The organism is Bradyrhizobium macuxiense, assembly GCF_007993935.1.
Lineage (GTDB): Bacteria > Pseudomonadota > Alphaproteobacteria > Rhizobiales > Xanthobacteraceae > Bradyrhizobium > Bradyrhizobium macuxiense_A.
Map to the genome: position 1 here is coordinate 56,620 of NZ_VITY01000014.1, position 57,671 is coordinate 114,290.

The window sequence follows — 57,671 nt, forward strand, 5'->3', positions numbered from 1 at the left end:
GGTCAGCGTGAACGACAAGCCCGCAGCCAACACCGTGGTTGCGGCCGCAGCGCCCGCCAAATCCGCCGATCCGATTCCGCTGCCGCGCGCCAAGCCGCAATTCGCCGCCGCCATCCAGCTCGCCGCCGCCGACGCGCAGCTGGTTCCGACGCCGAAGGCCAGGCCGGCGATGCAGGTGGTGCAGACCGCCGAGAATACCGAGCCGCAATCGCCCGCCGACATCATCAATGCCCGCGGTTTCTGGGGCGACGATTCGGCGGCGCCGAAGCAAGCATCGGCCGCGCAGATCGCCGCGCTGAAGGCGCGTGAGGCGGTTGGCGGCGCCGATCCGCAAACCACCGATCCGCAGACCACGGCCAGCGCGACCGAAAACTTCAACAAGGCGCTCGCCTATGCGCCCGCCGCATCGTCACCGGTCGATCGCTCCAACATCGTCGCGGCGACCGCGCCGATCCCGCGCAATGTGCGCCCGACGCGCAATGCGGCGGCGCCGGCTACCGAAATCAATACCGTCGTCGCAAAGGGCGCGCCCAGCCAGGGCGTGATCACCACGTCGGCGCGGATCTCGGCCGCCAAGGGCAACGATGTCTGGATGCGCGTGGTGATGCTGGCGCCGAGCGCGAGCAATGCCATGCTGACCACGGTGCTGGGCGACACCGACATGAGCCTGATGCGGGCTCATTTCGTGAAGCCGCAGGCCGCCGTCGCCATGACCTTCTCGGAAGATCCGATGATGGGCATGACCTGCGACCACTTCTCGGGCTCGGCGACCACTCCCCTGACCACCCAGTCCTTCGTGCTGCGCACCGCTGCGCTGCGCTGATTCATCCCGAAAGCCGTTTGATCAAGCCGGCAGCCCTGCCTTGAGCAGCCCAGCCTCATAGCGCGCCCGGTCGGGCTCGCGCTTGTAGTGTTGGGTTGCCAGATGGGCTGACACCGAGAAGGCCGGCTCGCGCTTCATCACCTCGGCCGCATGGGCCGTGGCCGCCACCGCGTTGCCCATCTGCGCCAGCGTCGCGGCGAGGAAGGCATGATGGGTGTGGTCGGGCCGCGTGATGCGCGAGAACGCCTCGGCGGCGTCGGCGTATTTCTCGGCGCAATAGCAGGCGCGGCCGAGATGACTCCAGAAGCGCTCCGGATGGAACGGATTGAGGCGCATCGCCCGCTTGATCCAGTCGATGCCTTCCTCCGGCCGTCCGAGCCAGGTCAGGAGTTCGCCCTGCTGCACGACGACGAGGTCGTAGTTCGGATTGAGCGCGAGCGCGCGCTCCTGGTGGAAGGCTGCCTTGTCGTGATCGTCGCGGTTGAGGTTCAGCGCGGCGAGGATCCGGTGCACGTCGCTGTCATTGTCGTCGAGCTTGAGCGCAATCTCGAGCTCGGCTGCCACCTGCGCAAAAGTCGCGTCGCGGTCGTCGCACCAGTTGTAGACCCAGGTCTGGCCGAGCACGCAGGCGCGCCAGGCGTGCGCATGGGCGTAGTTGGGATCGAGCACGATGGCCCGCTCGAGCAGGCGCTGCGCTTCCGCATTGTCGTCCCGCGCCGAGCGATGATGCAGCACCTTGGCGGCCAGCACGCACTCATAGGCGGCCATGTTGTCGGTCGGCTTGCGCTTGACGCGGTCGTGAGCTGCGGCCTCGACGCGTCCCGGCAGGGTCGATACGATCGCGCGCGTCATCTCGTCCTGGATGGCGAAGATGTCGGCGAGCTCGCGGTCGTAGCGTTCGGCCCAGACGTGGCGGTCGGCCTCGGCGTCGATCAGCTGCACCGTGACGCGGATCCGCCCGCCGGCCTTCCGCACGCTGCCCTCCAGCACATAGTCGACCGCGAACTCCTTCGCGACGTCCTGCACCTTCACGGCCTTGCCCTTGTACACGAAGGTCGAGTTGCGCGAGATCACCAGCAAATCGTGGAAGCGCGACAGCTCGGTAATGATGTCCTCGGTGAGCCCGTCGGCGAAGAATTCCTGCTCGGGATCGCCGCTCATGTTGACCAGCGGCAGCACGGCGATGGAGGGTTTCTTGGCGACGACAGGACGGGCCACAGCACTGGGCTGCTCGGCCGCGGATTTCGCGCCCGCTTCGAAATGGACGCGGAAAACCCGGATCGGACGCGCGATGTTCTTGACGGTCTGGTCGCCGAGATCCTCGAAGCTGAGATCTTCCAGGCGATCGCCGACCTGGTCGCGGACCGCGCCGGAAATGCAGATGCCGCCAGGCTCGGCCAGCGTCTCCAGGCGGGACGCGACATTGACGCCGTCGCCGAAGATGTCGGCGCCGTCGACGATCACATCGCCGAGATTGATGCCGATGCGAAACTGCATCCACCGCGCCGGCGCGACGTCGGTGTTGCGCTTGGCCATCCGGCTCTGGACCTCGGCCGCGCACAGCACGGCATCGACGACGCTGTGGAATTCGACCAGCATGCCGTCGCCGGTGGTCTTGATGATGCGGCCGCGATTCTTGGCGATGGCCGGATCGATCAGCTCGATTCGATGGGTCTTGAGGCGCGCAAGGGTGCCCGTCTCGTCAGCCTCCATCAGGCGGCTAAAGCCGACCATGTCGGCGGCGAGGACCGCTGCGAGCCTGCGCTCTGGTCCTGGCACGTCCATCTGAACGATCTGCCCGGTTACCTCACCGCCAAGTCTAGCAAATCCCGGGATGTCACCCAAGCCTCGACCGAGGCGCGGCAGGAGCCATCGGGAGTACCCTCGGCGGACGGCCTGACGGCGTCAGGCCAGCCCGCCGGCCGCCTCACAGCATGCCGAGCGCCTGCATATAGGTCTCCAGGATGGTCTCCTGCTCCTGGCGCTCATTGGCATCCTGCTTGCGCAGACGCACGATGGTGCGCAGCGCCTTGACGTCGAAGCCGTTGCCCTTCGCCTCGGCATAGACGTCGCGGATATCGTCCGAGATCGTCTTCTTCTCTTCTTCCAGCCGCTCGATACGCTCGATGATCGACCTGAGCTGGTCCTTGGCAAATCGCGTTGCGGGCTCGTCCTGAACGGCGGCAGACGTGGTGGCCATCGCGTACTCCTGAAATGGCAATGAAATGTCGCGCGAATACGCGCCACGCGCACCGCTTGTTGCGGGCGACCCTCGATTTTGGAGCTCGTTCCGTCAAGGAAACATCGCGCTCATCCACAGCGCGCCCACAGGAGATGCTGGTGTTCCACGCATAAACGTCATTCCGGGGCGATGCGGCAGCACCAGACCCGGAATCTCGAGATTCCGGGTCTGGTGCTAGCGCACCATCCCGGAATGACACCATCGGCTTAATGCCCGCTTTGGGCCTTCTTCATCGCCGCGAGCTGCTCCGGCGTCGCGCTGCCCTGGTGCTTCGCCTTCCACTCCTCATAGGGCATGCCGTAGACCGCCTCACGGCTCTCGTCCTTGCTCACCGCTAGGCCCTTGGCGTCGGCCTCTTCCTTCATCCAGTTGGACAGGCAGTTGCGGCAGAAGCCGGCAAGGTTCATCAGGTCGATGTTCTGCACATCGGTCCGGTTGCGGAGATGGCTGACGAGGCGCCGAAACACCGCAGCCTCAAGTTCCGTTCTGGTTTTGTCGTCAATGCTCATGATCGTGATCCCGGTGTGAGGCGCTCACCATATTGATATCAGGTGGGAATTGTCACAGATTTTGCCATATCGACGCGCAATACGGACCTGTCCGGCCAACACTTGCCACGGTCCCACAGCGCGGGGGACGGGCGCCCGCCCGTTGACAGTGCCTGCCGGGCACGCGAAATCGTCAATGGTTTGATATAGCTTCGCCGCATGAGCCCAACAGATTCTCTCGCCTCAGCTCCTCCCCGCACCATCCGCCTGATCGTGGCCGGCCTCCTGCCGGTGCTGGCGGTTGTCGCGGCCTGCCTGTGGACGAGCCCGGCGGCCGCCGATTTCAGGCTCTGCAACAACACCTCGAGCCGCGTCGGCATCGCGCTCGGCTACAAGGACGCCGAAGGCTGGACCACCGAAGGCTGGTGGAATGTGTCGTCGCGCACCTGCGAGACCTTGCTCCGCGGCAATCTTGTGGCGCGCTACTACTACATCTACGCTCTCGACTACGATCGCGGCGGCGAATGGTCCGGCCAGGCCTTCATGTGCTCGCGCGACAAGGAATTCACCATCAAGGGCACCGAGAATTGTCTGGCGCGCGGCTTTGACCGCACCGGCTTCTTCGAGGTCGACACCGGCGAGCAGCGTGCATGGACCGTCCAGCTGACCGAAGCCAACGAACAACAGCCGCAGAAAGTACCGGGAATGCCGGGCGGCGTAGCCCCAGGAAGCCCCGGGGCGATGCCGGGCCTGCCAAATCCGCCGCCGGGCGCAACGCCGCCGGGCGCGCCGGGTCTGCCGCCAGCCGCAACGCCGCCCGGAAACAAACAATGAGACGACTGCGTCGAATCAAGATCCTCGCAACGCTCGGCCCGGCCTCCTCAGACAGCGCGATGATCCGCAAGCTGTTCGAAGCTGGCGCCGACGTCTTCCGCATCAACATGAGCCATACCCCGCATGACAAGATGCGGGAGCTGGTCAAGACCATCCGCAATGTCGAATCGAGCTACGGCCGGCCGATCGGCATCCTGGTCGACCTGCAAGGGCCGAAGCTGCGGCTCGGCTCGTTCGCCGAAGGATCGACCCAGCTCAAGAACGGCCAGAGCTTCATCCTGGATTCCGACAAGACCCCCGGCGACAACAGCCGCGTCCAGCTTCCGCATCCGGAAATCCTCGCCGCGCTCCGGCCCGGCCACGCGCTGCTGCTCGACGACGGCAAGGTGCGGCTGATCGCCGAGGAAACCTCGTCCGAACGCGCGGTCACGCGTGTCGTGATCGGCGGCAAGATGTCGGATCGCAAGGGCGTCAGCCTGCCCGACACCGATCTGCCGGTGTCTGCGATGACGCCGAAGGATCGCGCCGACCTGGAAGCCGCGCTGCCGGAAGGCATCGACTGGGTTGCGCTGTCGTTCGTGCAGCGGGCCGAGGACGTGATCGAGGCCAAGAAAATGATCCGCGGCCGCGCCGCCGTGATGGCCAAGATCGAGAAGCCGCAGGCGATCGACCGCCTCGCCGACATCATCGATGCGGCGGACGCGCTGATGGTGGCGCGCGGCGATCTCGGCGTCGAGCTGCCGCTGGAGCGGGTACCGAGCCTGCAGAAGCAGATGATCCGGATGGCGCGGCGCGCCGGCAGGCCGGTGGTGGTCGCGACCCAGATGCTGGAGTCGATGATCCAGGCGCCGGTGCCGACCCGCGCCGAAGTCTCCGACGTCGCCACCGCGGTCTACGAAGGCGCCGACGCCATCATGCTGTCGGCGGAATCCGCCGCCGGCAAATTCCCGGTCGAGGCGGTCTCGACCATGAATCGCATCGGCGAGGAGGTGGAGCGCGATCCGACCTATCGCAACGTGATCAATGCGCAGCGCGTCGATCCCGAGGCGACGGTGGGCGACGCCATTGCCGACGCCGCGCGGCAGATCGCCGAGACGCTCGATCTGTCGGCGATCATCTGCTGGACGTCATCGGGCTCGACCGGCATCCGCGTGGCGCGCGAGCGGCCCAAGGTGCCGGTGGTCGCGATCACGCCGAATCTCGCCACAGGCCGCAAGCTGTCGGTGGTGTGGGGCGTGCATTGCGTGGTCGCCGAGGATGCGCACGATCTCGACGACATGGTCGACCGCGCCGGCTCGATTGCATTCCGCGACGGTTTTGCCAAGGCCGGCCAGCGCGTCATCATCGTCGCCGGCGTGCCGCTGCGCGCGCCCGGCACCACCAACATGCTGCGCATCGCCTCGGTCGGACCGAAGGGCGACGCGCAGCTCTAACCGGGCCGGGCCGCGCCGGGCCACTCATCAGCGTGGCCCGATACTGCACTCCAGACCGTCAGCCCTGCAGCGACGCGTCCAGCGTGATCTTGGTGTTCAGCAGCTTCGAGATCGGACATCCGGCCTTGGCCTTGCCCGCCAATTCCTGGAACACCGCGTTATCGGCACCCGGGATCTTCGCCGACAGCGTCAGGTGCACGGCGGTGATGGCGAAACCGTCAGCGACCTTCTCCAACGTCACGTCGGCCTTGGTCTCCATGTGCTCGGCGCTGAGCTTGGCTTCGCCGAGGATCAGCGACAGCGCCATCGTGAAGCAGGCGGCATGCGCCGCGCCGATCAGCTCTTCGGGGTTCGAACCGGGCTTGCCCTCGAAGCGGCTGGCGAAGCCATAGGGGTAATCGGCGAGCGCGCCGCTCTTGGTCGAGATCGCGCCCTTGCCGTCCTTGATGCCGCCCTGCCATTTGGCCGAACCGTGGGTCGTCGTCATGCGTTGCTCCCTGAGGTTGGTTGAACCCAGCCACAAGCCTACAACGCCAATGCGACGGAAGTGTTCGACGCGCGACCTCAGAGCGTTTTCGAGCGAAGTGGACGCCGGTTCGCGTGAAGAAAACGCGCCAAAATAGAAGTTGAGAGCTTCGGTTCGATCAGACCCGAAGCTCTAGGCGCCGACCAGCGCCTTCGCCGGGGTCGTCGCCTGCACCACAAGACCGCGGGCGCGCGCATCCATCACGCCGACCGCGCGCAGCGCGAGCAGCGTCACGGTCTGCACCGCATCGCGCAGCTTGATCGGATCGTCGAGATTGCTCGGTGCCAGCGGGCCGACCAGCGCCTCGTGCAAGGCGCCGAGCAAGGCGGTGGCGGCGAGCGCCGTATCCTGCGCCGGCAGATGGCCGGCGCGCACGGCCGCATCGATGCGCATGGCGAGCTCGCCGGAAATATCGCGGCGGCTGGCGAGGCGCGAGGCGGTGACGTCGACATCGACCGGCTCGGCCAGGATGCCCCAGGCCAGCTTGCGCTGCGACAGCACGTGGACCGCGATCGTGGTCACCGCGGCGGCCAGCGCCGATGACGGCCCTGGCGCTGCATCGGCGGCGCGCCGGATCGCGGACAGCTCGTCGCGCGAGACTTCCGTGATCAATTCCGAGATCAGCTCGGCCTTGGACGGGAAGTAGCGGTAGACGGTGCCGGCTGCGACATTGGCCCGCACCGCGACCGGCGCGATCTGGACCGCCGCCATGCCGCCCGCAGCCGCCGCATCCCGCGCAGCCGACAGGATGGCGCTGCGCCGGGCAGCGAGCCGTTTCACGACCTGATGTGTTCGCCGGTAGACCATGGCGTTCCGTCCCCCCACCGCATGCCCAGGCCGGCGCCCACCGGCAGAACACACGCGTCTTCAATGTTTTGAACGATTGATCCCGCAATCGCCTGAAGAAGTGAACAACTATTCAGAGGGGATGACAAGCTGGAATTGTAAAGATCTTGCGACGGCTGCACGCCACCTCGGATTGAGCCGGCGGCCGCTCCGGCCTTCGGGTGCCCCGGGCCGCCCCGATTCAGCGACAGATCGGCAGTCGCCAACGGCACTCAGGCTCGGATCAGGCCTTCGGTGGTAAATCGCGAGCTAAGATCATCGCTCAAAATCGAGGCATCTGGTCTCGCGCAGACCCACGCGCGCGCGTCCGCATTTACCCGAATTTATCTGAGACCGTGGTCGAGTGCGCCGAACGTCACGTGTGGCGTTGTCTCGATGTCCCCGGCCGAACCAAGAAAGCGCATGTCACTCTCCATCACCAGCAGCGTGAGCAGTCGTAGCTCTTTGCGAGGACTGGTGCCCGTGTGCGCGGCCGTGGGCGCCTATCTGTTCTATCTCTCCGCCGGTGAAATCCTGCTGCGCGATTCCGACACGGAATGGCAGATCAAGGTCGGACAGTGGATCCTCGAACACGGCGCGATGCCGACATCCGACGTGTTCTCCTTCACCCGTTTCGGCGAGCCATGGATTTCGAGCTCGTGGCTGTCGCAAGTGGCGTACGCCCTCGTCTATGGCGGCGATTGGGCCGGGCCGGTGATCCTGACGTCGATCGCGATCGGCGCGACGGTCGGGATCTTCCTGCATCTCTTGAACCCGTATTTCGATCCGGCGCGGGCGATCCTGATCGCCGCGCTGGCGCTGCTGTTGTCGACCATCCACTTCTTCGCGCGGCCGCATGTGCTGGCGCTGCCGGTGTTGCTGGCGTTCATCGGCGGCCTGATGGCGGCTGCGGATCGCCGCACTTATCCATCATGGTGGCTGCTGCCGCTGATGGCGCTATGGGCCAATCTGCATGGCGGCTTCGTGCTCGGCCTCGCGCTGATCGGGCCGATCGGACTGGAGGCGGTGTGGAGCGCAGAGCCCAGCCGCCGCCGCGAGCTCATCGTGCGATGGGGACTGTTCGGCATCGCGGCGCTGGCCGCAAGCTGCGTGACGCCCTACGGCTGGAACAGCCTGCTCGGCGCGACCAAGATCCTCAGCCTCGGCAAGTTGCTGACGCTGATCGGCGAGTGGATGCCGGCGGATTTCAGCAAGCCCAGCTTCTTCGAAGCCACGCTGCTCGGCCTGATCGGCATCATCTGCTATCGCGGGCTGACGCTGTCGGTGCCGCGGATCCTGCTGCTGCTCGGGCTGGTGTGGATGGCGTTGAGCCATATCCGCAACATCGAGGTGTTCGCGTTCATCGCGCCGCTGGTGCTCGCCAAGCCGATATCAGAACAATGGGGGATGACGGCCGTTACCGCCGCCCGCTTCGAGGACCGCCGCTCGCTCCCCGTCGTTACGATCCTGGCTACGATCGCGATGGTGATCGGGGCGTGGGTGACGACGACGATGTTCGTCGCCCAGCACCCGTTCAAATTCCTGCCGGTGTTCTGGCCCGCTGCCGCGGTCGACGTCCTCCAGCAGCACAAGGCGCAGCGCGTGTTCAATACCGCGCCGTTCGGCGGCTATCTGGTGAGCCGCGACATCAAGGTGTTCATCGACGGCCGCGCCGAGCTGTATGGCGAGCAATTCGTGCTCGACTATTACGCCGCGCTCGATGCCCGCGATGCCGGCCAGCTGCTCGACCTGCTCGACAAATACCGCATCGACGCCACGCTGCTGAGTTCGGACTCTCCGGCCGGAAACGCGCTGGACCACCTCAAGGGCTGGAAGCGGCTCTACAAGGACGATATCGCCGTCATCCATGTGCGGTCGGACGAGGCGAGGGTCGACGCGATGCCGGCAGCCGCGAGCTCGAACTAGCCTCAACTGCACTGCCATCACCGTCATCCTGAGATGCGAGCCTTGCCGCGCACTTGCGCCGCTGGGCGAGCCTCGAAGGATGAATCGGCCACCAGCCGGGCCGTCGATCCTTCGAGACGCGCTGCGCGCTCCTCAGGATGACGGATTCATAGCGGCGATTGATCTCAGCTCAATTCCCCGCCTGCAACTCGCCGAAGCAATCCTAAATCTTGCCGTTGAAGCGCATCAGCTGCGCCAAGCGCGCCGAACGCCTTGCGCATCGGCCTCCCCTCCCCTTTTTCCGCCGCGCTATCGGTCGGCGCGGCCGTGCCGTCTTGCGGCTTGGCGCGAGGAGGCCACTGCGCCCCAACGGAGGCCAAGCCCATTCGCCTCGCAATCTCAGCGCTTGCCGCGCTCTTTGACCGGGATCACGAATTTCAGCCCCGACCATGTCGCATCGACCGCGCAGACCTTGACGTCGACGAGGCCGGCCGCGAGCCCGGCCTCGCGCACGGCCCTGTCGTCGAGATCGGTCGCGACGCCCGACCTCCTCTTCGGCCACGACACCCAGATCATGCCGTCAGGCGCGATCACCTCCCGGTAGCGACGCAGCTTGGCCGAGAGGCCCTTGGCCTCGGCGGCGAACAGATGCACGGCATCGAGTGGTGCCCGCGCGGTCTTCGCGATCCGCACTCCGGCAGGCAGTTCGCCGACGATGTCGCTGTACGGGACGGACAATCCGTCGACAAAAATACAAAAGCCCGGCTTGAGGCCGAGCTTTTGCACAATCGGTTTGCCGGAGGTGCCGGCCATGGCGGTCGAGGCTTACGCCTGCGGCTGCGGCTCCAGGCCGGTGTCCGGATCGGGACGCGGGCGCGGCTTGCCGGCCGGCGGCACGGCGGAGGCGCGCGGCGTCGACGGCTCCAGCACCGACTCGCGGTTGGGCTTCTTGCCCTTCAAGAGGTCGGTGATCTCGTCGCCGGTCAGCGTCTCGAACTCGAGCAGGCCCTTGGCGAGCGTTTCGAGATCGTCGTGCTTCTCGGTCAGGATGCGGGTCGCTTCCTTGTAGCCTTCCTCGACCAGACGCTTGATCTCGGAGTCGATCTTCTGGACCGTGGCCTCGGACGCGTTCTGCGTGCGCGAGACCGACATGCCGAGGAACACCTCGTCCTGGTTCTCGCCATAGGAGACGGTGCCGAGCTCTTCCGAGAGGCCCCAGCGCGTCACCATCATGCGGGCCAGGCGGGTCGCCTGCTCGATGTCGGAGGCGGCACCCGAGGTCACCTTCTCGCGGCCGAAGATCAGCTCTTCCGCGACGCGGCCACCCATCATGATGGCGAGGCGCGAGGTCATCTGCTCCAGCGACATCGACAGCTTGTCGCGCTCCGGCAGCTGCATCACCATGCCGAGCGCACGGCCGCGCGGAATGATGGTCGCCTTGTGGATCGGATCGGTCGCGACGACGTTGAGGCCGACGATGGCGTGACCGCCCTCGTGATAAGCCGTCAGCAACTTCTCTTCCTCGGTCATGACGAGCGACTTGCGCTCGGCGCCCATCATCACCTTGTCCTTGGCCTCTTCGAACTCGGCCTGCGTCACCATCCGCTTGTTGCGGCGGGCGGCGGTCAGCGCAGCCTCGTTGACGAGGTTCATCAGGTCGGCGCCGGAGAAGCCCGGGGTGCCGCGCGCGATGGTCTTGAGGTTGATATCCGGCGCCAGCGGCACCTTGCGGACGTGAACCTTGAGGATCTGCTCGCGGCCGACGACGTCCGGATTGGGCACCACGACCTGACGGTCGAAGCGGCCCGGACGCAGCAGCGCGGGATCGAGCACGTCGGGACGGTTGGTCGCCGCGATCAGGATCACGCCTTCATTGGCCTCGAAGCCGTCCATCTCGACCAGCAACTGGTTCAGCGTCTGCTCGCGCTCGTCATTGCCGCCGCCGAGGCCGGCACCGCGATGACGGCCGACCGCGTCGATTTCGTCGATGAAGATGATGCAAGGCGCGTTCTTCTTGGCCTGCTCGAACATGTCGCGGACACGGCTCGCGCCGACGCCGACGAACATTTCGACGAAGTCAGAACCGGAGATGGTGAAGAACGGCACGTTGGCTTCGCCGGCGACCGCGCGCGCGATCAGCGTCTTGCCGGTGCCGGGAGGGCCGACCAGCAGCACGCCGCGCGGAATCCGTCCGCCGAGCCGCTGGAATTTGCCGGGGTCGCGCAGGAATTCGACGATCTCCTGCAGATCCTGCTTGGCCTCGTCGACACCCGCGACGTCCTCGAAGGTGACCCGGCCATGCGCCTCGGTCAGCATCTTGGCGCGCGACTTGCCGAAGCCCATCGCCTTGCCGGCGCCGCCCTGCATCTGCCGCGACAGGAAGATCCAGACGCCGATCAGCGCGATGAACGGCAACCAGGAGACGAGCAGCGAGACGAACCACGGCACGTTGTCGCCGGGCGCCTTCGCGGTGATCTGCACCTTGGCGTCATAGAGCCGCTTCACGAGCGTCGGATCGCTCGGCGCGTAGGTCTGGAAGCTGGTGCCGTTGTTGAAGGTGCCGTGAATCTCGGGCCCCTGAATCACGACATCGCGGACATGGCCCTGATCGACTTCAGTGAGAAGCTGCGAGAACGAGATGTCCGAGGACGACGAGCGCTGGCCGGGATTCTGGAAAAGCGTGAACAACGCCAGCAGCAGCAGGACAATGATGACCCAGAGGGCGAAATTCCGCAGATTGGCGTTCATGGTCTTCCTTCGGTGGTCGCGCGGATCGCGGCCTCTCTCTATCCTTGGGCAGGCTCTGTGGGAATCCCCAGGGAATCCATCCCGTCGATGCCCTACAATCTAGGTGCCGCTGGGGTCGATGCCAAGGGAACCACGCACGACTATTTACCGCATCCTAGCGCGATTCCCGGTCAAAAAATGACGCAGAATCCGGTGTTTTTCCGGGGTGGTTAAGCCACCTTGCCGGATTATGACAGCGATTGAAACAATCGAACCCGGCCTAGCCGGAACGTGCCCGGCGAGGCGGGGCCGGGCTGATCCTGATGCGGCCGGAGGCGACGCTGATCACCGCTCCGGCAAGCGTCTGTTTCAGCTTCGATTCGCGTTGTCCGATGGCCCCATCCAGCGCCTGATCGACCGCGGCGAGCAGGGTTTCGACCTTGCCGAGTTCGGCCGGCCCCTCATGTCCGGTGCGGTCGATGGCGCGCTTGAGCAGGCGGAGACGGATCTCGTCCGGCATCACCGCGAACAGCGCAGCGTCGAAGCCTGCGCCGAGGTTATCCTCGCTTTTCAACGCAAGATAGCGCTCGGCGCCATCGACCAGCAGCTCCAGCGCGGCATTGGCCCGCGCGATCCGCGCGGCAAGCCGCGCCAGGTTCCGCGCGTCGCCGCCCTCCTCGGCCAATAGCGGCATTAGTGCGCGCAGCCGAGGTCGCGTGAAGGACAGGTCGCGATTGGTCGGATCGTCGGCAAAGCCGATGCGCGCCTTCTGCAGCGTTGCGATCAGCTGCGCCTTGGAGATATCGAGCAGCGGCCGCGTCAGCAGAACGCCGTCGCGCTCGGTCTCGCGCGCCATCGCCGAGAGGCCCGCGACGCCGCTGCCGCGCAGCATCCGCATCAGCAGCGTCTCGGCCTGGTCGTCACGCGTGTGCGCGGTCAGGATATGCGTGGCGCCGTGCTTGCGCGCGGCTTGTGTGAGCAGACGATAGCGCGCCTCGCGCGCGGCGGCCGGCACGCCGGTCCTGGGCTTGGATCCGTTCCAGCGCAAGGTGTGATGTGGCAGGTCGAGGCTTCGCGCCAGCCGCTTCACATCGCGCGCCTCGCGAGCCGCCTCACGACGCAGACCGTGATCGACGGTGACCGCCACCAGCCGCGGCCCTTGCGCGAGCGCGCGGCGCCAGCGCGCGGCCAGCCACATCAGCGCGACTGAATCCGGACCACCGGACACCGCAAGCACGATCGCCGGCGCGCGCGCCAAGCCTGCGAACAGGCGCTTGGCGTCCCTTGCCGGGATGGCGGATTGGTCGTCGGGCATCGCAGAACCAGCAGGTCGTGGAAAGGCCGGAAGCGGCCTCCCCTTGCCGGTTTAGCACTTCACGCGCTTCTGCTCGCGGTCAACCGCAGCTTTGACCCCGCCGGATGCGCGCGGGTACTTCCGCGTGATCTCGCCGAACGCGGCGCAGGCGGCTTCCTTTTCCTTCAACGCCGCCAGCGACTGGCCGAGCCGCAGCAGCGCGTCGGGCGCCTTCGCTGATTTGTCGAACTTGGTGGTCACGCCGAGGAAGGTTTCCGCGGCGTCGCGATATTGCTGGCGCTGGAAATAGCTTTCGCCGAGCCAGTATTGCGAATCCGCCACCAAGGGATCGGTTGGATACTTGGTCGCGAAGTTCTTCATCGTCTCTTCGGCGAGTGCATAGTCCTTGCGCTGCATGTAGCCGATGCCGAGGTCGAACTCGTCCTTCGACGTGGCCGACGGCGGCAATGTGGTCAGGGCCGCGCCCGCGCCGGGGGCACCGCGCTGCGGGCTGGTATTGCCGAGATTGAGCGGCTCGCCCGCCCCGCGGCCGCCGGGTGCGCCGACCGCCGCCTCGTTCTGCATCGGCATCTGGCCGCCGCCGAGCGCGCGCGGAGCGCCGGGGGCATTCGGGTTCTGGGTCGGATCGAAGGCATCGCCGCGGCCGCGGCGGCCGGGGGCTGCCGCAGCTGCCGGCTCCTGCACGATCGGCGCGGGCGTTGCGATCTGCTGCTGGTCATAGCCGCCCTGCGGCTGTCGGCCGTATCCTTGCTGTGGCTGGCCGTATCCCTGCTGCGGCTGGGCGTAGCCCGGCTGGGCTTGCGGGTAAGCCTGCGGCTGCTGCGCCGGAGGCACCGCCGCGACATTGGGCTGGCCGGCGGGAGCCTGTCCAGGAGCGCCGGGCGGCTGACCGCCAAGCTGGCGCAGCCGCTCTTCGAGCTGACGGTTGCGGTACTGCAGTTCCTCGTTCTGACCGGTCAGCTGCCGCAGCTGGTTTTCAAGCCGCTCGATCCGCATCTCGGCATCGGAATCGTCGGACTGGGCAAACACTGGTGCGGAAACGGCGAATAGCGCCGCGATCGCCGCGGCGGAGGAAAGAAAATGAAGCCTGGATGACATTTTGCCCTGACGACGAGATCGACGTGAAAAGCGAGCGACATTGAGGGACGGAGTACGCCGGAATTGTGACTGGCACTTCAAATCCGGGACAACGCCGCGGATACCGGTTTAGTACGGGCGCTGGAACAAGCAAGCGGCCAATTGCGCGCAGCTTCGTTCATCTTGATGAAAGCGGCCCAGGCCCCGTGCGGCCAAAACAAAACCGGCGCCCGAAGGCGCCGGCTTGGAAACGTATTCGGGATCGCGTCAGGAGCTGGCGTTCAGCACGGTGACGGCGCGACGGTTCTGCGACCAGCAGGAGATGTCGTTACAGACCGCGACCGGGCGCTCCTTGCCGTAGGAGATGGTGCGCATACGGCTCGGATCGATGCCGCGCGAGGCAAGGTAGGCGCGAACCGACTGGGCGCGGCGGGCACCGAGCGCGATGTTGTATTCGCGCGTGCCGCGCTCGTCCGCATGACCTTCGATGGTGAAGGAATAGCGGTTGTAGGTCTGCAGCCACTGCGCCTGCTTGTCGAGGGTCGCAGTCGCCTGTGGGCTGAGATCGGTCTGATCGCTTTCAAAGAACACGCGGTCGCCGACATTGACCACGAAGTCCTGCTGGCTACCCGGGGTCGCGGCGCCCCCAATCGCGCCATTGGCGTCCAACGGGTTCTTGTTGGCGCAGGCGCCCATCGACAGCGCCACCGCCAGAACCGCAACCAGCTTCATACCCTGGAGATATTTCATTCCCGGAGCCTCCACGCTCACGCTCTTCGTACTACCCAATCGGTCTACAGGGCGATGGTTAAGCGAACGTTCCGTCAACCTTGACGAGACCTTGCTGGACCCCATCAAATGCCAGGCAATGCCGGAAAGCGCCCCCGATGGTTAATGGGTGGCAAATGTGGCGCGACGGTGAAGGGAAGGCAAGGTTCGCTGGAACCGAATCGCTCGACGGCAATTTTGGCACCGTCCGTGGCCAGCCGACGACAGAAAGTTGCAGATTTGGAACGGCGGCAGCGACGGAACGACAGCCGGGCAGTCCGCGCTCAGGAATGCGGCACGATCGAAGGGCGCTCGAATCGCTCGATCGTCGGCTGCTGGGGCACATGGTGCTCGCGCTCGAACAGCATGCGGCGCTCGAACGCCGACGAACGCATCATCGGGTAGCGTGAGAACACCTTGTCCCGCATGGTGGGGAAATCCGCCGCCATCAGCCCGACCGGCTTCAGCAGGCCCGGGAACAGGCGCGGCTCGGCAATGGTCTCGTGGAAGAAGACGCGGCGGTAGAATGCCTGGTGCTCCGGACGAACGATGGCCAGCCCCAGATCGGCGCTGAAATATTCGCAGGCCATATAGGCGAGACGAACGGTGACATAGGGCAGCTCAGGCGCGCGCCGGGCCCGATCGGGATCCGCAACGAACCGCGCGGGATCGATGATGACTTGGCGGCGATCGAGCCTCGGATGCAGGATTTCGCCGAACGCCTCCGCAGAGCACGACTCGCGCCACTCGTTCGTCAGGACGCTGATGCGAACCGAGCTGCTGAGCTGGCCGTCGAGATAAACGCCGAAGGTCCAGGAGTTCTCCAGATCATCGTATTGATCCGTGACCCGCTGCTCCGCGGATTCCTTCACCGCACCTTCGCGCAGATAGGCGCGATAACGCAGATTGTAGATCTCTTCTTTTTCGGCGGGCGTTTGGGCGAGGCGGTAGTCAACCTGGTCGAGCAACTCCGGGCCCCGCGAAAAAGCGCGGGGCGCAACGACGGGGGACCTCATGAACTACTCCGGACTTTCACGACAACTTTTGCGAGCTGCCTGAAACCTTAACAGCTTCTTAATTTTCGTCAAAGCAATCGAGGCAATACAGTTAACCTCTGACCGTAAGGGCGCACTTCAGGTCGTGCACATGACGGCCGTCACAACTATCGATTGAAGGTATTCGGCGGGCTCACGCGATCGAGCGCGAGGGAACCACGTGCAGCTGCTCGTCGGGCCGGCGGCCATGCGAGGCATTCAGCAGCTGGCGGATGCGGACGGCGGGAACCGGCCGGCTGAACAGATATCCCTGTGCTTCGGTCACCGCGCCATCGGCGCTGATCAGTTCGAGCTGCTCATTGGTCTCGATGCCCTCGACCACGACCGACATGCCGAGGTCCGCGGACAGCCGCGCCACGCCGCGCAGCAAGGTCAGCGGCCGATCGCTGTCGATGCCTTCGAGGAAGGAGCGGTCGATCTTGACCTTCTGCAGCGGGAAATTGTGCAAATAGCTGAGCGACGAGTAGCCGGTGCCGAAATCATCCAGCGAGATCCGCACGCCGAGTGAACGCAATTGCGACAGCACGTCGTGGGTCAGCTCGGTGTTGTGCAACAGCGAGGATTCGGTGATCTCGATCTCGAGCCGGTGCGCCGGCAGGCCGGAGACCTCCAGCGCGTAGCGGACCTCGCTCAGCACGTCGCGCTGATGGAACTGCTGCGGCGAGAAATTGACCGCGACGCTGACCGCCTCGGGCCACTTCATGCATTCCATGCAGGCCTTGCGCAGGATCCAGCGGCCGAGATCGACGATCAGGCCCATGTCCTCGGCGACCGGAATGATATCGACCGGCGAGACCGTGCCGCGCGCCGGATGGTTCCAGCGCAACAGCGCCTCGCAGGTCGAAACCTTGCCGGACTTCAGGTTGATCAGCGGCTGGTAGAACAGCTCGAATTCCTCGTTGGCGAGGGCCTTGCGCAGATCCAGCTCGAGGATGCGGCGGGCCTCGACGGTTTGGGCCATCTCATCGCGGAAGAAGCAGAAGGTGCCGCGGCCGTCGGCCTTGGCGCGGTACAGCGCCATGTCGGCGTTCTTCAGCAGCGTGTCGGCGCCGACACCGGGCGCGGTCATCGCGATGCCGACGCTGGCGCCGATCTCGACCAGATGGTTGTCGATCTTGTAGCGCTCGCTGAGGCGGTCGACGATGCGCCGCGCCAGCGCGGCGGCGTCCTCATGCGAGTGGATGTTCTGCTGGAACACGACGAACTCGTCGCCGCCGAACCGCGCCACGAAATCCTCCGGACGCAGCATCTCGCGCAGCCGCTCGGCGACCGCGCAAAGCAGCTGGTCGCCGCAGGGATGGCCGAGCGTATCGTTGACCTGCTTGAACTGGTCGAGATCGACGAACAACAATGCGGAACGGTGATCGCCGTGCTGCATGGCGAGCAGCCGGCCGATCTCGTCGCGGAAATTGACGCGGTTGGGCAGCGCGGTCAGCTCGTCGTAGCGCGCGAGGTGGCTGATCCTCGCCTCGGCGTCCTTGCGCTCGGTGATGTCCTCGACCAGCACAACCGTGCCGCCGCCCGCCATCGGCTGGAACGTCCAGTCGAGCGAACGGTTCTTCGCCGGATCGGGGTCACTGGTGACCATGTCGCCGCGCTGCGAGCTCTCGATCTCGAAGAGGATCTGTTGCGCGGCCGCGGCCGAGATCGCGCCGGACAGGACGCAGGCATTGCAGATATCCGCCGCGCTGGCGCCGCGCTGCACGAAATCGTCGGACAGCTGCATCATCTCGATGAAGCGGTGGTTCATCACCGCGAGGCGCCCGTCGGCGCGGAACATGCACAGGCCGTGCGGCATGTTGTTGAGCGCGGTATCGAACTGATGCGCCAGCGCCGCCTCGCGGAAGCTCGCGGTCAGCGCCTTGACGAAGATCGCATGCAGGCTGAGGTTGATGCCCTTGAGGCCGAGGAAGAACAGCACCAGCAGGGTCGCAAGACCGACATAGTAGAAGTCGCCATGCAGCGCCAAGGCGAGCGACATCGGGCCGCAGGCGACCAGCACATGGAGCTGAAGCAGCCGCGGCCGACCGTAATTGCGGGCCGCACCGCCCGCGGTATAGCCGACCGTCACTGCGACGCAGAGCATGTGGGCGATCGCATCATTGCTGCCGAGGATTGTGACGAAGCACCAGGCGCCCAGCACCATGGCGTAGACGATCGCACCGATCGAGTAGCGCGGCGCCCAGACCTTGGCTTCCTCATAGGTCAGGCCGCCACCCTGCCCCTCGTCGTATTTGCGCATCCAGACCGCGCGCGCGGTTCCGATGGCGACGATCAGGAAGGCGAACGGCCACAGCAGCACATTGCCGGTCTTGAGCGCGGTCATCACCGCGGCGGAGGCGGTGGCGACGCTGCCGAGGAACATTGCCCAGAAATTCTGGCGCATCGAATCCACGAGTGCAGCGTAGAGCACTGGCTCCAGCTCGTCCTGGCTGCCTCGTCGTTTCTGATCCACCAACTGCATCTGCAGACGTACGCGTCCTTTTCCGGCAGCGTAGTTCTAGCGACCGCAGGTGAAGTCTTTCTGAGCGAACATCGTTAGCGAGTCCTTGCCACGGACCGACGACGGCTGGAATTCACCATCAAATTCAGTACGCTAGGTGAGAAGCGCCGACCCGCTCCGAGGATTCCCCGGAGCTGGTTTGCACGCGCTCACGACAACAGCGGCGACCAGGCGGGATCGGAGGCAAATCCGGGGGTCGGGACCCGCAGCTCGTTGCGCCCGGAAACGTCGATGGTAAACAGCGACGGTCCGCTGTTGCCGCCGGGATCGCGGAAGAACATCACGACGCGCCCGTTCGGCGCAAAGGTCGGACCTTCATTGTGGAAGCCCGAGGTCAGGATGCGCTCGCCGGAGCCGTCCGGCTTCATGATGCCGATCGCGAACTGCCCGCCGCCCTGCTTGGTAAACGCGATGTAGTCGCCGCGCGGCGACCACACCGGCGTCGAATAGGTGCCGTCGCCGAACGAGATGCGCTGCGCGGCGCCGCCGGTTGCCGGCATCACATAGATCTGCGGCTTGCCGCCGCGGTCGGACTCGAAGCAGAGCCGCGTGCCGTCGGGCGCATAGGATGGCGAGGTGTCGATCGCCGGCGTGTCGGTCAGCCGCGTCATCGACTTCGAGCGCAGATCCATCACGAACAGGTTGGAGTTGCCACCCTGCTGCAGGCTCATGATGACGCGCTGGCCGTCGGGCGAGAAGCGCGGCGAGAACGACATGCCGGGGAAGTTGCCGACGATCTCGCGCTGACCGGTCTCGATGTTGAGCAGATAGACGCGCGGATCGCCCTGCCCGAATTCCATGTAGGTGATTTCCTGGGTCGACGGCGAGAAGCGCGGCGTCAGCACGAGATCCGAGCCACGGGTCAGATAGCGCACATTGGCGCCGTCCTGGTCCATCAGCGCGAGCCGCTTGACGCGGCGATCCGCCGAGCCGCTCTCGTCGACGAACACGACGCGGGTATCGAAATAGCCCTTCTCGCCGGTCATGCGTTCGTAGATCTGGTCGGAGATGATGTGCGCGATGCGCCGCCAGTATTCGGCCGAGGTGTCGTAGGACTGGCCGGCGAGCTGTTGGCCGGTGCCGACGTCCCAGAGCCGGAATTCCGCTTTCACGCGGCCGTTGCCTTGGCGGGTCATGCGCCCGACCACCAGCGCCTGCGCCTTGATGCTCGCCCAGTTATTCAGATTCGGCGGCGCGTCGATGTTGACCTGCTTCTCGAGGAAGGCCGCCTGATCGATCGGCGCGAACAGGCCGCTGCGCTTCAAATTGTTGGTGATGACCTGCGCAACACCGACACCGACTTCGGTGTCGCCGGGCGTTCCGGCCGAAAAATTCGGGATCGCGATCGGCACCGGCGCGAACTCTCCGCCCGGGACGGGAATCTGCTTGCGTCCGCCTTCCTGCCCGAAGGCTTGACGGATTGGCGCCGCCGCAAGCGCAGAGAACGCAGCCATGCCGGAAATCATCTGTCGTCGGTCGAGGCGAAACATCATTGCACGCAAATCATTGTTGTCGGTCATGGTCGGTAGACTTTGTCTTCTATAGGTCAAGCGTCGCCGCTGATCCTACGTATTATTCTCTTTGAACACCGGTGCGAATGCCTTCCATTCTTCAAACCAACCCGCCGGCAGGTTGTAGGGCTGGCATGCGATAATGGCGCGCAAGGCGCTCTCCTGATAGACGCGCATGTAAGGCGTGCTCGGCGAGCCCTCCGCGACCGGCATGCGCGCGAGCGTGCCGTCGCGCTTCAGATCGACATCGATCACCACCTGGGTCCGCTGCTCCTCGATGCTGCCGTAGGGCTTGTTCTTCCAGCAGCGTTCGACCTGCTGCCGGAACATCGCGCCCCAGGTCGCGGAGTTGTCGGCGGCCTTGCCCTTCGCGGTGCCGAGCGCCGCGTTGGCATTGAGCGCATCGCCGGTCGCCGCGGCGCGCGTCGGGTCGCGCTTGTCGAGCAGTGCTGCGATCTTGCTCTGGTCGAACACGCGATCCTTCGGCTTCTGCTCCGGCGGCGGCTTGGCGGCCTGTGCGACAGGCTTCGGCGGCGGCTTCTTCTCTTCCTTCTTGATCGCTTCCGCGATCGGGTCGGGCTTCTCCGGATCGGGCTTCTTCTCGACCGGCTTCGGCTCTTCCTTCGGCTTGTTCTCGACCTTCTTCGGCGGATCCGGCTTCTTGTCCTCCGGCTTCTCCACCTTCGGTGTCGGCTGCGGCGCGGTTTCGGTCACGACCGGCGGCTTCTTTTCCTCGACCTTGCCAACCATGTCGTCGACCGGCTTGGCCTCGGCGACCTTGTCGACCAGCGGCTTGGGATTTTCCTTCTTGCCGTCCTTCTGGCCCGACATCACGTGCGAAAGCTGGTCGGAGGAGATCACGTCGACGGCAACTGATTCCTCTTCGGGCATGACATACGCCCGGGTCGAAAACGACACGAGGCCCCACCCGATCACGAGGACGTGCAGGACAATCGATGCCGCCAGAGTCTTGTCGACCTTGACCTTCAAATCAGGCTTCCCCGTGCCTTGGCATGGTGGTTATCCGCCTTCCGGGATGATGACGATATTCGCCTTGAATCCCGCGGCCCGGACTTCCCCGAGCAATTTCATCATATCCGTGTAACAGACGTCCTTGTCGCCACGCAGATAGACCACTTTTTCGGCTTCCGACCGGGCGTCTCCGATCGCCTTGATCTTGGCCGGAAAATCGGCGGCCGTGATCGGCGCGTCGCCCAGATAGAGCTCGACATTCGAATTGCACCCGCCGCCGGTGCGCTTGACCGACAGCGTCAGCGGCGGCTGGTTCGACGAGATCGACTTGCCGCCGCTCGCGACCGGCAGGTCGATGTCGATGTTCGACGTCATCAGCGGCGCCGCCACCATGAAAATGATTAAGAGCACCAGCATCACGTCGACCATCGGCGTGACGTTGATCTCGGCCATCACCGGCTTGCGTCCGCGGCGGCGCCTGCCGCCACCGCCGGACCCTGCCATGCTCATCGCCATGATCGTGCGCTCACAACAGTGACCATCATCAGTCTCAGCCCCGCTCGTCGATCTGACGCGACAGGATGGCGGAGAACTCGTCGGCGAAACCCTCCAGGCGCGCGGCCTGCCGGTTCACCTCCGAGGTGAACTTATTGTAGAAAATAGTCGCCGGAATTGCGGCAATCAGGCCGATTGCGGTCGCAAACAGCGCTTCCGCGATACCGGGCGCCACCACCGCCAAAGAGGTGTTTTTCGAGGCCGCGATCGACTGGAAGCTCGACATGATGCCCCAGACGGTGCCGAACAGGCCGACAAACGGGCCGGCCGAGCCCACGGTGGCGAGCACCAGGAGGCGCCGTTCGAGCCGCTCCACCTCCCGGGCGATCGAGACGTTCATGACCTTTTCGATCCGGGCCTGTAGCCCGGCAAACGACCGCGACTGGCTCTCGAAGGAGCGCTTCCACTCCCGCATTGCGGCCACGAAACAGGCCGCCATCGACTGGGTCGGCTTGGCCGAGAGCGCCCGGTAGAGTTCCTCGATCGACTGGCCGGACCAGAACGCCTGCTCGAACTTGTCCATTGCTCGCTTGGTGCGGGCGTAGAGCAGGATCTTGTCGATTGCGATCGCCCAGACCCACACCGAGCAGGACAGAAGTCCCAGCATCACGCATTTGACGACCCAATGAGCCTGCCAAAACAATGCGATCAGCGATACATCGCTCGATGCCAGTGGCAGAGTCGACTGAGCCACATCGGCGGGATTCATCGGCAATATCCTCTCAACGCAAGTGTCCCAATTCGGCGGGCCGCCAATCGGCACCCCTTCCACGGCCGCACGCCCGGCGCGGCAAAACTGCGCGAGAGCCTCTTACATCTGTCGCATGGGGGGCCCGTCCAAAGCCGGGCCCTGCTTCCCCTGCCAAGATGTCAAAACGAGGGCTTTTCACGCGGCATTCCGACCCTAACCAAACGCTAATCATGGTTAAGGCGAGGTTACCAAAGGGAAATTTGGAGGCGGAAATGCCGCCGGCAGAGGCTGTTGGCGGGTTCCCGCGATGAACGGATATGCGGCCGCACGCGTGCGAGGGAACCACCGGCGTTAGGGCTCCCTCCCCCCTTGCGGGGGAGGGTTGGGGAGAGGGGCGCCGCACGCTGTGCGCTCTCCGCATTCGTCACGACGACAAGCGATGCACTTATCGACTGTCTCGTCCGGGGCCACCCCTCTCCCCACCCTCTCCCGCAAGGGGAGAGGGAGCCTGAAAGCGTGCTCACCTTACGTAATGCGGCGTACGCCCTGTCGCACGTGTCTGCGAGCCCTGGAATGACGAACGGAGAGCGATCGCCTCGCTAATGTCCGCTCACGTCAGATGCCGCACGATCGCGAGCCCGGCGAACAGGCCTGCGATCGAGAGCAGCACCGAGCCCGCGACATACAGCGCCGCAAGCCCGAGTTCGCCGCGCTCATAGAGCAGCGCGGCGTCGAGCGAGAACGCGGAGAAGGTGGTGTAGCCGCCGAGGATGCCGGTCATCAGGAACAGCCGCCAGGGCTGCGAGGCCTCGCCCTTGAAGGCGAGATAGCCGGCGATCAGGCCCATCACGGTCGAGCCCGTGATGTTGATGATGAAAGTGCCGTAAGGAAATGCGGTGCCGATGCAGCGCGCGCAGGTGACGTTGATCAGGTGGCGCAGCATTGCGCCAAGACCGCCGCCGAAGAACACCAGAAGATAGCTTGCCGCGTTACCCACCAATGCCCCCGCTGGTGTGTGAAGAAGCTTGAGCAGCCTTGCTCAAAACTCACCCTCCCCTGGAGGGGGAGGGTCGGTTCGCATGAAGCGAAGCGGAATGCGAAACGGGGTGGGGTGATCTCTCGGCACGAACAGTATCGCGCGCGGATAGACCGTCACCCCACCCCGCCGCTCATTTCATTCGCGTCGACCCTCCCCCTCCAGGGGAGGGTGAAGGGCCGTTCGTGAAAATGCGATCAGAACGCTTAGCCGGCCTTGCCGAACAGCTCGTCGACATAATCCCAATTGACGAGATTCTCGACGAACGCCTTCAGATAGTCCGGACGGCGGTTGCGGTAGTCGATGTAGTAGGAGTGCTCCCAGACGTCGACGCCGAGGATCGGCACCGCGCCGTGGACCAGCGGGTTCTCACCGTTCGGGGTCTTCGCGACCTCGAGCTTGCCGCCCTTGACCTGCAGCCAGGCCCAACCGGAGCCGAACTGGCCGGCGCCGGCGGCGGCGAAGTCGGTCTTGAACTTCTCGAAGCCACCGAGGTCTTCGTTGATCTTCTTCTCGAGCCGGCCGGGCAGCTTGCTGCCGCCGCCATTCGGCTTCATCCACTTCCAGAAGTGGATGTGGTTGTAGTGCTGACCGGCATTGTTGAAGACGGCCGCGTTCTTGCCGAACGAACCCTTCACGATCTCCTCGAGGGACTTGCCTTCGAATTCGGTCCCCTTGATCGCGTTGTTGCCGTTGGTGACGTAGGCCTGGTGATGCTTGTCGTGGTGAAACTCCAGCGTTTCCTTGGACATATAGGGCGCAAGGGCGTCGTGGGCGTAGGGCAGATCGGGTAGCGTGAAGGTCATGGGGTAATGTCCAACAGAGGGTGGGAGACTACACTTAACGGGTCCCCCTTATAGAAGGTTCCACGGCGGAGAAACACCGCATTTTCTGATCGGCTATGACAGATCGGCACAGCCGAAAACCAAGACCAAAGCCAAGACCAAGGACCCAGACGATGAGCATCGAAATCGACATTCTCAACGGAGATGCGTCATGGCAGCGCGCCGAGCCGCTGCTTCGCGCGGTCTGGAGCCCTCAAGTCATGCAGAACAAGAGCTGGGCCGATATCAAATGGGCTCACGCGGATTTGCGCGTGCTGCTCGACGCGCCCGACGACGGCGGGCTGGCCTGCCATGTCGGTATCTATTTCCGGACAATCGCCTGGAATGGTCACAAGGTGCATGTCGGCGGCATCGGCGGGGTCTCGACCCGCGAGGACTGCCGGGGGCGCGGCTACGCGTCACTCGCGCTCGACGCCGCCGTGCACACCATTCGTGCCAACGATGCGGTGAAATTTGCAATCTTATTCTGCGAGCCGCACAATTTCGCGTTCTACCAGGCGCGCGGCTGGCATCCCTTCGACGGCGAAGTTACTTGCGAACAGCCCGCGGGGACGATCCGCTTCGAGGCGATGGCGCCATTCGTCAACGACATCGTGCGCGCGCCGCGCCAGGGCAAGATCGACCTATGCGGCCTGCCGTGGTGACCCCTGCGCAGGCGCGGGTGGCGAGGACCAGCCCAAACTCGTAACATGTTGATCATCATTTATTGAACGAGCCTGGTCCACTGGCGTCGAATTGCAGTGCGCCCCTCTCCCGCTTGCGAAGTGAGCCGCGACGCATGACCATTGAAGCCTCGATCGACGACGTCAGCCCCGCTACGGCCGCGCCTGCGGTGCCGGTCGATCATTTTCTGACCGCACCGATCCTGCCGACGCTGCTGAAGCTCGCGGTCCCCAACACCATCGCGATGTTCGGCTCGACGCTGGTCGCGGTTGCCGAGACCTCCTATATCGGCCGGCTCGGCACCGAGCCGCTGGCAGGCATCGCACTGGTGTTTCCGTTCGCGATGCTGAACCAGATGATGTCGGCGGGCGCGATGGGCGGCGGCGTCTCCTCGGCGATCAGCCGCGCGCTCGGCGCCGGCGATCGCGACCGCGCCGCCGACCTGGCTCTGCATGCTGCGATCATCGGAGTCGGCCTCGGCCTGTTCTTCACCGTGATGATGCTGGGCTTCGGCCGCAATTTCTATGCGCTGCTCGGCGGCCACGGCGGCGTGCTCGAGCAGTCCCTGCATTACTCGCAGGTGCTGTTCTCCGGCGCGATCTCGATCTGGCTGGTCAACACGCTCGCGTCCGTCGTGCGCGGCACCGGCGACATGCGGATTCCCTCGATGACGCTGATCACGGTTTCGATGATCCAGATCGCGGTCGGCGGCGTGCTTGGGCTCGGGCTGTTCGGCGTGCCAAGCCTCGGCATGCGCGGCGTCGCCGCGGGCCAGCTCACGGCCTTCACGTGTGGTGCGATCTTCCTCGCTTGGTATCTCGCCTCCGGCCGCAGCCGGCTGAAGCTCGACTTTGCCGCATTCAGATTCCAGCGCGCGATGTTTCTCGACATCCTCATGGTCGGCGCGATCTCCTGCCTGTCGCCGCTGCAGAGCGTGCTGACGATCCTGATCTTCACCAAGATCCTGGCGGGCTTCGGCACCGAGACGCTGGCCGGATACGGCATGGGCTCACGGCTGGAATTCCTGCTGATCCCGATCGCCTTCGCGGTCGGTGTCGCCTCGGTGCCGATGGTCGGCATGGCGATCGGCGCGGGACTGGTGACGCGGGCCCGCAAAGTTGCGTGGACCGCCGGCACGGTCGCGGGCCTTGTCGTCGGACTGGTCGGACTTGTGGTCGCAGTCGAGCCGACGCTGTGGATCGCATTGTTCACCGGCGATCCCGGTGTAACGGCCGCGGCTTCGTCCTATTTCGCACTGGCCGGCCCGGGATTCGGCTTCTTCGGCGTCGGCGTATGCCTGTATTTCTCCTCGCAAGGCGCGGCCAAGGTCGGCGGACCGGTGCTGGCCGGCACCATCCGCCTGCTGCTGGTCGGCATCGGCGGCTGGTGGCTTGCTACCGCGAGCGCGCCGGCATGGACGCTGTTTGCGCTGGTCGGAGCGGCGATGGTGGCATTCGGCCTCGCCACCGTCATATCGATTCGGCTGACCCGCTGGGGATAGCATCGCCTTGCCTGAGCATGGCGACCCCGGAAATAATCTACAGAATTTTTTGGATCATCCGCGCCTGATCGCGCGAATATGACATTGCAGAAATCTTTCGACTTGTTATGCAGGCCGACCTTTTGGGGAACTGCCATGGCCTGCAAACTCGGATTCGTGATCGCAATCATCGCGACGGCGTTCGCCGCGCCTGCAGCGCATGCGCAGGGTGCGCCTGAGCCTTTCGGCGTCTGGCAGACCCAGGCGGGCGATGCCCGCGTCAAGATCAGCAAATGCGGCGGCGGCATCTGCGGCGTGGTGGTGAGCCTGCGCGACCCGATCGATCCGATGACCGGCAAGCCGCAGGTCGACAACAAGAATCCCAATCCGTCGCTGGCCAACCGGCCGATCATCGGGTTGCCGCTGTTCTCCGCCATGCAGCCGGTCGCCGCGGGCAAATGGTCGGGCCAGATCTACAATGCCGACGATGGCGGCACCTATGCGAGCAGCGTCTCGGTCACCGGCGAGAGCATGCTGCGCGTCGAAGGCTGCGTCGGCGCGCTGTGCGGCGGCGAGACCTGGACGCGGGTGGGACGGTAGGTAGCTGGAAAGGCTGCGCTCCCTCCTCGCGCTCGGGGTGAGCGGCTCTCACCGCGAGAATGGCGGACATCAAGTCCGCAGAGACTCCCCCTCACCCGGAACGCATCTTGCGATGCGTTCCGACCTCTCCCCGCAAGCGGGGCGAGGTGAAGAGCAGCGCTACGCCGCGCGCGCCTTCAGCACGGTGGCGGCGGAGGCGTAACCGCCGCGGGCGCCGTCGATGAAGTGAACGTGGTCGGCGCGCATCACCGACGGCGTGAAGCAGGTCATCATCGCGGCATCCTGTTCATACAGGCCATAGCGCACGATGCCCTGCGCGGCCGCGGCAACGAGGCGCTGCTCGAGCTCGGCGGCGAGCTCCGGCGTGCAGTCCAGGATCATGCGCAGGCCGTCGTCGAATTTGCGGAAGTCGGAGTTCTCGACCACCTGCTGCAGATAGAGCTTCGGCGCGAACTTGCCGACCTTGAGGCCGAGGCGAAACACGACAAAGGCCCAGAGCGCAAAACCGAGCACCGCGGCGCGCCGCATCGCGAGCGGCCCGCCGAACCGCTTGGCACGCGCTTCGTATTCGATGCCCTGCGGCGGAAAGCGCAGCGGCGGGCCGCCCGGCGGCACCGGCCGTCCGGCATCGGGACTTTTCTCGACGCGCACGACGATGTCCTCGATCACCTTGCGGAAGGAAGCCGGATCGGCGCCCCTTGCCGGCAACACCAGCACCGAGAGGATGACGCCACGCGCGGATGGCATCACCTCGAAACGGCAGGACAGGCCGGACAGATCGGGCTGCGTGCCCGACGGCGCCGGATCGACCGCGAATTCGCCGCGCTTCATCGCGGCGTCGGCATAGGCAAGACCGCCGCCCGTGAACATCGCGTAGGAGAGATTGGCCGACGGCCCGAAACGCGCGACGCGGACATCGGCGCCCGCGGCGCGGATCGCCGATACCGGCATCAGCGCCACCCGCAGCACCAGATCGAGATCGTCGCGCACCCAGCGCGCGGTCGCAGCCAGCGCCTCGCGCGCTCGCTCGAGATCGGCGGGCGCGACCGCGAAGCTCGCGCCGTCGCCGCCGAACACGAAGGGGAATTCTCGGCCATCGAGCGCATTGGTGACCGAGGCGACCACCGCGGCGCCGGCCATGTTGACTGCCTTGTAGCGCTGCGCCGCGATCGCCTTGGTCGATTCGACGATGTCGGCGACGCCGACCGTCCAGTCATCGGGCAGCGGCGCATACAGCGCCGGATCCATCAGGCGCGCGAAGCCGCGAAACACCGGAATGCCGCCGTAGAAGATCTCGCTGCCGCCAGCCATCGCAACGCCGTGTTGTTTCCTTGCCTATGACCAAACTCTCTAGCAGATACGGTGAGGATTGGGACGGGGTTTCCCCCTCGGAGCCTGAACCTTCCGTCACCCTGAGGAGCGCGCCTTGGCGCGCGTCTCGAAGGGTCGACGGCCCGACTGGCACCACGGACGGATCGTGCCTTCTAAAGACATTCGGGGCCGATTCATCCTTCGAGGCTCGCTTCGCTCGCACCTCAGGATGACGGGGATAAAGCGCGTGTCTCTATCAACTCACGCCGCCTCGCCCGCCCTTTTCCACGGCGGAAACGGATCGCGCAGCCCTGCCCACGCGTGCGGGTCCATGCCCGGTTTGCCGGTGACCAAGCAGGCATCGAGCCGGCGGCGAATGTCGTCTTCGTTCATGCCGGAGCCGATGAAGACCAGTTCCTGGCGGCGATCGCCGTAGAGATCGTTCCAGCTCCGCTGCATCATCAGCTGCCAATCCGGATGATCCGGCCAGCGCTCGCGCGGGATCGCGGCCCACCATGAGCCGAGACCTTCGGTGCGGACGATCGCGCCGGCCTGGCTCATCTCGCCGCACCAATCCGGGCGCGTCGCGATCCAGAAATGGCCCTTGGCGCGGATCACGCCCTGCCAGCTCTCTCGCAGGAAGCCGTGGAAGCGCACCGGATCGAACGGGCGCCGTGCCCGATAGACGAAGCTCGTGATGCCATATTCCTCGGTCTCCGGTACGTGCTCGGCAAAGCCATAGAGCTCCTTGTGCCAGAGCGGATGCTGCTGTGCGCGCTCATAGGCGAAGCGGCCGGTGTCGAGCACGCGATCGAACGGGACCTGCGCAAAGCTCGCCTCGACGATATCGGCATCCGGATTGAGCGCGCGCACGATGGTGCGGGCCGCTTCGCGCTCGGCCGGCGTCGCCGCATCGATCTTGTTCAGCACGACGACGTCGGCGAACTCGATTTGCTCGACCAGGAGATCGACCAGCGTGCGCTTGTCGCCGTCGAGCGCCTCGCCGCGCTGGCTGAGGAAATCGGTCGACGTATAGTCCTTCAACAGATTGGCGGCGTCGACCACCGTGACCATGGTGTCGAGCCGCGCGACGTCGGACAGGCTCGCGCCTTCTTCATCGCGAAACTCGAAGGTCGCGGCGACCGGCAGCGGCTCGGAGATGCCGGTCGATTCGATCAGGAGATAATCGAAGCGACGGCTCTCGGCCAGCGCGCGCACCTCCCTCAGCAGATCGCCGCGCAGGGTGCAGCAGATGCAGCCATTGCTCATCTCGACCAGTTTTTCGTCAGTCCGGGACAGGTTCGCACCGCCATCGCGAACGAGGTCGGCGTCGATGTTCACCTCGCTCATGTCGTTCACAATCACCGCAACCTTCAGGCCGTGGCGGTTGTTCAGGACGTGGTCCAGCAAAGTGGTCTTTCCAGCCCCGAGGAAGCCGGACAAGATGGTGACGGGGAGTTTCTGCATCGAGATCAAACAGTTGCTGGAGGGACGGGCGGCGGCGGGACATGGGCATTTTGCTTGAATGTAATGTTATAACATAACATCAACAGCCGAGAGCTTTGTCAAGATGGGGCTGCCTTCACCCGAGATGACGGCTTCCCGCACGCGCGCGCCGGTACCGTCACGAAAAGGCGCCGCACAAATGTGGGCCGCTTCACGCGCGCGTCTCATCTCAGGTTGTAGGTTTGGAAAAATGCCCGCCTGAACCGGAAAGGATCGCGCCGTGACCCTCGCCTACGGATTCGTCAAGACCAAGGTGACCTCCGAGCCCAAGCTGAAGCCGTCGCATCACGGGCACGAAACGCAGTATCACCTGCACTGCAATCTCGACGTCGGCGGCGAGCAGTGGGACGTTGCCATCAATGTCGGCACCAATGACGCGGACGATTTGCTGAAATACAAGCTGGTGTTCGACTTCCGCCATCCGATCATCCAGACGCTTGCGGCAGCAAGCGGCGGCTCGCAGGATCTGACCGGGCAGAAGAAATTGCCGGCGCTCGATTTCCTGCGCAGCAATCTGCTCGACAATACCGGCAAATGGCGCGACAGCGACGTGATGGACGGCTCCGACGACACCGAGCCGGCGGCGACGCTGAAGCGGCTGCTGTCGCGCGCGCATCAGGAGAGCCGCGACGTCTACATCTTCGGCCGCTTCTACGCGCAGGGCGACGGTCTGCACGACGTCCATCTCAACCAGGGCTCGAGCAAGGGCTTCATCCATCGCCCGGGCGATGATTCCAACGACCACAACGACATCTGGCAAGACGGCGCCGTCATGGTCGATCTCGGCGAGCCGGAATGGGCGGCCTATGTCTCGGCCTTCACCCAGCAGCTGGTGCCGACCGACGATCTCGGCAATCCGCAGCCGGACGCGACCACGATCGGTTGAGCAGCCGGGCGCGCGAACGCTGCGAACTTCCTTGTCCCGTCATGCTGAGGAGCCGCGAAGCGCGTCTCGAAGCATGCACGGCCCCGCTCTGACAGCTCGGCCGTTCATCCTTCGAGACGCGCGGAGCCTGTCATCGGGCCGCGCTTCGCGCGGACCCGTTGGCGCTCCTCAGGATGACGGGGATAGAGGACGAAGAGCCGCCTACTTCCCCAATCCGCGCAGCACGAGCTGGTTCATGCGGCTGGCGAAGGCGGCGGGGTCGGCGGGCATCTCGCCGTCGAGGATCTGCGCCTGCTCGAACAGCAGGAGCGAGAGATCCTTGGCCTGCGCCCCGTCGGTCGCGAGCGCCGCGACCAGCGGATGGCGCAGATTGATCTCGAGGATCGGTTTGGTGATCTCGCCGCGGTTCTGTTGCGCGAGCAGCCGCTCCAGCGCACGGTCGCGGGCATCGCCGCCGGCGACCAGACACGACGCGCTCGAGGTCAGCCGCTGCGAGGCGCGGACGTCGGAGACGCGCTCCCCCAGCGCATCCTTGATCACGGCGATCGTGGTCGCAGCGTCGGCCGCGGGCTCGTCCTTCTTGTCGTCGGCCTCGTCGTCGGCGAGCGGGATCAGGCCGAAATCGACATCGCCCTGGCTCAGCGACTTCAGCGGCTTGCCGCCGAAGTCGATCGGCGCCGAGGTCCAGAACGCGTCGACGGGATCGGTGAGCAGCAGCACCTCGATGCCGCGGGCGCGCGCCGATTCCAGCTTGGGGTTCGACTTCAGCCGCTCGACGCTGTCGCCGACCAGGTAATAGATCTCGGTCTGGTTCGGCTTGAAGTCGTCGACATATTGCTTCAGCGAACGGTTCTCGCCCGACGTCGTGGTGAAACGCGAAAGCGCCAGCAGCTTCTCGCGGCGCTCGAAATCCTCCCACAGGCCTTCCTTGATCACCGGGCCGAACGCGTCCCAGATCTTCGCGAAGGTCTCCGGCTCCTTCTCGCCGAGCGTCTCGAGCTCGCTCACGACGCGGCTGGTGACCGCCTTGCGGATCTGCGCGAGCTGCGGATTGTTCTGCAGCATCTCGCGCGAGATGTTGAGCGGCAGGTCCTCGCTGTCGATCACGCCGCGGATGAAGCGCAGATAGGCCGGCAACAGCTCGGCATCGTCGGCGATGAAGACGCGGCGGACGTAGAGTTTGACCTTGCCCTTGCGTTCGACCTGGAACAGGTCGAACGGCTTTTGCGACGGCGCGAACAGCAGCACGGCGTAGGACTGCCGGCCTTCGGCGCGGTAATGCAGCGTCATCGCCGGCTCGTCGAACGCACCCGCGATCTGCTTGTAGGCCTGCGCATAGTCTTCCGGCTTCAGCTCGGATTTCGAGCGCTGCCAGAGCGCGCTCGCCGAGTTGATCTGGCGCGGCTCACCCTCCTCCGGCACCAGCAGGATCGGAAACTGGATGTTGTCGGAATATTCGCGGACGATGCGCTCGATCTCGTAAGCCTCGAGATATTTGGCGGCGTCCTTTTTCAGATGCAGCACGATCTCGGTGCCGCGCGCGACGCGCTGAGCTGCCTCCTCGCTCGCCGGCGCGATCTCGAAACCGCTGCCGCCTTCCGACGTCCACACCCAGACCTCGTCGGAGCCGGCGCGGCGGCTGGTGACGATGATTTTGTCGGCGACCATGAAGGCGGCGTAGAAGCCGACGCCGAACTGGCCGATCAGGTTGGCGCCGTCCTTGGCCTCGGTCAGCTTCGACAGGAACGACCTGGTGCCGGAGCGCGCGATGGTGCCGAGATTGTCGATCAGCTCCTGCCGCTCCATGCCGATGCCGGTATCGATCACCGACAGCGTGTCGGCCGCCTTGTTCGGAACGATCTTGATCTCAGGCGGCGTGCCGTCGGTGATCAGCCCGGGATTGGCGATCGCCTCGTAGCGCAGCTTGTCGCAGGCGTCCGAGGCATTCGAGATCAATTCGCGCAGGAAAATATCGGTCTCGGAATAGACCGAATGCACCATCAGGTGCAGCAATTCGGCAACCTCGGCCTGGAACGGCTGGGATTCGGCGGCGGCAGTTGTGGTCATGCGGAAAACTCGGACAAACCTGAAGTGGCGGGAAAGCCCTGATATAGCGCGATCGCGCCGGCTGGCAAGCCAAGCGCGGGGAACCGTCAGTCCGAGATCGCGGCGATATAGCGCTCGACCGAACGGTCGAAGGCCGCCTTGGCGTCGGAGGCGATGTTCTTGCCCCACCAGGCGCCGTAGATCCGATCATACGCCAGCGGCGCGACCGCGCGCGCGACGCGGCGGACCGCTGCGGCATTAAGCGGGATGTAGTTCGGATAGGAGTACATGAAGCTGACCGAGCGGCGGTCCATCGCCACCATCGCGATGTCACCGGTCAAGAGCGCCCCGCGCCCGTCGGCGCCCTTGCCCCAGTGCAGCATGGTGGCGCCGGCGAAATGTCCGCCGCCACGCACCAGCAGGATGTCGTCGGAGATGCGATAGCTGTCGCCCTGCCACGGCACGATCGACCGATAAGGCCGCGTCACCCATTGCGCGTCGTCGCCGTGCAGATAGACCGGTGCATCGTCGAACGCCGCGCTCCAGTCGGCGACCGCGCCATAGTAATGCGGATGCGAGATCGCGATCGCCTTCAGCCCGCCGAGCGATCTGACATGCGCGATCGCCTCGGCGGTCGCCAGCGGCACGCAGTCCCACATCACGCAGCCGCCGCGATCCGGCACCAGCAGCGCGCGCTGCCCGATTGCAAACGACGGCTCCAGCGCCAATCCGACGAGACCGAGATCGTCGCGCCAGACCAGCTTGTGCCGCTGCGCGAGCTCCTCGCGCGTCAGCCACACCTGCCCGTTCCAGTTCACATATTGCCGCTCGTCCTCACAGATCGGGCAGCACGGCGGCGGCGCCGCGGTTTCAGGAAATTGAGCGCCGCATTGTTCGCAGGTCCAGAGAGACATTTGGATCGCACGCGTTGGGGTGAAGCCAGATCCCTGCTCTACGTCAGCAGCGCAAGACGTTCAATGCCGGCGCCCCAGTTCCATCTGCATCTCCGCCGGAGCCACGCCGAACTTTCTGCGGAACGAGCGGTGGAAATAGGACAGGTCGTTGAAGCCGACCGTGTAGGCGATGTCGCTGATCTTGCGGCCGGCGCCCTGCTCGTGCAGCAAGAGCCGGCGCGCCAGCAGCAGGCGCTGCTCGAGCACGAATTCCGAGAAGGTGGTCCCTTCCGACGCGAACAGCCGTTGCGCCTGCCGCGTGCTCAGCGCGTTGGCCTTTGCGACTGCCTCGATGGTGAGCTTGCCATTGTCGAGATTCTTCAGGACGTCGGCCTTCATCAGATCGAACCGTGCCTTCGCCACGCCATCCCGCGCGACCAGCTCCTTCTGCTCGGCGCTGCTGCCGAGCACCAGACCGACGAGATCGGCCAGATGATGCGCCGCCGCCTGCTGGCCGGGCATGTCGAGATCGCCGGCGAGTTCGGTGCATAGCGCGGAATAACGCTCGATCATCGCACTCATGGCAGGATCGCACCCGAGCGGGCGCGCCAATTGCGTCTCCGCTGACGGGGCGACCTGGAGCAGCAGGCGCCGCGGAAACCGCGTGGTTGTAAAGCTGCCGGACTGGGTGAGATCGGCGGTGCCGACGATGTTCATCTCGGTGAGGCACATCTGCCCGCGCGCAATCTCGATCGACTTGCTTGCTTGCGTGACCTGCACCGTGCCGCGGGTCGCGAAGATCAGCACCAGATCGTTGCAGCCATCGTCCAGAAGGGCGCGGGTACGGGCAAAGCGGGCCGAGCCGCCGCGCGGCGTCGCGATGGCAACCGTATGCAGCAACGTGAACTCGTTGTGGCAATCGATGCGGTTATCGTCGGTCGGTCCGACGTCGAGCCGGCAGAAGCCGCGGCAGATGCCCTCGCGCCACGCCTCATAGGCCGGCCCTCTCGCCAGCCCGTGATGGAAGATCGAGAAGCGGTTGGGCACCTGTGTCTCGGACATGATCCGTGCTCCGAATGCCCGATCGATCACGACGCAGACGCGATCGATCGCTTTCTGCCCGGCGTTGGATGTCGTTCCTGTCCCTACGCTTGGCGCGACGGTCCACGACCCCGGCAGGGCGCCTGATACCACTCCGCCGATTGACGGTAAAGCTATTCACGAGATGCAACCCTATGATGCGAAGCGCGGAAGCCGGGAATAAAACGGCGCAGCAGTTTCGTGACGCCGCCCTGCCCTGGCTCGACGATGCCTATGCGTTCGCCCAGGTCCTGATGCGGACCGAGGCGGATGCCGAACAGGCCGTGCAGGAGTGCTACCAGCGCGCACTGCGTCTGTTCGACGGCCTTCGCGGTCCGGCCGTCAGGCCGTGGCTGCTCGCGATCCTCAAAACCGTCTGCCAGGAAAGACTTGGCGAAGCGCTCGGCCGCCCGATGGACGATGTCGGCAACAAGGAAAAGTCCGGCCGGCGCGCCATGCCGACAATCCGACAACTCGTCGATGACCTGCCCGCGCCGCTCGGCGAGGTCATCGCCCTGCGCGAAGTGATCGATCTCACCTACAAGGAGATCGCCGAGGTCACCGGCGCTCCCGTCACCACCGTGATGTCACAGATCGCGGAGGCCCGCGGCCTGCTGCGCGCGGCGCGGCGCGCGGCACAAGCGCCCCAGGCTTCACCGGCGGCGAGGCCCACATGCGGCGCGTCAAACTGACGGTCCACCGCGCGAACGCCTGATGAACTGCCGACGCGCCCATGCCGAGCGCACTATTGCGAACGGTTCGACGTCCAGCCCTTGTACTCGGCGATGTTGTCGCGCGTCACGAGCTTTGACGGCAACAGTTCGACGGTCGAGGCAGGCTTCTGGCCGTTGAGCAGGCCGACGCCGATCTGCACCGCACGGCGCGCCATGAAGAACGGATCCTGCGAGGACGAAGCCTGGATTTGCGGCGAACCTGGATCCTTGAGCGCGGCCTCGATGTCGGGCGCGCCGTCGACCGCGGTGATGACGATGCCGCTGCGGTTCTGCTGGCGCGCGGCGAGATCGGTGCCGATCGCCTGCGGGTCGTTGATGGCGAAGATGGCGTCGATCTTGGTGAAGCGGGTCAGATAGCCCTGCGCCACGGTGAGGCCGCCTTCGCGCGAACCCTTGCCGTCCTGGTCGCTGGACAGCACCTTGATCCCGGGGCTTTTGCCGAGCACGTTCTTGCAGCCGACCACGCGGTCGATCACTGCGGAAACCTGCGGCCCGTTCTCGATGATCACATCGCCCTTGCCGCCCAATTTGTCGACGATGTACTGGCAGGAGATCTCACCGGCCTGGACGTTGTTGGTGGTGACCGTGGCATCGGCGCCTTCGGCCGCGGTGTCGACGGCGACGACGATGATGCCGGCGGCCTGCGCTTTCTTAATCGCCGGCCCCACGGCCTTGGGATCGCCCGGATTGAGCAGGATCAGATCGACGCCGGCCGCGATGAAATTGTCGATCTGGGTCACCTGCTTGCCGAGGTCGTATTCAAAGCCGACCGTCGTGATCTTGACGTTGGGGTTGGTTTTCTTCGCCTCGAACTCTGCGCCCTTCGACAGGGCAACAAAGAACGGGTTGCCCAGCGAACCCAGCGAAATGCCGATCGACTTCAGCTCCTTGGCGAAGCACGGCGCTGAGCCGAGGGCGAGCACGATGGCGGCGCCGGCAAATGAGATCGTCTTCATTGGCTTCCTCCCTGGTCTGTTTGAAGCTCCGGCGCAGCGACCAGTGACCGCACCAGACTTGTTGTGGCTCAGGTGCGCGCCGAGCCCTGCAGCCGGTAGCGGTCGAGCGCCACCGCGCCGATGATCACGAGGCCCTTGATCACATATTGCCAGACGTCCGACACGCCGGTGAGGATCAGGCCGTTCGACAGCACGGCGATGATCAGTGCGCCGACCAGCGTGCCCCAGATCGAGCCGATGCCGCCGACAAAGGAGGTGCCGCCGAGGATCACGGCGGTGATCGCGTCGAGCTCGTACGACTGGCCGAGTTGCAGGCCGTTGGCAGCGTAGAGCCGCGCCGCCTGCATGGCGCCGCCGAGACCTGCGAGCAGGCCCGACACGCCGTAGACAAACAGCAGCACGGCCCAGACCTTGATGCCGGCGAGCCGCGCGGCGCTCTCATTGCCGCCGACCGCGTAGATGTGCACGCCGAGCACGGTGCGACGCAGCACCAGCCAGGCGACCACGATCACGAGCAGCGCGATCACCCAGAGCCAGGGGATCGACAGGACACCGGGAATGAGCGTCAGCGAACCGTTGCCGATGAAGGCATAGGGAATCTCCGAATTGAACACCGTGGTGTCGGCACCCAGGAGGCGCGCCACGCCGCGCACCGCGGTGAGCGAGCCCAGCGTCACGATGAAGGGCGGCAGGCGCAGCAGCGCGATGAAGCCGCCATTGAGGATGCCGAAGAGAGCGCCCGTGAGCACCGCGGCCGGCAGCCACAACGCGCCGAGATCGGGAAATTTTGAGATGATCAGCCCGGCCATGGCCGAGGCCGCCAGGATCGAGCCGACCGAGAGGTCGATGCCGCCGGTCAGAATCACGAAGGTCATACCGGCCGCCAGCACGGTGTTGACGGCGGCCTGCTGCACCACGATGCCGAGGTTCTGCGCGGTGAAGAAGCGGCCGTCCGACAGCAGATGAAAGCCGATGCAAAGCAGCACCAGCACCGGCAGCATGCCAGCCGAGCGGATCAACAGCCGGGTGCGCTGGCGCCTCGTCTCCTGTGCGGCGACGAGGCCGGGCGCGGCGGCGGCCTTTGCGGAAGCCCCGTCATCAGGCATCGAGCTGCTCCATTCCGGTTGCGAGCGCCATGATCTGCTCCTGGTCGAGCGGCGCCGTCGCCGTTCGCTTGATCTCGCCGGCAATCAGTCCGGCGCGCATCACGATGACGCGGTCGCAGATGCCGATGATCTCGGGCAAGTCGGATGAGATCACCAGCACCGCCGTGCCCGCCTTCGCGAGATTGTCGATGATCGAATAGATCTCGGACTTCGCGCCGACATCGACGCCGCGCGTCGGCTCGTCGAGGATCAGCACCTTGGGCGTGGTCGCAAGCAGACGCGACAGCAGCACCTTCTGCTGGTTGCCGCCGGAGAGGCTACCGGCCGCGACGCGAATGTCGGCGGCACGGATGCCCAATGCCGCGAATGCCTTCCGTGCCCGGTCGCGCGCCTTGTCGCGGTCGAGGATGCCGCCAAGCCGCGCGTCGCGGCCCAGCACCGCGAGATTGATGTTGTCGAGGCAGGACATGTCGAGGAACAGGCCGAGCGCCTTCCTGTCCTCGGTGAGGTAAGCAATGCCCGCCTCCAGCGCTTCGCCCGGCGTGCCTATGTCGACGGAGTGTCCTTCGATCTCGACATGGCCGGCAGTCTTTGCCGCAGCACCGATGATCAGATGCGCCAGCTCGGTGCGGCCGGCGCCGACCAGCCCGGCGAGGCCGACGACCTCGCCCGCATGAACGGTCAGCGAGCAACCCTTGACCCGCCGCCCGTCGGCGATGTCCACGGCCGCGAGCACGGGGGCACCATGCACCGCACTCGGATCGTGCTCCTTCTTGTAGAAGGACGAGACGTCGCGTCCCACCATCAGGCGGACGATGGTGTCGGCGCGGATCTCGGGCTTGTCGAGCGAGCCGACCAGCGTGCCGTCACGCAACACCGTGACGCGGTCCCCGAGCGCGTAGACCTCGTCCATGCGATGCGAGATGTAGATGATGGCAAGGCCCTCCGCGCGGAGCCGGCGGATCAGGCCGAACAACCGCTCGCTCTCACCCGCCGACAGCGCGGTGGTCGGTTCGTCCATGATCAGGATTTTTGACCGGGCGTGCAGCGCACGGGCGATCTCGACCAGCTGGCGCTGGCCCATTGACAGGCCCGCGACCAGCGTCGACGGCGCGAAGTCGGCGCCGAGCCGTTCGAGGATCGGGCCGACGCCGGCCTCCATCGCCTCCCGCGCCAGCACCCCGAAGCGCGAGACTTCGCGGCCGAGATAGATGTTCTGCGCGACGCTGAGATTGGGGGCGAGCGACAGCTCCTGATAGATGATCGAGATGCCCGCCGCGCGGCCGGCATGCGGGCCGTTGAAATGCACGGGCTTGCCTTCGATGCGGATTTCGCCGCCCGGATCCGGCCGGTAGGCGCCGGACAGGATCTTCATCAGCGTCGATTTTCCGGCGCCATTCTCGCCCATCAGCGCGTGGATTTCGCCGGGATAGACCGTGAGGTCGACGCCGCGCAATGCCTTGATGCTGAAGAAGGACTTGGAGACCCGGCGCATCTCGAGGATCGGGTCGATCATCTTGCCTCCCCACCGCGCCGACGGCGTTGCGTCGCACCCGCAAGTTGCTTTCGGTTCCTCGCGAGCGTCGGGGCATTAAACAAAAGGCCGCAGCGCAGGGCAATAGGTTCGGGCGATATGCGAGCCGGGAACCGGAGCGGCAAGGCAAAGCGAATCTTCGTGATTGCGTCCCGGCCGAACGTTCGCCCATTCTTCTTGTTGGCGCGCAGCTCCCCCGATGCGCCGGCGCCGGAGGCAGGAAAGATGATGGCATGAAGCTGTACTACGCGCCGGGCACGATCTCGCTGATGCCCCATGTCGCCCTGCTCGAGAGCGGTCTTTCCTTTGTCGGCGTCAGGGTAGATGAAGCAAGCAAGACGACCGCGGATGGCGAAGACTATCGAACCATAAACCCGCTGGGATACATACCGGCTCTGGTGCTCGATGATGGCAGCGTCCTGCTCGAGGCAGCCGCGATCGTCCAATACATCGCGGACCGCGACCCGACCGGAAGGCTCGCGCCAGCGCACGGAACCGTCGAGCGGGCGAGGTTGCAGGCCTGGCTGAACTTCCTCTCCAGCGAGTTGCACAAGGGAGGTCTCGGCCCGTTGTTTTACACCGCGCTGGACGATCGGGCGAAGGACGTTTTCCGCCAGCGGCTGGCGGCGCGCTTCGCCTTTCTCGACCAGCACCTCGCTACGCGTGCCTATCTATTGGGCGAGAGCTACTCCATTGTCGACGTCGGCCTCTATGCGATGACGGGCTGGACGCCACGCGTCGGCTTCGAGATTGGCGCCTACCCGAACCTGGCTGCGCATTACGCCCGGATCGCCAATCGCGACGCCGTGCGTGAAGTTCACCGGATCGAGGGACCTGTTCCGGCATAATCTCCGGGCGGTGAATTTCAAGGAAGCGCTGACTTTCGTCAGCGCCGTGGCCGGTACAGGCTGCGCCATTTCGGCAGCCGCTCGGCGTAAGCCTCCGCGAGCGAGCGGTCGGGTTCGAACGTCTCGACCCGCTGCGGCGCCGTGCAGACCGCCTCGACCGGCTCGCCGCTGACCGCGAGGCGCCCGAGCCGCGCGGCGCCGAACGCAGCTCCGGTTTCGCCATCGGCAAAGCGATGCACCGGGATGTCGAAGACATTGGCCAGCACCGAAAGCCAGGACCGCGACCGCGAGCCGCCGCCGATGGCATCCACCGCGGTAATCGCCATTCCGCTATCGGCAAGCACGTCGCGGCAATCCGCCAGCGCGAACGCGACGCCTTCGAGCACGGCCTGCACGATCGCGTCGCGATCGGTGCCGTGGCTGAGACCATCGAGCATGCCGCGCACATCGGGATCGTCGTGCGGTGTCCGCTCGCCCGACAGATAGGGCAGAAAGCTGACAGGCGATGGCGCTGTCGGACGTTCTCCGAGCGGCGCCAGCAATTCGGCCTCGGGAGTCCGCAGCACCCGCGCGATCCAGGCGAGGCAAGAGGCCGCCGAGAGGATCGCGCCGGCCTGGATCCACATCCCCGGAACGGCATGACAGAAGGTGTGCACGGCGCGCGCCGGATTGGCGGCGATCGCACGGGTCGGCACCAGCAGCGCACCTGACGTTCCGAGCGAGACGAAGGCAGCATCGCTCCCGATCGCGCCGATGCCGACCGCGCCCGCCGGATTGTCGCCGGCGCCGCCTGCGATCATCGGCGGCTTGCGCATGCCCCAGCGCTGCGCCAGTTCACGCGAGAGCTGCGCCGCCGGTGCGCAGCCCTCGACGAGCCGCGGCATCTGGCGGCGCGACAAGCCGGTCGCGTCGAGTGCGGCGTCGGACCAGTCCCGCCGCGCCGCATCAAGCCACAGTGTTCCTGAAGCGTCCGAGATGTCCTCGATCGCTTCGCCCGTCAGCACCAGGCGCAGATAGGCTTTCGGCAGCAATACAAGCCTGGTGGCCGCGAAAATCTCAGGCTCGTGCTTGGCGACCCACAGCAGCTTGGGGGCCGTGAAGCCCGGCATCGCCTTGTTGCCCGTCGTCGCCCGCAAGGCCGGCCAGCGCTGCTCGAGCTCGCCGCATTCCGCAGCCGAGCGCCCGTCGTTCCAGAGAATGCAAGGCCGCAACGGGTTCCGATCGGCATCAAGCAGCGTCGCGCCGTGCATTTGGCCGGACAGGCCGATGCCCTCGACAGCAGCCAATTCGGCCGGATGATCCGCCTTCAGCGCGTCCAGCGTCGCGAAGGTGGCGTCGATCCACTGTACCGGATCCTGCTCGCTATGGCCGGGACGTGGCGAGGCCACCGTCAGCGGCTGGCTACGGCTCGCCACCACGCGCTGCGCGGCGTCAACGAGAACGGTCTTGACCGCCGAGGTGCCGAGATCGATCCCGAGATACATGGTGCCTCGTGTCCAGAAGAGAGTCCGATGAGTGTGCTCACCGGACACCGCTCGATCAAGGCTGCGCAAACGCCTGTTGCACCGCGCTGGGATCGGTGATGCCGTTGGCGATCAGGAGTTCAAGCAGGACGCGCGCCTTCTGCGGGTTGAGATCGAGCGAAACCGCGAAGCCGAGCTTGTCGTCCTCGACCTCGACGTTGCGGTTGACATAACCCGAGCCGACCCGCGTCGAACGCACCACCACGACACCCTGCTTCGCCGCCGCCGCCAGCGCATCGATGGCGCCTTTCGACGAGTTGCCGTCGCCGACGCCGGCCAGCACGATGCCCTTGGCGCCGCGCTTGACCGCATCCTCGACCTCAGCGGCATCCATGTTGGCGTGCGAATAGATGATGTCGACCCGCGGCAGTGGCGGCGCATCCGGCAACTTCAGTTTCGCCGTCTTGATCGCGACGGCCGGTTGCAGGAAGCGCAGCGAGCCGGTGTCGACATAGCCGACCGGCCCGGCATCGGGCGAGCGGAACGTCTGGACGCTGGTGGTATTGGTCTTCTGCACCCAGCGCGCGCCATGGATGGTGTCGTTGAGCACGACCAGCACACCGCGGCCGCGGGATTCCGGCGCCGAGGCGACCCGCATCGCATCGTAGAGATTGGCCGGCCCGTCGGCGCCGATCGCGGTCGAGGGACGCATCGATCCGACCAGCACGATTGGCACGTCGGTGTCCAGCACGTTTTGCAGGAAGAACGCGGTCTCCTCCATCGTGTCGGTGCCGTGCGTGATGACGACGCCGTCGACCTCCTTGTTGTCGATGGCCGCGCGGATGCGCTTGACAAGGTCGAACCAGACCTTGTCGTTCATGTCCTGCGAGCCGATCGACGAGATCTGCTCGGCCGAGATCTCGGCGAGCTTGTCGATGCCCGGAATGGCCGCGATCAGGTTCGCCGCGCTGACCTTGCCTGAATCATAGGCATTGCCGGCGCGTGCATTGGCTTGCCCAGCGATCGTGCCGCCGGTGCCGAGCACGAGCACGTTGGCCAGTGCGGTTCCGGAGGCCTGTTGTGCTGATACCGGTGAGGCAAGCCCGATCATAAGGGCTGCGGCGAGCCCGAGGATCGTACGTGCGGAACGGGTCGATCGAAGCGGGTGCAGCGTCATTTTCTTCCCCCAGTGACAAATGATCTACTCACAACTGGTGGTTTTGTCGCGCAAGAAATGGACAAACTTGCGGCGGAAACGCCGCCGGCAAGGTTTCCCGGCCGATCTCGCGTGCGTCGCGCCATCCGACCCGCCGCCTAGTCCTTCGGCGCGTGCCCAAATTCTTGACATCGCCGGGACGGCGGCGCACATTTTTCGAATATTCTTCGAAATTTGGTGCGCGCCCATGCACTTCGAGCTTTCCGACGATCTCCGCGTTCTGCAAGGCCGGATGCGCGAATTCGTGCGCAGCGAGCTGCAGCCTCACGATGCTGCGATCGAGGCGACCGGCATCGTGCCGGACAGCGCGATGGCCGGCCTGCGCCGGATGGGAATGTTCGGCACCAACACGCCGGCACAGTTCGGCGGGCTCGGCCTCTCGATGCTCGGCAGCTGCATCGCGATCGAGGAGCTCGCGAAGGCGCACATCGCCTTCTATTATCTGAGCGGGGTGAACGTGCATATCGGATCGAAGGCGATCGAGTTCTTCGCGCAGCCTGCGGTTCGCGACCGCTGGCTGCCCGAGCTCGCCAGCGGCCGTGTGATCGCCGCCTTCGCGCTCACCGAGTCGAATGCGGGATCGGATGCCGCCCGCATCCAGACCCGGGCACGGCGGGATGGCGATCATTACGTGCTCGACGGCCGCAAGACCTACATCACCAACGCACCGGTGGCCGGCGTCTTTACCGTGTTCGCCACGCTCGATCCGTCCAAGGGCGCGAAGGGCATTGCGGCCTTTGTCGTCGATGCGACTACGCCGGGCCTCTCGATCGGCCGCGTGGTCGAGATGGCCGCCGGGCGCGGTTCCGAACATGCCGAGGTGATGTTCGAGGGCTGCCGCATTCCGCGCGAGAACCTGCTCGGCCAGGAAGGCGGCGGATTCGCGATCGCGATGCGGTGCCTGGATGCCGGACGTACGCATTGGGGCGCCTATTGCGTCGGTGCGGCGAGCCAGCTGCTGGACTACGCGCTCGATCACGTCTCGGTGCGCGAGACGTTCGGACGCAGGCTGCGCGACCATCAAGGCATCGAATGGCAGATCGCCGACATGGCGAGCGCGCTGCATGCCGCGCGCCTGGTCGCCTATGAGGCGGCCTGGCGCTACGACCAGGGCGACGCCGCCGCCCGCACCGCGGTAGCCGCACTCTCCAAATATACCGGCGCCGAAATGGTACAGCGCGTGGCCGACATGACCATGCAGCTGTTCGGTGGTGCCGGTTATTCCAGGGACCTGCCGATCGAACGCATCTGGCGGGAAACCCGGGTGGTCCGCATTCTCGATGGCACATCGGAGATCATGCGACAGATCATCGCTCGCAACGCGTTCCGCAACCACGAACGGCGGAACACGCCGATCTGACCGGCAATCCTACGCTGTATCCTGTCGCAATAGCGCTTGTGTTCCGATCCCGCTGCCTTACTGTTTTTTTCGGGACGCGAGGAGACGACCGTGGCTTCGGGGACGACGCTCAAGCTCAAGCAACAACGCAGCCGCGACCGGCGCGAGCAGATTCTCTCGGCAGCGACCAAGCTGTTCGGTCAGCGGGGCATCGACGGCACCTCGCTCACCGACGTTGCCGCGGTCGCGAAAATACCGCTCTCCAGCATCTACGACTATTTCGAGGACAAGCGCGCGCTGGTGCTCGACGTGCCCGCGGGCAATTTCGAAGCGCTGTATCAGAAGACCGAGCCGCTGCTGGTGAAGGGCGGCGATCCGGTCGAGCAGCTTCGCATCATCTTCCTGACCAACTTCCAGTACATCAAGGACAACCCGAGCTGGGGCCGCGTGTTCTTCCTGGAGATATGGCCGAGCGTGCTGGCCGCCGAGCCACGGGTGAAGAAGGCGGTCGACAAATACGCGCTGCGCTATGTGCAGTTGATCAGGCAGGCGAGTCGCGCCGGCATCTATCGCCGCAATCTCGATCCCTACACGGCGATGTCGATGATGATGGGCGGGATGTGCCACCTCACCGCGGTCTGGCTGCTCTACGGCCGCAAATATGATCTTGTGAAGAAAGGCAGGACGCTGTTCACCACGCTGCACAACGGATTCGTGCAGCATTAGCTGATGACCCGGCTCTCGTAGGATGGGTGGAGCGAAGCGATACCCATCATCTCAATGCGCGGCACGAAGTTGATGGGTTTCGCTTCGCTCTACCCATCCTACGCACCTAAGCACCGGGAATCATCATGCCCGGCCTTGGCTTCGGCGGCACGAACGATTTGATCCAAATACATCGCGTTGGCCGGTTGTCGAGGCAGTCCCTTCCGCAAAACCAATACACAGCCGTCGAAATCATGTTCTAGTATCACGCCGTGGGCGACCCGCGACCGGACGCGCGGGCACTGGGATGGGAGCGAACCGATGGATGTCAAGGCTGTTCTGCCGCCGCGTGGCCGCGACTATCGCCTCGATCTGCTGCGCGGCTTTGCCAACTGGGCGATCTATCTCGATCACATCCCGAACAACGCGGTGAACTGGATCACGCAGAAGAATTTCGGCTTCAGCGACGCCGCCGATCTTTTCGTCTTCATCTCCGGCTACACCGCGTCCTTTGTCTATGCGCGGATGATGCTCGAGCGCGGCACCGTGATCGGCGCCACCCGCCTGATCAAACGGGCCTGGCAGATCTATGTCGCGCACGTCCTGCTGTTCGTGATCTATATCGCCGAGATCGGTTATCTCTCCCAGCGCTATCACGATCCCAATCTGCAGAACGAGTTCAACGTCGCCGGCTTCATGCACAACCCGGCGGAGACGCTCTATCAGGGCCTGATCCTGGCGTTCAAGCCGGTCAACATGGACGTGCTGCCGCTCTATATCGCGCTGATGCTGGTCTATCCGGTGGTGCTGTGGGCGATGTTGCGCAAGCTCAATCTGACGCTGCTGGCCTCGTTCCTGCTCTATCTCGCCGCACGCCAGTTCGGCTGGAACCTGCCGGCCTATCCGGGCGGCTCATGGTATTTCAACCCGTTCTGCTGGCAATTCCTGTTCGTGTTCGGCGGCTGGTTCGCGCTCGGCGGCGCCAGCGAATCGATCAATTTCATCCGCTCGCGCGCCTTCCTGTGGCTCGGCGGCGCCTATCTGCTGTTCGCGCTGGTGATGACCCTCGCGGGCCGCTTCCCGGAGCTGGGCCAGGCGATGCCGGCCTGGCTGTACGACGCGTTCAATCCGAACGACAAGACCAACCTCGCGCCCTATCGCGTGCTGCACTTCGTCGTGCTCGCCTTCTTCGTCACGCGCTTCCTGCCGCGCGAATGGCCCGGATATGAATGGCCGCTGTTCCAGCCGATCATCAAATGCGGCCAGCAGTCGCTGGAGGTGTTCTGTACCGGCGTCTTCCTCGCGGTCATCGCGCATGTGCTGCTGGTCGAGGTCTCCGGCAGCCTCTGGATGCAGATCGTGGTCAGCGTGGTCGGCATTGTACTGATGACGCTGCTCGCCTATTACCGCTCCTGGTCGAAGAAGGTCGACAAGGCGCCGCCAAGGACCGCGGCAGCGCAGGCGCCAATGGCCGCGAAGCCGGCGGAATAGAACCGGTCTCCACTTCGTTCGAAAATGCTCTAGGGTGACGCGATGCCCCGCGCCTTTACTCACGACCATCCCGACATCCTGCAACTCGAAACCGACGTGCTCGACGCGCGGCCCGGTGCCGTTCTGGTCGAACGCTCGCCGTTCTTTCCCGGCGGCGGCGGACAGCTCGCCGACCGCGGAATTCTGCGATGGTCCGGCGGCGTGCTGCCGGTGACCGGGCTCGCGCGTGACGAACGCGGCCTCTGGCATTCGGTCCCGGGCGACAGCCTGATCTCCGGCAAGGTCATGCTCGAAGTCGAGCCGGCGTTTCGCGCCTTGATGTGCGAGCTGCACACGCTCGCACATGTCGTCAACGCGCTGATCTATACGCGGTTCGGCGGCGCGCTTCTGACCGGGGCGCAACTCAATGACGACGGCACCTTCCGCGTCGATTTCGATCTGTCCGGCGCCGACAACGAAGCACTGCGGGCACTCGAGGCGCCGCTGAACGACATCATCCGGCAGGACCTCCCCGTCAGCGCCGCCTTCATGGCGCATACCGAGGCGCAAGCCATCCCCGGATTGTTTCGCAGCAAGGCTGTCGCGCCACCGGTCGGCGAGGACAGGCTCGTTCGAATCATCGAGATCCTCGGGCTCGACAGGCAGGCCTGCGGCGGCACGCATCTGGCCTCGACCGGGCAGTCCCGCCCTGCGCGTATCGTCAAGATCGACAACAAGGGCCGCCAGAACCGCAGAATCAAGGTTGCGGTCTAAACGGCTCTGGCGAGCCGACCACAGAAATCACGACGCATTGCGCCGAGCAATCCTTACGCCATCCACGTCCCGGCCGTGCCTGGGGATGATGTTGTGCGGTTCGCTCGACGGGGCGCGATCGGCTTGTTAAGCCGCGTCTCCGCAAGGACGATTTGAGTCGGGGACATGACCGTAGCGATCGAGATGGGACAAACGACGGCCGGCGCTTCGGCGGCCATCGACCTCGAGGAGCTATTGGCGACGCGCCTCCTGGTGCAGGGCAATTCGGGTTCCGGCAAATCCCATCTGCTGCGCCGGCTGCTGGAACAGAGCGCGCCGTGGGTGCAGCAGACCATCATCGACCCCGAGGGCGACTTCGTGACCCTGGCCGAGCGGTTCGGCCACCTCGTCATCGACGCTGAGGATCACACCGAGCGCAGTTTGCAGGTCGCCGGCGAACGCGTGCGCATTCATCGCGTCTCCACCGTGCTCAATCTCGAAGGGCTCGACGCCGAGAACCAGATGCGGCGCGCAGCCGCCTTCCTCGGCGGAATGTTCGAGGTCCCCCGCGATCACTGGTATCCGATGCTGGTGGTGGTGGACGAGGCGCAACTGTTCGCGCCGGCGGTCGCAGGCGAAGTGTCCGACGAGGCGCGCAAGCTGTCGCTCGGCGCGATGACCAATTTGATGTGCCGCGGCCGTAAGCGCGGGCTGGCCGGGATCATCGCGACCCAGCGGCTGGCGAAGCTCGCCAAGAACGTCGCGGCCGAGGCGTCGAATTTCCTGATGGGCCGCACCTTCCTCGATATCGACATGGCGCGCGCCGCCGACCTGCTCGGCATGGAGCGGCGGCAGGCGGAGGCCTTCCGCGACCTCGAACGCGGACAGTTCATGGCGCTGGGCCCTGCGCTCTCGCGCCGTCCGCTGGGCCTTCGCATCGGTCCAACCGACACCCAGCCGCGCAACGCGGCGCCGCGCTTGATGCCGCTGCCGGAAGCGGCCCTCGAAGACGCACGCGCCATCATCCTCGCAGCCCCGCCGCCAGAGACAGCAGCCAGGCCGCCGCGCCGGGCGCCTGCACCCGACCTGCTCAGCCAGCTGATGGCCGCCAAGCCGACGGCACCTGAGATCGATCCCGAGACTGCGGAACCGCCGCCGAGCGCCGAGCAACTGGCCGAGCGGCGTGAGCGGCTGGATCGCATCCTGCGCGCCATTCTCGCCGAGCCCGACGCCGGCTTCCGCGCCATCGGCGTGCTCTATCAGGAGTTCGTGGTGCGCTGCCGGATCGAGGGACTCGGCGCCGTGGTACCGGAGCTGACCGATTTCCGCCGCATGCTGACGCGCGCCCGCGCCGGGCTCGGCACCGAGATCGCGGAAGACGACGCCTGGCAGGATGTGCAGCTGCGCGCTGCGATCCTGCCCGAGGATATGCAAGGCGTCTTCATGATGATCGCCCGCGCCGCGAAGGAAAGCTGGCCCTGCCCGAGCGATGCCGCGATCGCCCGCGCCTATGGCACGCACTCGCTGCGCCGCGCGCGGCATCTTTTGACCTATATCGAGGAGCAGGGCCTGATCGTCTGCCAGCTCGACGGCGCCGGCCGGCGCATCGTGACCCTCGTCGAGCTCGCCTGGGCGACGGCCGCAGCCGACCCGAATGCCGACGACGTGGCGACGGAGGCGGCCGGCTCGCCGTCGTGATCGGAACGGCGAGTAGCGAACCGCCGGCCACGCTGCGAACTCCGGAAGCACGGCATGACACGGAAAAAGGCCCGCCGAGAGGCGGGCCTTTTCGTCTCTGCCGACCGGCGGAGCCACCTACCTTGGTGGCGGCTCCGCAGGCCCGACCTTCAAGCCCTCACGCGTGCTGCGGTTGCGCCAGCTGGCTGACCTGCGTCGCCGGCGGATCGACAACCAGGGTACCGCCATGGCCATCGCTCGAGGTCGTGAATGTCGAAGCCATGTAGTTGCCCAGCAGCGCAATACTCGCCGTGACGGTGCCGTCCGTCACCGTGAGCGTTCCGCTCGTGCTGTTTCCGCTGAAGGTCGGCGTGTGAATGTTCGCGAAACTGATGTTCGCGAAATCGATCGCGTCCGAACCCGTCATGCCGGCGACGGTGCCGCTGAAGCTCGCCGAATTGTCGAGCTTCAACGTTCCCGTCGAACCCAGGAACGACACGGCGGCGTTCGAAGCCCCCGGCAATTCCAGAGTGGCGCCCGCTGCGATGGCGGCATTGCTGGAGCTCTCGCCAGTCGCGTTGAAGGACTGCCACGCCCCCCACGCAGTGCCGTCAAACGCCCGGATCCAGAGCTGGTCGGTGCCCGAACCGGCCAGATAGGTGGTCTGGGAAAGTTGCGCCGCCGTGATGTCGATCTCGGTATTTGCCTGCTGCGTTACGTTGTTGACGATCCAGGCTCCGTTCGTGTTGGAATCCCACAACGCATATTTCGTGATGGTATCGCCATCCGCGTCGGTCGCGCTGAACAGGCTCGAAGCGGCGAAGGTCTGGCCGGAGACCGTCACCACGTTCGCGGCCGACACCGTCGGCGCCTGGTTGGTTGCGGTCGCCGAGAACGCCGTCCAATTCCCCCACAGCATGCCGTCATTGGCCCGCACGTAGAGCAGATCCGCCTGCGAACCGCCGGGGCCGAACACGTAGCTCACCTGCGACAGGTTTGCTGCCGACACGTCGATCTCGGTGTTGGCCGCCTGCGCGACGCCATTCACCACCCAGTGACCGTTGCCGCCGGTGTCCCAGAACGCGTACTGGGTGATCGCGTCGTTGTCGGCGTCCGCCGCCGTGAACAGGCTCGAGGCCGCGACCGAATGGTCGTGAATCCCGGTCGCGCTCGACGCCGTTACGACCGGAGCATGGTCGGGCCCCGGCGTCGCCGTGAACGCCGTCCAGGAGCCCCACAAGAGGCCATCATTGGCCCTGACGTAGAGCGTGTCGGGCGGGGTGCCGGTCGGCCCGAACACGTAGCTGACCTGTGACAGGTTCGCCGCCGAGACATCGATCTCGGTGTTGGCTGCCTGCGCGACACCATTCACCACCCAGTGGCCGTTGCCGCCGGTGTCCCAGAACGCGTACTGGGTGATGGTGTTGTTGTCGGCATCCGTGGCCGAGAACAGGCTCGAGGCGAGCGCCGACGTCTCTCCATGGGTCGCCGCGACGTTCTGCGCGGTCACAACCGGCGTATGGTCGGCCCCCGATGGAGCCGTGAACGCCGTCCAGCCGCCCCACATGAAGCCATCGTTGGCCCTGATGTACAGCGTATCGGACGGCGAGCCGCTCGCTCCGAACACGTAGCTCACCTGCGACAGGTTCGCCGCCGAGACGTCGATCTCGGTGTTGGCCGCCTGCGCGACACCGTTCACCACCCAGTGGCCGCTGCCGCCGGTGTCCCAGAACGCATACTGGGTCATGGTGTCGTTGTCGGCGTCCGTGGTCGTGAACAGGCTCGAGGCGAGTGTTGTCGTCTCTCCCGGGGTCACCGTCACGTTCGGCGCGATCACAACCGGCGCGTGGTCGGGCCCCGGTGCTGCGGTGAACGCCGTCCAATTCCCCCACAACATGCCGTCATTGGCTCGCACGTAGAGCGTATCCGCCGGCGAACCGCCGGGGCCGAACACGTAGCTCACCTGCGACAGGTTCGCCGCCGACACGTCGATCTCGGTGTTGGCTGCCTGCGCGACACCATTCACCGCCCAGTGGCCGCTGCCGCCGGTGTCCCAGAACGCATACTGGGTGATGGTGTTGTTGTCGGCATCCGTGGCCGAGAACAGGCTCGAGGCGAGCGCCGATGTCTCTCCATGGGTCGCTGTCACGTTCTGCGCCGTCACAACCGGCGCTTGGTCGGCTCCCGGCGGGGCCGTGAACGCCGTCCAGTCGCCCCACAGGTAGCCGTCGTTGGCCCTGACGTACAGCGTATCGGGCGCCGAGCCGGGCGGCCCGAACACGTAGCTCACCTGCGACAGGTTCGCCGCCGACACATCGATCTCGGTGTTGGCCGCCTGCGCGACACCATTCACCACCCAGTGGCCGCTGCCGCCGGTGTCCCACAACGCGTACTGGGTGATCGCGTCGCCATCGGGGTCCGTGGCCGAGAACAGGCTCGAGGCGGGCGCTGACGTCTCTCCTACGATTACTGTCACGTTCGGCGCCGTGACAATCGGCGCGCGGTCAGGCCCCGGTGTTGCCGTGAACGCCGTCCAGGTCCCCCACACGTAGCCGTCGTTGGCCCTGACATACAGCGTATCGGGTGCCGACCCTGTCGGTCCGAACACGTAGCTCACCTGGGACAGGTTCGCCGCCGACACGTCGATCTCGGTGTTGGCCGCCTGCGCGACACCGTTCACCACCCAGTGGCCGTTGCCGCCGGTGTCCCAGAACGCAAACTGGGTCATGGTGTCGTGATCGCCGTCCGTCACCGAGAACAGGGTCGTTGCGAGCGCTGACGCCTCTCCATGGTTTGCCGTCACGTTCGGCGCCGTCACCACCGGAGCCTGGTCAGTCCCCGGTGTGGCCGTGAACGCCGTCCAGCCGCCCCACAGGAAGCCGTCATTGGCCCTGACATACAGCGTATCGGGTGCCGACCCCGTCGGTCCGAACACGTAGCTCACCTGGGACAGGTTCGCCGCCGACACGTCGATCTCGGTGTTGGCCGCCTGCGCGACACCATTCACCGTCCAATGGCCGTTGCCGCCGGTGTCCCAGAACGCGAACTGGGTGATGCTGTCGTGGTCGGCATCCGTCACGGAGAACAGGCTCGTGGCGAGCGCCGATGCCTCTCCGTGGGTTGCTGTCACGTTCTGCGCCGTCACCACCGGTGCCTGGTCAGGCCCCGGCGTTGCGGTGAACGGCGTCCAGGCGCCCCACAGCATTCCGTCGTTCGCTTTGACGTAGAGCGTATCGGGCGTCGACCCTGTCGGCCCGAAGACGTAGCTCACCTGCGACAGGTTCGCCGCCGACACATCGATCTCGGTGTTGGGCAGCTGGGTAATGCCATTCACCACCCAGTGGCCGCTGCCGCCGGTGTCCCAGAACGCGAACTGGGTCATCGATTGCCCAACATCCGGATCGGACACCGAGAACAGGGTCGATGCCGCAACCGACGTTTGGCCGTGCAACGCAGTGACGTTGCTGGCGATCACGGTCGGCGGGGTATCGGCAAACGCCTTTGCCGTGAATTGAGTCCAGCTGCCCCAGGCCGTGCCGTCATTGGCCCGCACGAACAGCGTATCGGTCGAACCGCTCGGACCGAACACGTAGCTCACCTGCGACAGGTTCGCCGCGGGAACATCGATCTCCGCGTTGGTCTGCTGGGCGACGCCGTTGATCGCCCAGTGTCCGTTGCCTTGCGTGTCCCAGAACGCAAATTGGGTGATGGCATCGCCATCGGCATCCGTAAAGCCGAACAGGGCGGAGGCCAGCACAGAGCTCTCACCGAGCACTGCCGTGACATTGGCCGCCGTCGTGACCGGCGCGACATCGGCGCGCGTCGTGACCAGCGTGCCGGTGCCGGAATCCGCGCTGACGCCGAACCGCACGCCGGGCGTCTGGTCGAGCTGCAGATCGTAGGAGGTCCCGCCCTCCGTGACCTGCAGGACATTGCCCGGGAGCAAGGTCACCGACCCGCCGGACGAGAAAGTGACGCCGGCCAGATCGATGCTGTCGCCCAGCACCAGGCTGCTGATGGTCGTGGTCGGCATCGACGTGGCGTCGATCTTGAGCTGTCCGCCAGAACCGCTGAAGGTGATGCCGCCGCTCGCGACGCTCCCCACCTGCAGTTCGACTTGGCCGCCGACAATCGTCACCGGACCGGTCGACCCGCCGGAGGACACGAGTTCCGTGCCGCCGGCGAACACCGTCACGTTGCTTGTCACCGCGCCGGCCACGTTGAACATGCCACCACTGGAGACGGCGATGCTGTTCGCCGTGGCGCCCGCAGAAATGTTCAACACGCCGCCGCTCGAAACCGTCGAGTGGTCCAGCGCACCGCCAGAAAACACGTTGACGGTACCACCCGATATGGCCGTCCCGGAGCCTGGCGCGCCGGTGACGACGCCACCCGAGAAGACATTCTCGATACCGCCGGCATAGACGCCGACATTTTGGAGCACAGTGCCCGACACGTTGAACGTGCCGCCGCTCGAAACCCCGACGAACGCCGCTGTACCACCGGCCTGAACGTTCAAGACGCCGCCGGCGGAAACGCCGGTGCCCGAGTTGATCGCACCGGAAATGAGACCGCCCGACAGCACGTTCTCGACGCCGCCGTCACGGACCCCGATCATGCTGAGCGTCGTGCCGGCTACGTTGAAGATGCCGCCACTGGACACGGCGAGATAGCTGGCCGAGCCGCCCGCCAGCACGTTGACCGTACCGCCCGAAATTCCCGTCCCGGATCCGCTCACTCCGGAGATTGATCCGCCGGACAGAACGTTCTCGACGCCGCCGGCGTAGACGCCGGTATTGCTCAGCACCTGGCCCGCAACATTGAAGATGCCGCCGCTCGACACACCGATGTGAACAGCCGAGCCACCGGCCAGAACGTTCACGACGCCGCCAGCGGAAATGATGGTTGCCGCACTCGATGCGCCGGAGATGAACCCGCCGGAGAGCACGTTCTCGACACCGCCGCTCGACACCGTCGTGTTGCTGGTCATGGTGCCTGCAACGTTGAGGGTGCCGCTCGACACCGTCACGTTGTGTGCGGTGCCCCCGGCGGAGACATTCATCGTGCCGCTCGAAACGGTCAGATGATCCAGTGCACCGCCCGACAACACGTTGACGGTGCCGCCGGATACGCCGGTCCCTGAGCCCGGCACGCCAGTGACTACACCACCGGAGAGGACATTCTCAACACCGCCGTCATAGACGCCCACATTGCTGAGCACCGTGCCCGCAACGTTGAAGACGCCGCCGCTCGAAACGCCGACGAATGCCGCCGAGCCGCCGGCCAGCAGGTTGAGCGTACCGCCCGAAACTCCCGTGCCCGACCCGATCGCTCCGGAGATAGATCCGCCTGACGACACGTTCTCGACGCCGCCGCTCCAAACGGCGACATTGCTCAGCACCTGGCCCATCACGTTGAACGTGCCGCCGCTCGACACACCGACGTGGGCGGCCGAACCACCAGCCAGAACGTTCAGCACGCCGCCGGCGGAAATGCCGGTGCCGGAGCTCGTTGCGCCGGAGATCAGGCCACCCGACTGCACGTTCTCGACACCGCCGCTGTTGATGCCGACCGTGCTCACCACAGTCCCGTAGACGTTGAAGGTGCCACCCGCCGACACGCCGACATAGGAGGCCGAGCCGCCGGCCAGCACGTTGAGGGTGCCGCCCGAAATTCCCGTTCCGGATCCGATCTGGCCGGAGATGAACCCGCCGGACAGGATGTTCTCGACACCGCCGCTGAAGACCGCCGTGTTGCTGGTGATCGTGCCCGCGACATTCAACGTGCCGCCGCTCGACACCGCGATGGCGTGCGCGGTACCGCCGGCGGAGACGTTGAGCACGCCCCCGCTGCTGACATTGGCGTTTTGCTCGGCTCCGAAAACATTCTCGGTGCCGCCGCTGAGTACGGTGCCGACCGTCGTTCCGCCGGACAGGACGTTGAGCGTCTGACCGCTGCTGATAACCAGCCCGATGTCGGTCTGGCCACTGCTCACGGTTATGTTGCCGCTACCACCGCTGCTGGTGATGAGGAAGATGTCGGTGCCGGAGGCATCGCCTGTGCGGCCGAACGGATTGGTAAAGGTCTGGCTCGGGTCCAGCTGAAGCGACAGCGTGCCGTGATCGTTGGTCACGATCGACAGAACGTTGTTCGCGCCGAGGCCTACACTGGTGACGTGCGAAACGCTCTCGCCGGTAAGGTTGATCGTATCCCCAACGACGAAGCCGGAGATGGTGGCTCCGGGCATTGAGAGGCCATCGATCTCCAGCTTGCCGCCATTCCCTGAGAACCCAGGCCCGGAGAAGTCAAACTCGCCGACGGAGCCACCAACCTGGAGCCTGACCGTGCCGCCCCAGACGCCGATGCTGCCCGCCGATCCGGCAACGTTGGCGATGCCACCGGAAAACACGTCGAAACGAGTCGCCGAGCCGCCCGCCTCGAGATTGATCGTACCGTAATCGCCCGTGAACGTGGCGCCCGACCCTGAGATCAAGCCGCCCGACAGCACATTCTCGACGCCACCGGCCGAGATCACACTATTGCTGAGAATGACGCCGGCCACATTGGCCGTGCCGCCGCTATTCACGGCCACAAAAGTTCCTGAACCGCCGGCAGAGATGTTCAGGACGCCTCCCGCAAAAACCCCCGTGCCCGAATGCGGGGCGCCACTGATGAAGCCGCCCGAAAGGACGTTCTCGACGCCGCCGGAAACACCGACGGTGCTCAGCGTTTCGCCGGCGACGTTCAGGACACCGCCGCCATAGACCGCGATAAAGGCCGCGGAACCACCGGCCAGGACGTTCTCCACGCCACCTGAGAAAACGCCGGTGCCCGAACCGATACCGCCGCTGGTAGAGCCGCCTGACGATATGTTCAGCACGCCGCCGTTACTGACACGGATATGATCCACCACGCCGCCGGACAGCACGGTTACGGTGCCGTTGTCGCTGTTGAAAACGCCCGTGCTGCCGCTGCCGGTACCGCTCATCGCGCCGCCGGCGCTGATCGTCGCGCTGCCGCCGCTCGAAATCGTGGTCGCGGCGGCGTAGCCGCCGGAATCGACCAGGAGCTGGCCACCGCTACTCAGCGTCGTCGAGACCGCCGAGCCTCCGTTGAGGACTTCGAGCGTGTTGCCGCCCGTTTCGATCAAACCTGAGCTGGTAACACCCGAGCTAACGAAAGTGGTGCTCATGGCAGCGCTCCCCCTATGAAAAAGTCAGTTCTTGAAAAAATCGGCTAGAGCTTGAATCCGGGAATAGTCCTGATCACCGATTTCACGTGATCCACGGTGATCAGCCTTGTGCACTCGAACTGACGCGGCGTCCCCTTGTGGCGGGGACACCAGAAGAAATCTTTGTGGTCGAATCGAACTGCCGGATCATTCCAGCAGCTGTTGCAGGCGTGATAGTTGATGACCCGATAGGGCGTAGCAAATTCGTTTGTCGGATGCGTGAAGCCCGAGATCATGACGACCGGCGTGCCGACCGCCCAGGCCAGCCATGCAAGCCCGCTGGAGAGACCGACGAAAAAGGCGGCGTGCTTGATGAGATTCGCACGCTCCTGAATGGGCCGGTCACCGGTCCAGTCTTCCGCGCCGTTCGGAATGTGGTTCCAGACGAGCTCGTGGCCGTGCGTCGGTTTTTGGTCGATGCAGATCACGCGGTAGCCGGCTTTCGTGAGAAAACCGGTCAGCTCCCGCCAGCCGTTGGGGTTATTCCAGTACTTGCATTGCGTGGTGCTCTGCACCGCGATGCAGACGTAAGGCTCTGCGATCGGCCTTTGGTCATCGGCCAGCGAGATCCGCGGCGCCACCTCGGTCGGATCGACGCCCAGGATATATCCGGCGGTCCGGTGCAGTCCGACAAAGCGGAAGTCGCACGGTTGATAGACGAAGTTCTTGTCGTCGAAAAACAATCCGACGCTGTACGTGGCGTAGTAGCGGTCGGTTTGAATCTCCTCGTGCGTGACGAAATTGATGTCGGGGTACGCATCCCGAAACAGCGGAATCAACTTCTCCGCCATTGCACAGGTCAGCCTGCAATTGTGAGCTTCCCTGAACTTCGCCACATAGGGAAACCAGCCGACCGTGTCTCCCAGGGTCCCAATCGGAAGCTGGATCAGGACGTGACGATCCGTCGCGTTGTACTCATGCGAGAAGATGACATCATCGCCCTGCAAGACTTCGATGCGGAAGCGAATGTAGTAACGCTTCGAGCTGTTGACGCGACCGCCCGCGAACTGCGTCTCGAAAAGAAGATTGCCGGTCTCGGCGTCCCAGAGCCGCACCCGCCACGGGCCTTCTGCCTGGGGACAAAATACCCGGGCGCCGTCGTTGAAGTCGAAGCGCAGTCCCTTCGGACCCACTTGAGTCGGCTGTTCGGCAGCAGGGGGATAGGCAGGCTTCGGCGCGTCGGCACCCGACGCAATAGCGTCCGGCTTGCCCGATACAGCGCTCGTGGAACGATCAACGATTATTTTGGGTTGGTCGGTGACGTCGTCAACCGAGCGCTTCAGCCCGATCGCCGGCGCAACGGCAATGGCATTCACGAAATATCCCCTGCCCTGAAAATACTAAACCGCTCTTAAAAAGTGCACGGAAGGTAAGCGAGATTGACAACCGCGTCAACGGACGAAAACCTTAGCGGGTACCCCTCCCAGCCGTTCCCGAACGGCAGACACAAAGAAACACACAACGATGAGCCGCAATCCCAGCAAGATCCCGTTTGTGATCGCAGCGTCGACGCATGGCCCGCTGATCGTCAACCGGCTGGACTACCACATGGCGGGCGGCCACACTTTTGGAGTCGGGATTCAGATTCTCGAGCACGGCACGTTCGACGCCACTGAAATCGAGCTGACGAAGGGCCTTCTTGCGCTGCGAAGGACCTACCGGGGCGATGGCGTGGTCGCGATCGACTGCGGGGCGAACATCGGCGTTCACACCATCGAATGGTCCAAGCACATGGACGGCTGGGGTTCCGTCGTTGCCATCGAGGCGCAGGAACGGGTCTACTACGCGCTTGCCGGCAACATCGCCATCAACAACTGCTTCAACGCGAGGGCGATGCACGCGGTCATTTCGTCGGAAACCGGGAAAACCTGGGTGCCGACCCTCAGTCATCAGGAGCCCGCCAGTTTCGGCAGCCTGGAGGTGACGCAACGCTCGGCCACGGAGCAGATCGGCCAGAAGATCGATTATTCAGAGGCCAGCGGAACCGAGACGACAATGGTCACGCTGGACTCGCTGAATCTGGGCCGCTGCGACCTGATCAAG

Annotated in this window: 46 protein-coding genes (2 of these 46 only partly in view); 16 read left to right on the forward strand and 30 right to left on the reverse strand. The window is 65.2% G+C overall.

Annotation, left to right across the window (positions count from 1 at the left end; translation table 11 throughout):
* Nucleotides 1-823, forward strand: partial view of a DUF882 domain-containing protein gene (locus FBZ93_RS31065; protein ID WP_146991253.1) — the 3' portion only. It extends 788 nt beyond the left edge of the window; only the last 823 of its 1,611 coding nucleotides appear in the window; the start codon falls outside the window, past its left edge; it ends in the stop codon at nt 821-823.
* Nucleotides 824-844: 21 nt separating this feature from the next.
* On the opposite strand, the gene FBZ93_RS31070 is transcribed toward FBZ93_RS31065, so the two are convergent.
* The 3 genes from FBZ93_RS31070 to FBZ93_RS31080 all read right to left on the reverse strand — a co-directional run bounded on the left by FBZ93_RS31070 (nt 845) and on the right by FBZ93_RS31080 (nt 3,574).
* On the reverse strand, nt 845-2,608 hold the full coding sequence (locus tag FBZ93_RS31070) for an adenylate/guanylate cyclase domain-containing protein (RefSeq protein WP_146991254.1): 1,764 nt from the start codon (nt 2,606-2,608) through the stop codon (nt 845-847).
* Between the two features lie 142 nt (nt 2,609-2,750).
* Nucleotides 2,751-3,023 (reverse strand): DUF2312 domain-containing protein, encoded by a 273-nt coding sequence (locus FBZ93_RS31075; RefSeq protein ID WP_050422683.1) that lies wholly within the window; start codon nt 3,021-3,023, stop codon nt 2,751-2,753.
* 248 nt (nt 3,024-3,271) lie between these two features.
* Nucleotides 3,272-3,574, reverse strand: coding sequence for a DUF1244 domain-containing protein (locus tag FBZ93_RS31080; protein ID WP_026191804.1), 303 nt, complete (start codon nt 3,572-3,574; stop codon nt 3,272-3,274).
* Between the two features lie 198 nt (nt 3,575-3,772).
* Here FBZ93_RS31080 and FBZ93_RS31085 point away from each other — a divergent pair, with 198 nt between their 5' ends.
* The gene (locus FBZ93_RS31085) at nt 3,773-4,387 is read left to right on the forward strand and encodes a DUF1036 domain-containing protein (protein ID WP_146991255.1); all 615 of its coding nucleotides are present in this window, start codon (nt 3,773-3,775) and stop codon (nt 4,385-4,387) included.
* On the forward strand, nt 4,384-5,820 hold the full coding sequence (pyk, locus tag FBZ93_RS31090) for a pyruvate kinase (protein WP_146991256.1): 1,437 nt from the start codon (nt 4,384-4,386) through the stop codon (nt 5,818-5,820). The genes FBZ93_RS31085 and pyk overlap by 4 nt, the downstream gene beginning before the upstream one ends.
* Nucleotides 5,821-5,878: 58 nt before the next feature.
* Here the strand turns inward: pyk and FBZ93_RS31095 are convergent, their stop codons facing one another.
* On the reverse strand, nt 5,879-6,307 hold the full coding sequence (locus FBZ93_RS31095; RefSeq protein ID WP_146991257.1) for an OsmC family protein: 429 nt from the start codon (nt 6,305-6,307) through the stop codon (nt 5,879-5,881).
* Between the two features lie 171 nt (nt 6,308-6,478).
* On the reverse strand, nt 6,479-7,153 hold the full coding sequence (locus FBZ93_RS31100) for a TetR/AcrR family transcriptional regulator (protein WP_021078615.1): 675 nt from the start codon (nt 7,151-7,153) through the stop codon (nt 6,479-6,481).
* A 441-nt stretch (nt 7,154-7,594) separates the two neighbouring features.
* Between FBZ93_RS31100 and FBZ93_RS31105 the strand changes: the two genes are divergently transcribed.
* Nucleotides 7,595-9,097, forward strand: coding sequence for a hypothetical protein (locus FBZ93_RS31105; RefSeq protein WP_146991258.1), 1,503 nt, complete (start codon nt 7,595-7,597; stop codon nt 9,095-9,097).
* Between the two features lie 378 nt (nt 9,098-9,475).
* Here FBZ93_RS31105 and FBZ93_RS31110 read toward each other — a convergent pair whose 3' ends face one another.
* From FBZ93_RS31110 to FBZ93_RS31170, 13 genes are all read right to left on the reverse strand, one after another.
* Entirely contained in the window at nt 9,476-9,889 is a 414-nt protein-coding gene (locus FBZ93_RS31110) for a DUF3052 family protein (protein WP_146991259.1), read from the reverse strand.
* Nucleotides 9,890-9,901: 12 nt separating this feature from the next.
* On the reverse strand, nt 9,902-11,824 hold the full coding sequence (gene ftsH, locus FBZ93_RS31115; protein WP_050626061.1) for an ATP-dependent zinc metalloprotease FtsH: 1,923 nt from the start codon (nt 11,822-11,824) through the stop codon (nt 9,902-9,904).
* Between the two features lie 259 nt (nt 11,825-12,083).
* Nucleotides 12,084-13,118 carry a tRNA lysidine(34) synthetase TilS gene (tilS, locus tag FBZ93_RS31120; RefSeq protein ID WP_146991260.1) on the reverse strand — a complete coding sequence of 345 codons (1,035 nt, stop codon included), beginning with the start codon at nt 13,116-13,118 and terminating at the stop codon, nt 12,084-12,086.
* A gap of 51 nt (nt 13,119-13,169) precedes the next feature.
* The gene (gene ybgF, locus FBZ93_RS31125; protein ID WP_167529294.1) at nt 13,170-14,216 is read right to left on the reverse strand and encodes a tol-pal system protein YbgF; all 1,047 of its coding nucleotides are present in this window, start codon (nt 14,214-14,216) and stop codon (nt 13,170-13,172) included.
* A gap of 246 nt (nt 14,217-14,462) precedes the next feature.
* Nucleotides 14,463-14,945: a peptidoglycan-associated lipoprotein Pal gene (gene pal / locus FBZ93_RS31130; RefSeq protein WP_021078622.1), complete on the reverse strand. Its 483-nt coding sequence runs from the start codon at nt 14,943-14,945 to the stop codon at nt 14,463-14,465.
* Nucleotides 14,946-15,247: 302 nt separating this feature from the next.
* Entirely contained in the window at nt 15,248-15,979 is a 732-nt protein-coding gene (locus FBZ93_RS31135; protein WP_146991262.1) for an N-acyl amino acid synthase FeeM domain-containing protein, read from the reverse strand.
* Nucleotides 15,980-16,151: 172 nt separating this feature from the next.
* Nucleotides 16,152-18,482: a putative bifunctional diguanylate cyclase/phosphodiesterase gene (locus FBZ93_RS31140; RefSeq protein WP_146991263.1), complete on the reverse strand. Its 2,331-nt coding sequence runs from the start codon at nt 18,480-18,482 to the stop codon at nt 16,152-16,154.
* A 188-nt stretch (nt 18,483-18,670) separates the two neighbouring features.
* A complete protein-coding gene (tolB, locus tag FBZ93_RS31145; protein WP_146991380.1) occupies nt 18,671-20,014 on the reverse strand; it encodes a Tol-Pal system beta propeller repeat protein TolB in 1,344 nt (447 codons plus the stop codon).
* A 72-nt stretch (nt 20,015-20,086) separates the two neighbouring features.
* Complete coding sequence (locus tag FBZ93_RS31150) at nt 20,087-21,022, reverse strand: cell envelope integrity protein TolA (RefSeq protein ID WP_146991264.1); 936 nt, start codon at nt 21,020-21,022, stop codon at nt 20,087-20,089.
* Between the two features lie 30 nt (nt 21,023-21,052).
* A complete protein-coding gene (locus FBZ93_RS31155) occupies nt 21,053-21,520 on the reverse strand; it encodes a biopolymer transporter ExbD (RefSeq protein WP_074128461.1) in 468 nt (155 codons plus the stop codon).
* A gap of 34 nt (nt 21,521-21,554) precedes the next feature.
* Nucleotides 21,555-22,268 (reverse strand): protein TolQ, encoded by a 714-nt coding sequence (tolQ, locus tag FBZ93_RS31160; RefSeq protein ID WP_016846954.1) that lies wholly within the window; start codon nt 22,266-22,268, stop codon nt 21,555-21,557.
* Nucleotides 22,269-22,860: 592 nt separating this feature from the next.
* Nucleotides 22,861-23,247 carry a fluoride efflux transporter CrcB gene (gene crcB / locus FBZ93_RS31165; protein ID WP_146991265.1) on the reverse strand — a complete coding sequence of 129 codons (387 nt, stop codon included), beginning with the start codon at nt 23,245-23,247 and terminating at the stop codon, nt 22,861-22,863.
* Between the two features lie 245 nt (nt 23,248-23,492).
* A complete protein-coding gene (locus tag FBZ93_RS31170) occupies nt 23,493-24,092 on the reverse strand; it encodes a superoxide dismutase (protein ID WP_074128460.1) in 600 nt (199 codons plus the stop codon).
* A gap of 152 nt (nt 24,093-24,244) precedes the next feature.
* Here FBZ93_RS31170 and FBZ93_RS31175 point away from each other — a divergent pair, with 152 nt between their 5' ends.
* The 3 genes from FBZ93_RS31175 to FBZ93_RS31185 all read left to right on the forward strand — a co-directional run bounded on the left by FBZ93_RS31175 (nt 24,245) and on the right by FBZ93_RS31185 (nt 26,874).
* Entirely contained in the window at nt 24,245-24,775 is a 531-nt protein-coding gene (locus FBZ93_RS31175) for a GNAT family N-acetyltransferase (protein WP_146991266.1), read from the forward strand.
* 134 nt (nt 24,776-24,909) lie between these two features.
* Entirely contained in the window at nt 24,910-26,295 is a 1,386-nt protein-coding gene (locus FBZ93_RS31180) for an MATE family efflux transporter (RefSeq protein WP_146991267.1), read from the forward strand.
* Nucleotides 26,296-26,430: 135 nt separating this feature from the next.
* A complete protein-coding gene (locus FBZ93_RS31185) occupies nt 26,431-26,874 on the forward strand; it encodes a DUF2147 domain-containing protein (RefSeq protein WP_146991268.1) in 444 nt (147 codons plus the stop codon).
* Nucleotides 26,875-27,033: 159 nt separating this feature from the next.
* On the opposite strand, the gene FBZ93_RS31190 is transcribed toward FBZ93_RS31185, so the two are convergent.
* Nucleotides 27,034-28,185 carry a DUF3095 domain-containing protein gene (locus FBZ93_RS31190; protein ID WP_146991269.1) on the reverse strand — a complete coding sequence of 384 codons (1,152 nt, stop codon included), beginning with the start codon at nt 28,183-28,185 and terminating at the stop codon, nt 27,034-27,036.
* Between the two features lie 261 nt (nt 28,186-28,446).
* Nucleotides 28,447-29,652, reverse strand: a complete 1,206-nt coding sequence (gene zigA, locus FBZ93_RS31195) for a zinc metallochaperone GTPase ZigA (RefSeq protein ID WP_146991270.1) — start codon at nt 29,650-29,652, stop codon at nt 28,447-28,449.
* Between the two features lie 259 nt (nt 29,653-29,911).
* On the opposite strand from zigA, the gene FBZ93_RS31200 reads away from it, so the two are divergent.
* The gene (locus tag FBZ93_RS31200; RefSeq protein WP_146991271.1) at nt 29,912-30,577 is read left to right on the forward strand and encodes a DUF2278 family protein; all 666 of its coding nucleotides are present in this window, start codon (nt 29,912-29,914) and stop codon (nt 30,575-30,577) included.
* A gap of 201 nt (nt 30,578-30,778) precedes the next feature.
* Here the strand turns inward: FBZ93_RS31200 and htpG are convergent, their stop codons facing one another.
* The 3 genes from htpG to FBZ93_RS31215 form a co-directional block, all read right to left on the reverse strand.
* Nucleotides 30,779-32,644: a molecular chaperone HtpG gene (htpG, locus tag FBZ93_RS31205; protein ID WP_146991272.1), complete on the reverse strand. Its 1,866-nt coding sequence runs from the start codon at nt 32,642-32,644 to the stop codon at nt 30,779-30,781.
* A gap of 86 nt (nt 32,645-32,730) precedes the next feature.
* Nucleotides 32,731-33,537, reverse strand: coding sequence for an MBL fold metallo-hydrolase (locus FBZ93_RS31210; protein ID WP_146991273.1), 807 nt, complete (start codon nt 33,535-33,537; stop codon nt 32,731-32,733).
* Nucleotides 33,538-33,597: 60 nt separating this feature from the next.
* The gene (locus FBZ93_RS31215; RefSeq protein ID WP_246667714.1) at nt 33,598-34,578 is read right to left on the reverse strand and encodes an AraC family transcriptional regulator; all 981 of its coding nucleotides are present in this window, start codon (nt 34,576-34,578) and stop codon (nt 33,598-33,600) included.
* Between the two features lie 173 nt (nt 34,579-34,751).
* Between FBZ93_RS31215 and FBZ93_RS31220 the strand changes: the two genes are divergently transcribed.
* Nucleotides 34,752-35,288, forward strand: a complete 537-nt coding sequence (locus FBZ93_RS31220; RefSeq protein WP_146991274.1) for a sigma factor-like helix-turn-helix DNA-binding protein — start codon at nt 34,752-34,754, stop codon at nt 35,286-35,288.
* A 53-nt stretch (nt 35,289-35,341) separates the two neighbouring features.
* Here the strand turns inward: FBZ93_RS31220 and FBZ93_RS31225 are convergent, their stop codons facing one another.
* The 3 genes from FBZ93_RS31225 to FBZ93_RS31235 all read right to left on the reverse strand — a co-directional run bounded on the left by FBZ93_RS31225 (nt 35,342) and on the right by FBZ93_RS31235 (nt 38,908).
* The gene (locus FBZ93_RS31225) at nt 35,342-36,286 is read right to left on the reverse strand and encodes an ABC transporter substrate-binding protein (RefSeq protein WP_167529295.1); all 945 of its coding nucleotides are present in this window, start codon (nt 36,284-36,286) and stop codon (nt 35,342-35,344) included.
* A gap of 68 nt (nt 36,287-36,354) precedes the next feature.
* Complete coding sequence (locus tag FBZ93_RS31230; protein ID WP_146991276.1) at nt 36,355-37,392, reverse strand: ABC transporter permease subunit; 1,038 nt, start codon at nt 37,390-37,392, stop codon at nt 36,355-36,357.
* Complete coding sequence (locus tag FBZ93_RS31235; protein WP_146991277.1) at nt 37,385-38,908, reverse strand: sugar ABC transporter ATP-binding protein; 1,524 nt, start codon at nt 38,906-38,908, stop codon at nt 37,385-37,387. Before FBZ93_RS31235 ends, FBZ93_RS31230 begins: the two co-directional genes overlap by 8 nt.
* Before the next feature lie 251 nt (nt 38,909-39,159).
* On the opposite strand from FBZ93_RS31235, the gene FBZ93_RS31240 reads away from it, so the two are divergent.
* Nucleotides 39,160-39,774 carry a glutathione binding-like protein gene (locus FBZ93_RS31240; RefSeq protein WP_146991278.1) on the forward strand — a complete coding sequence of 205 codons (615 nt, stop codon included), beginning with the start codon at nt 39,160-39,162 and terminating at the stop codon, nt 39,772-39,774.
* 38 nt (nt 39,775-39,812) lie between these two features.
* Here FBZ93_RS31240 and xylB read toward each other — a convergent pair whose 3' ends face one another.
* Nucleotides 39,813-41,258 carry a xylulokinase gene (xylB, locus tag FBZ93_RS31245; RefSeq protein WP_146991279.1) on the reverse strand — a complete coding sequence of 482 codons (1,446 nt, stop codon included), beginning with the start codon at nt 41,256-41,258 and terminating at the stop codon, nt 39,813-39,815.
* A 55-nt stretch (nt 41,259-41,313) separates the two neighbouring features.
* Nucleotides 41,314-42,414, reverse strand: a complete 1,101-nt coding sequence (locus tag FBZ93_RS31250) for an asparaginase (protein WP_146991280.1) — start codon at nt 42,412-42,414, stop codon at nt 41,314-41,316.
* 19 nt (nt 42,415-42,433) lie between these two features.
* Between FBZ93_RS31250 and FBZ93_RS31255 the strand changes: the two genes are divergently transcribed.
* The 5 genes from FBZ93_RS31255 to FBZ93_RS31275 all read left to right on the forward strand — a co-directional run bounded on the left by FBZ93_RS31255 (nt 42,434) and on the right by FBZ93_RS31275 (nt 48,418).
* Nucleotides 42,434-43,813, forward strand: a complete 1,380-nt coding sequence (locus FBZ93_RS31255) for an acyl-CoA dehydrogenase family protein (protein WP_246667715.1) — start codon at nt 42,434-42,436, stop codon at nt 43,811-43,813.
* A gap of 90 nt (nt 43,814-43,903) precedes the next feature.
* A complete protein-coding gene (locus FBZ93_RS31260) occupies nt 43,904-44,518 on the forward strand; it encodes a TetR/AcrR family transcriptional regulator (RefSeq protein ID WP_146991281.1) in 615 nt (204 codons plus the stop codon).
* A 300-nt stretch (nt 44,519-44,818) separates the two neighbouring features.
* Nucleotides 44,819-45,988, forward strand: a complete 1,170-nt coding sequence (locus tag FBZ93_RS31265; RefSeq protein WP_146991282.1) for an OpgC domain-containing protein — start codon at nt 44,819-44,821, stop codon at nt 45,986-45,988.
* A gap of 42 nt (nt 45,989-46,030) precedes the next feature.
* Nucleotides 46,031-46,741 carry an alanyl-tRNA editing protein gene (locus FBZ93_RS31270; protein WP_146991283.1) on the forward strand — a complete coding sequence of 237 codons (711 nt, stop codon included), beginning with the start codon at nt 46,031-46,033 and terminating at the stop codon, nt 46,739-46,741.
* Between the two features lie 165 nt (nt 46,742-46,906).
* Nucleotides 46,907-48,418 carry an ATP-binding protein gene (locus FBZ93_RS31275; protein WP_146991284.1) on the forward strand — a complete coding sequence of 504 codons (1,512 nt, stop codon included), beginning with the start codon at nt 46,907-46,909 and terminating at the stop codon, nt 48,416-48,418.
* Nucleotides 48,419-48,575: 157 nt separating this feature from the next.
* On the opposite strand, the gene FBZ93_RS31280 is transcribed toward FBZ93_RS31275, so the two are convergent.
* The gene (locus tag FBZ93_RS31280; RefSeq protein ID WP_146991285.1) at nt 48,576-55,589 is read right to left on the reverse strand and encodes a hypothetical protein; all 7,014 of its coding nucleotides are present in this window, start codon (nt 55,587-55,589) and stop codon (nt 48,576-48,578) included.
* A 44-nt stretch (nt 55,590-55,633) separates the two neighbouring features.
* Nucleotides 55,634-56,944 carry an autotransporter strand-loop-strand O-heptosyltransferase gene (locus FBZ93_RS31285; RefSeq protein WP_246667716.1) on the reverse strand — a complete coding sequence of 437 codons (1,311 nt, stop codon included), beginning with the start codon at nt 56,942-56,944 and terminating at the stop codon, nt 55,634-55,636.
* Nucleotides 56,945-57,092: 148 nt separating this feature from the next.
* On the opposite strand from FBZ93_RS31285, the gene FBZ93_RS31290 reads away from it, so the two are divergent.
* Nucleotides 57,093-57,671, forward strand: partial view of an FkbM family methyltransferase gene (locus FBZ93_RS31290; RefSeq protein WP_146991286.1) — the 5' portion only. It continues 225 nt past the right edge of the window; the window shows 579 of its 804 coding nt (coding positions 1-579); it begins with the start codon at nt 57,093-57,095; its stop codon lies off the right edge, out of view.

Coding starts and splice junctions, on each gene's coding strand:
- FBZ93_RS31250 (WP_146991280.1), bottom strand. CDS start 42,414: ATGACGCTGCACCCGCTTCGATCGACCCGTTCCGCACGTACGATCCTC.
- FBZ93_RS31270 (WP_146991283.1), top strand. CDS start 46,031: ATGCCCCGCGCCTTTACTCACGACCATCCCGACATCCTGCAACTCGAA.
- FBZ93_RS31210 (WP_146991273.1), bottom strand. CDS start 33,537: ATGTCTCTCTGGACCTGCGAACAATGCGGCGCTCAATTTCCTGAAACC.
- ftsH (WP_050626061.1), bottom strand. CDS start 11,824: ATGAACGCCAATCTGCGGAATTTCGCCCTCTGGGTCATCATTGTCCTG.
- FBZ93_RS31080 (WP_026191804.1), bottom strand. CDS start 3,574: ATGAGCATTGACGACAAAACCAGAACGGAACTTGAGGCTGCGGTGTTT.
- ybgF (WP_167529294.1), bottom strand. CDS start 14,216: ATGTCATCCAGGCTTCATTTTCTTTCCTCCGCCGCGGCGATCGCGGCG.
- htpG (WP_146991272.1), bottom strand. CDS start 32,644: ATGACCACAACTGCCGCCGCCGAATCCCAGCCGTTCCAGGCCGAGGTT.
- FBZ93_RS31255 (WP_246667715.1), top strand. CDS start 42,434: ATGATCTACTCACAACTGGTGGTTTTGTCGCGCAAGAAATGGACAAAC.
- FBZ93_RS31135 (WP_146991262.1), bottom strand. CDS start 15,979: ATGAGGTCCCCCGTCGTTGCGCCCCGCGCTTTTTCGCGGGGCCCGGAG.
- FBZ93_RS31220 (WP_146991274.1), top strand. CDS start 34,752: ATGATGCGAAGCGCGGAAGCCGGGAATAAAACGGCGCAGCAGTTTCGT.
- tilS (WP_146991260.1), bottom strand. CDS start 13,118: ATGCCCGACGACCAATCCGCCATCCCGGCAAGGGACGCCAAGCGCCTG.
- FBZ93_RS31085 (WP_146991255.1), top strand. CDS start 3,773: ATGAGCCCAACAGATTCTCTCGCCTCAGCTCCTCCCCGCACCATCCGC.
- FBZ93_RS31175 (WP_146991266.1), top strand. CDS start 24,245: ATGAGCATCGAAATCGACATTCTCAACGGAGATGCGTCATGGCAGCGC.
- FBZ93_RS31070 (WP_146991254.1), bottom strand. CDS start 2,608: ATGGACGTGCCAGGACCAGAGCGCAGGCTCGCAGCGGTCCTCGCCGCC.
- tolB (WP_146991380.1), bottom strand. CDS start 20,014: ATGATGTTTCGCCTCGACCGACGACAGATGATTTCCGGCATGGCTGCG.
- xylB (WP_146991279.1), bottom strand. CDS start 41,258: ATGTATCTCGGGATCGATCTCGGCACCTCGGCGGTCAAGACCGTTCTC.
- FBZ93_RS31110 (WP_146991259.1), bottom strand. CDS start 9,889: ATGGCCGGCACCTCCGGCAAACCGATTGTGCAAAAGCTCGGCCTCAAG.
- FBZ93_RS31180 (WP_146991267.1), top strand. CDS start 24,910: ATGACCATTGAAGCCTCGATCGACGACGTCAGCCCCGCTACGGCCGCG.
- pyk (WP_146991256.1), top strand. CDS start 4,384: ATGAGACGACTGCGTCGAATCAAGATCCTCGCAACGCTCGGCCCGGCC.
- FBZ93_RS31265 (WP_146991282.1), top strand. CDS start 44,819: ATGGATGTCAAGGCTGTTCTGCCGCCGCGTGGCCGCGACTATCGCCTC.
- FBZ93_RS31140 (WP_146991263.1), bottom strand. CDS start 18,482: ATGCAGTTGGTGGATCAGAAACGACGAGGCAGCCAGGACGAGCTGGAG.
- FBZ93_RS31230 (WP_146991276.1), bottom strand. CDS start 37,392: ATGCCTGATGACGGGGCTTCCGCAAAGGCCGCCGCCGCGCCCGGCCTC.
- FBZ93_RS31095 (WP_146991257.1), bottom strand. CDS start 6,307: ATGACGACGACCCACGGTTCGGCCAAATGGCAGGGCGGCATCAAGGAC.
- FBZ93_RS31275 (WP_146991284.1), top strand. CDS start 46,907: ATGACCGTAGCGATCGAGATGGGACAAACGACGGCCGGCGCTTCGGCG.
- FBZ93_RS31280 (WP_146991285.1), bottom strand. CDS start 55,589: ATGAGCACCACTTTCGTTAGCTCGGGTGTTACCAGCTCAGGTTTGATC.
- FBZ93_RS31170 (WP_074128460.1), bottom strand. CDS start 24,092: ATGACCTTCACGCTACCCGATCTGCCCTACGCCCACGACGCCCTTGCG.
- tolQ (WP_016846954.1), bottom strand. CDS start 22,268: ATGAATCCCGCCGATGTGGCTCAGTCGACTCTGCCACTGGCATCGAGC.
- FBZ93_RS31225 (WP_167529295.1), bottom strand. CDS start 36,286: ATGAAGACGATCTCATTTGCCGGCGCCGCCATCGTGCTCGCCCTCGGC.
- zigA (WP_146991270.1), bottom strand. CDS start 29,652: ATGCAGAAACTCCCCGTCACCATCTTGTCCGGCTTCCTCGGGGCTGGA.
- FBZ93_RS31100 (WP_021078615.1), bottom strand. CDS start 7,153: ATGGTCTACCGGCGAACACATCAGGTCGTGAAACGGCTCGCTGCCCGG.
- FBZ93_RS31075 (WP_050422683.1), bottom strand. CDS start 3,023: ATGGCCACCACGTCTGCCGCCGTTCAGGACGAGCCCGCAACGCGATTT.
- FBZ93_RS31190 (WP_146991269.1), bottom strand. CDS start 28,185: ATGGCTGGCGGCAGCGAGATCTTCTACGGCGGCATTCCGGTGTTTCGC.
- FBZ93_RS31235 (WP_146991277.1), bottom strand. CDS start 38,908: ATGATCGACCCGATCCTCGAGATGCGCCGGGTCTCCAAGTCCTTCTTC.
- FBZ93_RS31240 (WP_146991278.1), top strand. CDS start 39,160: ATGAAGCTGTACTACGCGCCGGGCACGATCTCGCTGATGCCCCATGTC.
- FBZ93_RS31185 (WP_146991268.1), top strand. CDS start 26,431: ATGGCCTGCAAACTCGGATTCGTGATCGCAATCATCGCGACGGCGTTC.
- FBZ93_RS31155 (WP_074128461.1), bottom strand. CDS start 21,520: ATGGCGATGAGCATGGCAGGGTCCGGCGGTGGCGGCAGGCGCCGCCGC.
- FBZ93_RS31215 (WP_246667714.1), bottom strand. CDS start 34,578: ATGTCCGAGACACAGGTGCCCAACCGCTTCTCGATCTTCCATCACGGG.
- FBZ93_RS31105 (WP_146991258.1), top strand. CDS start 7,595: ATGTCACTCTCCATCACCAGCAGCGTGAGCAGTCGTAGCTCTTTGCGA.
- pal (WP_021078622.1), bottom strand. CDS start 14,945: ATGAAATATCTCCAGGGTATGAAGCTGGTTGCGGTTCTGGCGGTGGCG.